51 protein-coding genes and 1 pseudogene (1 of these 52 running past the window's edge) are annotated in these 57,671 nt (G+C 67.0%); 36 read left to right on the forward strand and 16 right to left on the reverse strand.

Annotated elements, in window-relative coordinates:
- The 3 genes and pseudogenes from FS507_RS13320 to FS507_RS13330 form a co-directional block, all read left to right on the forward strand.
- Positions 1–368 (forward strand): annotated as a pseudogene (locus tag FS507_RS13320) (ABC transporter ATP-binding protein); the annotation flags it as partial.
- A 4-nt stretch (positions 369–372) separates the two neighbouring features.
- On the forward strand, positions 373–1,119 hold the full coding sequence (locus FS507_RS13325; RefSeq protein ID WP_145943282.1) for an ABC transporter permease: 747 nt from the start codon (positions 373–375) through the stop codon (positions 1,117–1,119).
- A 10-nt stretch (positions 1,120–1,129) separates the two neighbouring features.
- Positions 1,130–1,606 carry a hypothetical protein gene (locus tag FS507_RS13330; protein WP_145943283.1) on the forward strand — a complete coding sequence of 159 codons (477 nt, stop codon included), beginning with the start codon at positions 1,130–1,132 and terminating at the stop codon, positions 1,604–1,606.
- Here the strand turns inward: FS507_RS13330 and FS507_RS13335 are convergent.
- Together FS507_RS13335 and FS507_RS13340 are read right to left on the reverse strand one after the other, a co-directional pair.
- Positions 1,593–2,303, reverse strand: coding sequence for a TIGR03089 family protein (locus tag FS507_RS13335; RefSeq protein WP_145943284.1), 711 nt, complete (start codon positions 2,301–2,303; stop codon positions 1,593–1,595). The genes FS507_RS13330 and FS507_RS13335 overlap by 14 nt on opposite strands.
- 19 nt (positions 2,304–2,322) lie before the next feature.
- Complete coding sequence (locus FS507_RS13340; protein WP_145943285.1) at positions 2,323–2,910, reverse strand: VanZ family protein; 588 nt, start codon at positions 2,908–2,910, stop codon at positions 2,323–2,325.
- A 115-nt stretch (positions 2,911–3,025) separates the two neighbouring features.
- Between FS507_RS13340 and FS507_RS13345 the strand changes: the two genes are divergently transcribed.
- Positions 3,026–4,789: a bifunctional ADP-dependent NAD(P)H-hydrate dehydratase/NAD(P)H-hydrate epimerase gene (locus tag FS507_RS13345; RefSeq protein ID WP_260853483.1), complete on the forward strand. Its 1,764-nt coding sequence runs from the start codon at positions 3,026–3,028 to the stop codon at positions 4,787–4,789.
- Here FS507_RS13345 and FS507_RS13350 read toward each other — a convergent pair.
- Positions 4,782–6,689 (reverse strand): LCP family protein, encoded by a 1,908-nt coding sequence (locus FS507_RS13350; protein ID WP_145943287.1) that lies wholly within the window; start codon positions 6,687–6,689, stop codon positions 4,782–4,784. The two genes, FS507_RS13345 and FS507_RS13350, sit on opposite strands and share 8 nt — an antisense overlap.
- Positions 6,690–6,885: 196 nt before the next feature.
- Here FS507_RS13350 and rfbD point away from each other — a divergent pair, with 196 nt between their 5' ends.
- The 4 genes from rfbD to FS507_RS19040 all read left to right on the forward strand — a co-directional run bounded on the left by rfbD (position 6,886) and on the right by FS507_RS19040 (position 10,550).
- Positions 6,886–7,767 (forward strand): dTDP-4-dehydrorhamnose reductase, encoded by an 882-nt coding sequence (rfbD, locus tag FS507_RS13355; protein ID WP_260853469.1) that lies wholly within the window; start codon positions 6,886–6,888, stop codon positions 7,765–7,767.
- 6 nt (positions 7,768–7,773) lie between these two features.
- Positions 7,774–8,652 carry a glycosyltransferase family 2 protein gene (locus FS507_RS13360; RefSeq protein WP_145943288.1) on the forward strand — a complete coding sequence of 293 codons (879 nt, stop codon included), beginning with the start codon at positions 7,774–7,776 and terminating at the stop codon, positions 8,650–8,652.
- A 36-nt stretch (positions 8,653–8,688) separates the two neighbouring features.
- The gene (locus tag FS507_RS13365; protein WP_145943289.1) at positions 8,689–9,819 is read left to right on the forward strand and encodes a nucleotidyltransferase family protein; all 1,131 of its coding nucleotides are present in this window, start codon (positions 8,689–8,691) and stop codon (positions 9,817–9,819) included.
- Positions 9,820–10,262: 443 nt separating this feature from the next.
- Positions 10,263–10,550, forward strand: coding sequence for a WhiB family transcriptional regulator (locus FS507_RS19040; RefSeq protein ID WP_139311863.1), 288 nt, complete (start codon positions 10,263–10,265; stop codon positions 10,548–10,550).
- 31 nt (positions 10,551–10,581) lie between these two features.
- On the opposite strand, the gene FS507_RS13375 is transcribed toward FS507_RS19040, so the two are convergent.
- Entirely contained in the window at positions 10,582–10,983 is a 402-nt protein-coding gene (locus FS507_RS13375; RefSeq protein ID WP_145943337.1) for a metallopeptidase family protein, read from the reverse strand.
- Positions 10,984–11,206: 223 nt separating this feature from the next.
- Here FS507_RS13375 and FS507_RS13380 point away from each other — a divergent pair, with 223 nt between their 5' ends.
- The 3 genes from FS507_RS13380 to manA all read left to right on the forward strand — a co-directional run bounded on the left by FS507_RS13380 (position 11,207) and on the right by manA (position 14,375).
- Positions 11,207–11,731 carry a DUF3499 domain-containing protein gene (locus FS507_RS13380; protein ID WP_260853486.1) on the forward strand — a complete coding sequence of 175 codons (525 nt, stop codon included), beginning with the start codon at positions 11,207–11,209 and terminating at the stop codon, positions 11,729–11,731.
- A gap of 27 nt (positions 11,732–11,758) precedes the next feature.
- Entirely contained in the window at positions 11,759–13,135 is a 1,377-nt protein-coding gene (locus FS507_RS13385; RefSeq protein ID WP_145943291.1) for a phosphomannomutase/phosphoglucomutase, read from the forward strand.
- 70 nt (positions 13,136–13,205) lie between these two features.
- Positions 13,206–14,375 carry a mannose-6-phosphate isomerase, class I gene (manA, locus tag FS507_RS13390; RefSeq protein ID WP_145943338.1) on the forward strand — a complete coding sequence of 390 codons (1,170 nt, stop codon included), beginning with the start codon at positions 13,206–13,208 and terminating at the stop codon, positions 14,373–14,375.
- A gap of 38 nt (positions 14,376–14,413) precedes the next feature.
- Here manA and FS507_RS13395 read toward each other — a convergent pair whose 3' ends face one another.
- A complete protein-coding gene (locus FS507_RS13395) occupies positions 14,414–15,331 on the reverse strand; it encodes a hypothetical protein (RefSeq protein WP_145943292.1) in 918 nt (305 codons plus the stop codon).
- A gap of 345 nt (positions 15,332–15,676) precedes the next feature.
- On the opposite strand from FS507_RS13395, the gene FS507_RS13400 reads away from it, so the two are divergent.
- The 9 genes from FS507_RS13400 (at position 15,677) to secA (ending at position 27,721) form a co-directional block, all read left to right on the forward strand.
- Complete coding sequence (locus FS507_RS13400) at positions 15,677–16,063, forward strand: DUF4259 domain-containing protein (protein WP_145943293.1); 387 nt, start codon at positions 15,677–15,679, stop codon at positions 16,061–16,063.
- Positions 16,064–16,177: 114 nt separating this feature from the next.
- Positions 16,178–17,686 carry an adenosylhomocysteinase gene (gene ahcY, locus FS507_RS13405; protein WP_145943294.1) on the forward strand — a complete coding sequence of 503 codons (1,509 nt, stop codon included), beginning with the start codon at positions 16,178–16,180 and terminating at the stop codon, positions 17,684–17,686.
- Entirely contained in the window at positions 17,686–18,366 is a 681-nt protein-coding gene (locus FS507_RS13410) for a dTMP kinase (protein WP_145943295.1), read from the forward strand. The genes ahcY and FS507_RS13410 overlap by 1 nt, the downstream gene beginning before the upstream one ends.
- A 78-nt stretch (positions 18,367–18,444) precedes the next feature.
- On the forward strand, positions 18,445–19,119 hold the full coding sequence (gene mtrA / locus FS507_RS13415; RefSeq protein WP_075812228.1) for an MtrAB system response regulator MtrA: 675 nt from the start codon (positions 18,445–18,447) through the stop codon (positions 19,117–19,119).
- A 15-nt stretch (positions 19,120–19,134) separates the two neighbouring features.
- Positions 19,135–21,489 carry an MtrAB system histidine kinase MtrB gene (gene mtrB, locus FS507_RS13420; RefSeq protein ID WP_145943296.1) on the forward strand — a complete coding sequence of 785 codons (2,355 nt, stop codon included), beginning with the start codon at positions 19,135–19,137 and terminating at the stop codon, positions 21,487–21,489.
- Positions 21,476–23,233: an MtrAB system accessory lipoprotein LpqB gene (lpqB, locus tag FS507_RS13425; RefSeq protein ID WP_145943297.1), complete on the forward strand. Its 1,758-nt coding sequence runs from the start codon at positions 21,476–21,478 to the stop codon at positions 23,231–23,233. Before mtrB ends, lpqB begins: the two co-directional genes overlap by 14 nt.
- 56 nt (positions 23,234–23,289) lie before the next feature.
- A complete protein-coding gene (locus FS507_RS13430) occupies positions 23,290–23,997 on the forward strand; it encodes a ComF family protein (RefSeq protein WP_260853472.1) in 708 nt (235 codons plus the stop codon).
- Between the two features lie 169 nt (positions 23,998–24,166).
- Positions 24,167–24,838 carry a ribosome hibernation-promoting factor, HPF/YfiA family gene (gene hpf / locus FS507_RS13435; protein WP_075812224.1) on the forward strand — a complete coding sequence of 224 codons (672 nt, stop codon included), beginning with the start codon at positions 24,167–24,169 and terminating at the stop codon, positions 24,836–24,838.
- A gap of 255 nt (positions 24,839–25,093) precedes the next feature.
- Positions 25,094–27,721: a preprotein translocase subunit SecA gene (secA, locus tag FS507_RS13440; RefSeq protein WP_145943299.1), complete on the forward strand. Its 2,628-nt coding sequence runs from the start codon at positions 25,094–25,096 to the stop codon at positions 27,719–27,721.
- Positions 27,722–27,728: 7 nt separating this feature from the next.
- Here the strand turns inward: secA and FS507_RS13445 are convergent, their stop codons facing one another.
- Positions 27,729–28,250 (reverse strand): Rv3235 family protein, encoded by a 522-nt coding sequence (locus FS507_RS13445; protein WP_145943300.1) that lies wholly within the window; start codon positions 28,248–28,250, stop codon positions 27,729–27,731.
- Between the two features lie 40 nt (positions 28,251–28,290).
- Between FS507_RS13445 and FS507_RS13450 the strand changes: the two genes are divergently transcribed.
- Positions 28,291–28,701: an HAD family hydrolase gene (locus FS507_RS13450; protein WP_038546718.1), complete on the forward strand. Its 411-nt coding sequence runs from the start codon at positions 28,291–28,293 to the stop codon at positions 28,699–28,701.
- Between the two features lies 1 nt (position 28,702).
- Positions 28,703–29,209, forward strand: a complete 507-nt coding sequence (locus FS507_RS13455) for a DUF6912 family protein (protein WP_145943301.1) — start codon at positions 28,703–28,705, stop codon at positions 29,207–29,209.
- A 76-nt stretch (positions 29,210–29,285) separates the two neighbouring features.
- Here the strand turns inward: FS507_RS13455 and katG are convergent, their stop codons facing one another.
- Together katG and FS507_RS13465 are read right to left on the reverse strand one after the other, a co-directional pair.
- Complete coding sequence (gene katG / locus FS507_RS13460) at positions 29,286–31,556, reverse strand: catalase/peroxidase HPI (RefSeq protein WP_440130364.1); 2,271 nt, start codon at positions 31,554–31,556, stop codon at positions 29,286–29,288.
- Positions 31,557–31,560: 4 nt separating this feature from the next.
- A complete protein-coding gene (locus tag FS507_RS13465) occupies positions 31,561–32,040 on the reverse strand; it encodes a Fur family transcriptional regulator (protein WP_145943303.1) in 480 nt (159 codons plus the stop codon).
- Between the two features lie 106 nt (positions 32,041–32,146).
- On the opposite strand from FS507_RS13465, the gene FS507_RS13470 reads away from it, so the two are divergent.
- Positions 32,147–32,515: an elongation factor Tu gene (locus FS507_RS13470; RefSeq protein ID WP_260853475.1), complete on the forward strand. Its 369-nt coding sequence runs from the start codon at positions 32,147–32,149 to the stop codon at positions 32,513–32,515.
- Between the two features lie 21 nt (positions 32,516–32,536).
- Here FS507_RS13470 and rsgA read toward each other — a convergent pair whose 3' ends face one another.
- Positions 32,537–33,559, reverse strand: a complete 1,023-nt coding sequence (gene rsgA, locus FS507_RS13475) for a ribosome small subunit-dependent GTPase A (RefSeq protein WP_145943304.1) — start codon at positions 33,557–33,559, stop codon at positions 32,537–32,539.
- An 8-nt stretch (positions 33,560–33,567) separates the two neighbouring features.
- Positions 33,568–34,851, reverse strand: a complete 1,284-nt coding sequence (aroA, locus tag FS507_RS13480; protein WP_145943305.1) for a 3-phosphoshikimate 1-carboxyvinyltransferase — start codon at positions 34,849–34,851, stop codon at positions 33,568–33,570.
- Positions 34,852–34,910: 59 nt separating this feature from the next.
- On the opposite strand from aroA, the gene FS507_RS13485 reads away from it, so the two are divergent.
- The 3 genes from FS507_RS13485 to rsrA all read left to right on the forward strand — a co-directional run bounded on the left by FS507_RS13485 (position 34,911) and on the right by rsrA (position 36,631).
- The gene (locus tag FS507_RS13485; protein ID WP_145943306.1) at positions 34,911–35,597 is read left to right on the forward strand and encodes an SOS response-associated peptidase; all 687 of its coding nucleotides are present in this window, start codon (positions 34,911–34,913) and stop codon (positions 35,595–35,597) included.
- A 74-nt stretch (positions 35,598–35,671) separates the two neighbouring features.
- Positions 35,672–36,286: a sigma-70 family RNA polymerase sigma factor gene (locus FS507_RS13490; protein ID WP_038551374.1), complete on the forward strand. Its 615-nt coding sequence runs from the start codon at positions 35,672–35,674 to the stop codon at positions 36,284–36,286.
- Positions 36,287–36,301: 15 nt separating this feature from the next.
- A complete protein-coding gene (gene rsrA, locus FS507_RS13495; protein WP_260853478.1) occupies positions 36,302–36,631 on the forward strand; it encodes a mycothiol system anti-sigma-R factor in 330 nt (109 codons plus the stop codon).
- 108 nt (positions 36,632–36,739) lie between these two features.
- Here the strand turns inward: rsrA and FS507_RS19815 are convergent, their stop codons facing one another.
- Both FS507_RS19815 and FS507_RS13500 read right to left on the reverse strand, forming a co-directional pair.
- Positions 36,740–36,814 (reverse strand): 50S ribosomal protein bL37, encoded by a 75-nt coding sequence (locus tag FS507_RS19815; protein ID WP_369803638.1) that lies wholly within the window; start codon positions 36,812–36,814, stop codon positions 36,740–36,742.
- Positions 36,815–36,943: 129 nt separating this feature from the next.
- On the reverse strand, positions 36,944–37,207 hold the full coding sequence (locus tag FS507_RS13500) for a WhiB family transcriptional regulator (protein WP_038546744.1): 264 nt from the start codon (positions 37,205–37,207) through the stop codon (positions 36,944–36,946).
- Between the two features lie 408 nt (positions 37,208–37,615).
- Between FS507_RS13500 and FS507_RS13505 the strand changes: the two genes are divergently transcribed.
- On the forward strand, positions 37,616–38,065 hold the full coding sequence (locus tag FS507_RS13505; RefSeq protein ID WP_145943308.1) for a hypothetical protein: 450 nt from the start codon (positions 37,616–37,618) through the stop codon (positions 38,063–38,065).
- Here the strand turns inward: FS507_RS13505 and FS507_RS13510 are convergent.
- Entirely contained in the window at positions 38,053–39,369 is a 1,317-nt protein-coding gene (locus FS507_RS13510; RefSeq protein ID WP_145943309.1) for an Rv3212 family protein, read from the reverse strand. The two genes, FS507_RS13505 and FS507_RS13510, sit on opposite strands and share 13 nt — an antisense overlap.
- Positions 39,366–40,658, reverse strand: a complete 1,293-nt coding sequence (locus FS507_RS13515) for a DEAD/DEAH box helicase (RefSeq protein WP_440130365.1) — start codon at positions 40,656–40,658, stop codon at positions 39,366–39,368. Before FS507_RS13515 ends, FS507_RS13510 begins: the two co-directional genes overlap by 4 nt.
- 92 nt (positions 40,659–40,750) lie before the next feature.
- Here FS507_RS13515 and FS507_RS13520 point away from each other — a divergent pair, with 92 nt between their 5' ends.
- The 7 genes from FS507_RS13520 to FS507_RS13550 all read left to right on the forward strand — a co-directional run bounded on the left by FS507_RS13520 (position 40,751) and on the right by FS507_RS13550 (position 53,418).
- Positions 40,751–40,984, forward strand: coding sequence for a DUF3107 domain-containing protein (locus FS507_RS13520; RefSeq protein WP_145943310.1), 234 nt, complete (start codon positions 40,751–40,753; stop codon positions 40,982–40,984).
- Between the two features lie 117 nt (positions 40,985–41,101).
- Positions 41,102–42,136, forward strand: a complete 1,035-nt coding sequence (locus tag FS507_RS13525) for a DUF3152 domain-containing protein (RefSeq protein WP_145943311.1) — start codon at positions 41,102–41,104, stop codon at positions 42,134–42,136.
- A 72-nt stretch (positions 42,137–42,208) separates the two neighbouring features.
- Entirely contained in the window at positions 42,209–43,231 is a 1,023-nt protein-coding gene (locus tag FS507_RS13530; RefSeq protein ID WP_145943312.1) for a TIGR02569 family protein, read from the forward strand.
- Between the two features lie 3 nt (positions 43,232–43,234).
- Positions 43,235–46,615, forward strand: coding sequence for an ATP-dependent helicase (locus FS507_RS13535; RefSeq protein WP_145943313.1), 3,381 nt, complete (start codon positions 43,235–43,237; stop codon positions 46,613–46,615).
- Complete coding sequence (locus FS507_RS13540) at positions 46,616–50,188, forward strand: UvrD-helicase domain-containing protein (protein ID WP_145943314.1); 3,573 nt, start codon at positions 46,616–46,618, stop codon at positions 50,186–50,188.
- Complete coding sequence (locus FS507_RS13545) at positions 50,185–51,258, forward strand: potassium channel family protein (protein ID WP_145943315.1); 1,074 nt, start codon at positions 50,185–50,187, stop codon at positions 51,256–51,258. The genes FS507_RS13540 and FS507_RS13545 overlap by 4 nt, the downstream gene beginning before the upstream one ends.
- A gap of 39 nt (positions 51,259–51,297) precedes the next feature.
- Entirely contained in the window at positions 51,298–53,418 is a 2,121-nt protein-coding gene (locus tag FS507_RS13550) for an ATP-dependent DNA helicase UvrD2 (RefSeq protein ID WP_145943316.1), read from the forward strand.
- A gap of 18 nt (positions 53,419–53,436) precedes the next feature.
- Here the strand turns inward: FS507_RS13550 and FS507_RS13555 are convergent, their stop codons facing one another.
- On the reverse strand, positions 53,437–54,312 hold the full coding sequence (locus FS507_RS13555) for a TOMM precursor leader peptide-binding protein (RefSeq protein WP_145943317.1): 876 nt from the start codon (positions 54,310–54,312) through the stop codon (positions 53,437–53,439).
- Between the two features lie 99 nt (positions 54,313–54,411).
- Here FS507_RS13555 and FS507_RS13560 point away from each other — a divergent pair, with 99 nt between their 5' ends.
- A complete protein-coding gene (locus FS507_RS13560) occupies positions 54,412–54,996 on the forward strand; it encodes a M48 metallopeptidase family protein (RefSeq protein ID WP_145943318.1) in 585 nt (194 codons plus the stop codon).
- On the opposite strand, the gene FS507_RS13565 is transcribed toward FS507_RS13560, so the two are convergent.
- Positions 54,997–56,478: a zinc-dependent metalloprotease gene (locus FS507_RS13565; protein WP_145943319.1), complete on the reverse strand. Its 1,482-nt coding sequence runs from the start codon at positions 56,476–56,478 to the stop codon at positions 54,997–54,999. It abuts the gene before it with no gap.
- 236 nt (positions 56,479–56,714) lie between these two features.
- Between FS507_RS13565 and FS507_RS13570 the strand changes: the two genes are divergently transcribed.
- Positions 56,715–57,671, forward strand: the 5' portion of a protein-coding gene (locus tag FS507_RS13570) for a YlbL family protein (RefSeq protein WP_260853487.1). Its footprint extends 129 nt past the window's final position; 957 of the gene's 1,086 nt are visible here — the first part of the coding sequence; the start codon lies at positions 56,715–56,717; the stop codon falls past the right edge of the window.

Below are 57,671 nucleotides of genomic sequence, written 5' to 3' on the forward strand. Positions count from 1 at the left end.
TGGTGATTGGTAAGGGGCGGATGATTGGTGAGTATTCGATGGAGGAGTTCCTCGCCGGCGGGGTCAGCGTGCTCGTTGACACTGCGGATGCAACGAGTTCCCACACATTGGCGTCAGCGTTGGAGCAGGCAGGTCTGCCCACCGGCTCCGTCGAGGGGAGCGCGTTGCGCGTGGAGGTCCCGGAGGGGGGTTCGGAGGCCGAGGTCCGACGTGCAGTCGGTGAAATTGCCCTGAACTCCCGGGTCATCCTCACTGGCCTACGTACGCAGAGCGCAGATCTGGAATCCCGGTTCCTCGCGGCCACCTCCGCGGTGCAGGAGTACCGGACATCTTCTGACCTCGTCGACAGCAGTACCGAAAGGAACTAGAACCATGACTTCACTCATCAATGCCCTACGGTCGGAGACCACCAAACTACTGAGCATGCGGTCAACGTTGGTCTACGCGATTCTGCTGACAGGAGCTCTGTACGGTCCCGTCGTCCTGGCCACCTTGTTCTCTTCAGAGACACCGACCTTCGAGTGGGCGGACCTGATGAATGGCGCGATGATCTTCATCATGGTGGCCATCGTGTTTGCAGCCTCGACGACTGCCGGTGACATCCGGAACCACCTGCACGCCCAGGCGTTCCTGACACAGCGGAGTCGGGCCGGCTGGGTGACGGCGAAGATTCTGGTGACGCTTGTCTTCGCGTTCATTACCTACGTAGCCGGTGTGGCTTTGACGGTCGGTGCAGCGGCAGTTCTGGGAGCGAATCTCTCCCTTGACGGCGGTGGTGCGTTCACCCCGGTCTGGAGTTACCTGCTGGGCGGGGTCGCGTTCCCGCTCATGGCAGTGGGGCTTGCCTGCGTCCTGAGGAGCCCGGTCGTGTCCGTCGCTGTGCCGACCGTCTGGTTCCTGCTGATCGACGGGATGATCGGTGAGACAGCAACACACATCGAGGCCTTCCGTCCCCTTGCGGCCATCGCCCCCGGCGAACGACTGGCACAGTTGGCCACAGGTTACGACCGCGTCGGTCTCGGTATCGACGACATGACCTGTATAGCGATCCTCGTCGTGTGGGTCGTCGTACTGTCCGCTGTCGGACTGTGGCGCAATCAACGCGCCGACGTCCGGTAGCCTGTGGGCCATGGACATCGCAATCGGGGACTCCGGACGCACACTGACACTGCCGACCCACTGGCAGGAGCTCGACACGGTTCCGGAGGACGCACCGGGCACGGTGGCATTCGGGTACCGGACAGCGGCGAGTTTCGCCGCCGTCACCCTCGCTCCGCTGGACGGTCAGATGATGCCCGTCGACAGGGACGATGTCATCAGGGGGATCCAGCCCGCGCTGGAGGAGGCGCAGGCGGAGCTGGTGGACGTTGATGCGGGGGAGACCCCGTCCGGGGACCTGCTCGTCTACACGATCGTGAAGACACCTGAACCGGAGGAGAGCGACGGCGCCGGCGAGGGGGATCAGCTCAACCTCACCCTGCACTTCGCCGTGGAGAACGGTGACTACATGGCCCCGTACATGGTCCAGGGGTTTCTCACCGGAGAGCAGGAGGAGGCCCTCGACCAGGCCAGGGACCTGGTCACACGGATCATCACCGCCGAGTAGCGGTCACGGCCCCGAGCTCCGTGGCGGCGAGATGCTCGAGCCGTTCGGGGGCATCGTCGGTGGAGACGACGACCGACCCCGCCACGAACAGGGGGAGGAGCGTGGCGACCAGTCCGTCGGTGTCGGCCCAGGGGCCGGTCACCGACCGGGTCCCGGGCTCGAAGACGTCGGAGGCCCGGCATCGTAGGTCGGCCCCGGTCACCGGCTCACCGTCGACAGTGTGCAGCAGCACGGTGTCCTCCCCGGTCTCCGGCCCGGTGTAACGGTCACCCTGGACCCGTAGTTCCGGTGACAGGTCCGTGACCCCGAACTCGACGTCCCCACCGGCCTCGGCCACTCCGCGGCCGAAAGGATCGGTGGACAGTTGGAGGATCTCGGCGTCCCAGTCGGGGTGGGCGCCGGGGTCCGTGGTCATCAACGCAGCCGCCGATGCGGAGGCCGGTGACGACGGGGAGCAGACCGCCACGCCCGCCCGCCAGCAACCCACCACCAGGGCAGCTGGCATCCAGTCGGTCGGCGCATCGAGAACCACGACATCGCCGGGGAACAACCCCAGCTGACCGGCCATCAGGTTGCCGCCTTTCGCCGCCCAGTTCGCCAGCGTCGCAGCGGACAACTCCATCCGTCCTGCGTCGGTGTACGTCGTCAGGCGCGGCGATGCGGCGTCGGTCTGGAGGAACGGGGACAGGAGATCCATGGAGACCAGACTAACCCGGTCAGCCTCCGACGACCTTGTCCGGGTCGCCCAGGCCCGGGCCCAGGATCACCAGCACGAGGAAGACGAGCACCGCGAGCCCGACCACGGTGGTGAGGACGGTCTGCCAGCGTCGTGACCAGGTGGGGTTGCGGGAGAACCAGCATGCGACCCAGGCACCGACGGCCGCCCCGACCGTGTTGCAGATCAGGTCCGTCACATCCGTGCGGCCCAGCGAGAAGATGTACTGCGAGACCTCGATACCGAGGCTGAACACTGCGGCGATACCCACCGTCCACCACCACCGGCCCGACAGGATCATCAGCAGGATCCCGAAAGGGACGAAGAAGGCGAGGTTGCCGAGGATGTCGAAGACCCAGCCGAAGGTGGTGGACGAGTCCGTGACGATGCCGAAAGGAACCAGGCGCAATTCCCTGACGCGCTGGTTCTCCGGCTTCCACAGCAGCCCGATGGTGTAGAACGCCTTCAACGTCGTCAGCGCGACGATCACCGCGGCGTAACCGACCAGGGTGGTGGCGACCCACGTCCGCCACGGGGTGCGCACGGTCGGTGCGACAGGGGCGGGTGTGGGAACGGCGGGAGTGTCCATGCGAACACACCATAGCGGTCCGTAACGTGAGGGTATGAACCCTGTCTACTCCGTTCGTCAGATCCAGCAAGCAGAGCAACCGTTGTTAGCCAGTGAGAAGTACGCCGATCAGCTCATGCGCTCTGCGGCGGCTTCCGTGGCGACGGCCGCCCATGTGATGCTGGAGAGAAAACCCGTCATTCCCGTGCAGACGAAGGTTCTGTTGGCGGTAGGGGGAGGCGGTAATGGTGGAGATACGCTTTACGCCGGTGCTGAACTTGCCGAAGCCGGGTGGAGAGTCGAGGCGGTGCTACTCGGGTCCGCAAGCCGAGTCCACCAACGCGCACTGGACGCATTCACTGCTGTCGGCGGCACAGTCGTTGAGCTTACGGACCTCTGGAAGACGCCCCCACGATACAGACTGGTCGTTGACGGAATCCTGGGGCTGGGTGGGAAAGGCGGACTGAGGCCAGAGGCTGCGACGGTCATGGCATTCCTCAGGCAATGGTTAGTCCCTGTGCTCGCGGTGGACATCCCTTCCGGCATTGAGGCTGACAGTGGTGCAACCCCGGGAGCGGTGGATATTGACGATCCTCCGGATCCCCGCGCCGGGAAGTCGATTCCGACGAATGTCGGGCTCTTGGGTGCATCTCAGGTCGCGGCCCACGTCATCGCCGACGTGACGGTGACATTTGGCGGACTGCGTCGTGCACATGCGGTCAGTGCCTACTGCGGACAGGTGGTCGTGGCAGATCCCGGGATCAGTGGGACGAGGCCAGACGACGTACCTATGACAATCAGTTCGCAACTGAACGACCAACGAGCAGGGAACGACGGAGTGCAGATACAGACGGCTGTGGCATTTCGCCCTGAGCGCCAGGCCAATGCGACTGGGGGCCTCGATATGGGGGGTCCTTACAATTTTTCGGATACCGATCTGGCTCCGATTCGTCGCGCACGGTATGGCGGCCCGCGTGAACCCGGCCCCTACGATGACAAGTACGCGGGCGGCGTAGTGGGGATTTGCGCAGGTTCGGATCTTTACCCGGGCGCTGGTGTATTGACGACCACTGCGGCCGTACGCACAACCAGTTCCATGGTCCGATATGTCGGTTCCGGTGGGCAGGAGGTAGTCCGGGCATGCCCGGAGGTGATCGTCTCACGGAGTGTGGAGGAGACCGGAAGGGTTCAGGCATGGGTCGTCGGCCCCGGCCGGGGAACTGACGACGGTGCAGCCGCTGAGCTGGCTACGTTGCTTGGACGACGTGAGCCGTTGGTTATTGACGCGGATGCGATCACTCTTCTGGCGGAGCGGAAAGAGCTCAGGGAAGCGCTCGCGCGGCGCTCTGACAGGTCACTCGATGCTCCGACAGCCCTGCTCACTCCACACGTCGGAGAGTTCCGTCGGCTCGCTTCTGCCGTCATGGACGGCGATTCTGCGGAATCTGACCCGATCCCCGACGTGGGCGAGGACCGTATTGGGGCAGCGGTAGCCGTGGCCGAGAGGCTGAACTGCGGAGTCTTGTTGAAAGGGCGGCACACAGTCATCGTCGACCGCCCGATTACCTACAGTCACGGTAGAGAACCTGATACCTCCGTCCACACCATTGACGCAGGAACGTCGTGGGGAGCGACCCCAGGTGCGGGTGATGTGCTCGCGGGGATGCTGGGGGCGGCGATGGCAGAGTCCCAGGCATTGTTGGGCAACGCGGACCATGCAGCTCCTGGGATCGTGGCGGTCCATGCCACGGCGGCAGCCTTGTCGGCGAAAGTAGGCGACAGTTACGCACCCACGTCATCGTCGAGAATTGCAGAAGCAATTCCTCTCGCGTGGACTCGTACCGGATCTACGATTACCGACCGGGGTCGGGGGATGTCCCGGTCGCCTTACCCTAGTTGATGCACATCGGGCCGTCGCCGCCGGCATCGATCGCGCCGCGGTCGGTGGTGGCGGAGTCGGACTCCTCCGGGGTCCCTACTGCACCGACATCGTCGCCAGACTCTTCCGAAGAACTACCGGCGTTCTCGTTCTCCCCGAGAACGTCTCCACCGGTGGCGTCCGTGCCCGGGGTGCCGACATTCTCCGAGGAACCGCCGGACGAGTCCGAACCGGACTCGCCGACCGCAGGAAGAGGCTCATCGACGCCGGATGCCGACGTACCGGGGCCGTCGTACGTGCCTGACAGCGTGACCCGGATCTCGCCGGAATCGAGAGTGCTGTCTTCGACCACATTCAGCCCACCGAGCTGCTCGGCCAGTCCACGCGCAGCGGGGTCGTTGGTGTCCGCGACGTTGACCTGGCTCTCGGAGATACCCGTCTCGGTGGCGTTGCCCACCTCGCCCATGCTGTACCCGGCGCCGGACACGAGGTCACCGACGCGGGAGGCGAGACCGCCGATCTGGCTGGCATTGTAGACCGAGACGGTGGACTCAGAGGGCTCGTAGTCCTCGATGTCGCTGGAAGAGTCGCTGTCGTCGGTGCCCTTGCCGTCGTCGCCGTCGGAGGCGCTGTCGCCGAGAAGGTCCTCGAAGAAGCTGTGGACCTGTTTCTTGTCGATGGTCACGACAGATTCCCCGAAGTCACCGGTACCGTCGATACTGGTCACCGGGATGGTCTGGAAAGTCACATTGCCACCGGTCAGTCCCTGCATCTGCGTGGCAAGCCCCATCACGTCCCAGCCGTCGTCAAGGGTCACCGAGCGTTCCACAGCCTTGCTCAGGTCATTGAGCTTCCCGGGGTTGCTCAGAGTCGACGTGCTCAGCACCTTGTTGGTCAGGCTGGCCATGTAGACCTGCTGCCGGGTGATACGGTCCAGGTCGCCACGGGGGAGTTCGTGGCGCTGACGCACGAAGCTCAATGCGTCCTGTCCACTGAGTGTCTGCTCGCCGGCGGGGAACTTGGCGCCGGACATCGGCTCGTCGACCGCGTTGTTGAGACAGACATCGACACCGCCGACTGCGTCGGTGAGGAGGACGAATCCGAGCAGACCGACCTCCGCGTAGTGGTCGACCTCGATGCCGGTGACGTCAGCCACCGTATTGATCAGCGCCTCCCGGCCCGCAGACGTCGATTCACGGTCGATCTTCTTTTCGTCAGGTTCCTCACCGTCGCTCATCGCCGATGCATTGAGTTCATCCTGCTTCAGCGATTTCGTGCTGCCGTAGACACCGTTGAGTTTGGTGTTGCCGAGGTCGTCATTGTGGACGTAGGTGTCACGTGGCAGTGACACGGCAGTCGCCGATGAGCCGTCGTCAGGCACGCGGATGAGGATGATGGTGTCGGTGTTCGTGGCTTCTTCCTCGCCGGCGCGCAACATGTCGATCTCGTCCTGCGAGAGCTCATTGCCCTTGGCGTCAGTGCGGGAGTCGACACCGACCAGCAGAATATCCGTGGCGCCGTCCGACTGGCTGCCCAGATTCAGTCCGCCGGCCTGGTTGAGGTTGGAGTCGAGCCGGCCGACCGAGGAGTACGCGTAGGTTCCACCGGCGAGCATGATCGCGGACAACAGTGCGAGAACCACCTTGACCGGCGTGGAACCGATCTGACGGTGACCGGACGCGACCGCCGCCGCGGAACCGTGGACCGTCCGTGATGACCGGTTCGGCGCCCGACGTTGCCCGCCTGCTGCGGCAGCGCCGGACGGGCGGCTGTGGCGGGCACGTTGCGGTTGCTGCGACCTCTGTGGAGTCTGCCGTGGCCGCTCGGACCGCGGAGGAACGTCATCGCGACGGTGGTGCCGTCCGCCGCGACCAGGCGTCTCTCCACGTCCATTGCGCGGAGACCTGTCAGAATCGCTCATTCCAGACCTTTCGGCGGTGTTCGGGGTGACTTGCTGGATACCGGGACAGGGGGGACTCTACTAGTTGTCAGGGTGGATATTGTGATCGTGGGACCGGTCGACATGTATGTCCGCGTAGAGTCGGTGCCGATCGTACGGTGGGCCGGGGTGTCGGCACGCCGGTTTCCGTGTCCGGCAGTACAGGAGGTTGTCCACAGTGACGGTAATCGTGACCGGCGCACATGGCCAGGTGGGGCGGTGTCTCGTGGCGCTGGGCGGTAAGGGGGTCACGCGGGCGGAGCTCGACCTGTCGGGTGCGGGGACGGCGGGTTTCAGGGCGGCGGCCTCATCTCTCTTCGCCGACAGTCAGCGGCCGGACGTGATGATCAACACGGCGGCGTGGACAGACGTGGATGGTGCGGAGGACGTGACAAACCGACGAACAGTCGAGGCCGTCAACGCCACCGCCCCCGGCGAACTGGCACGGGCCGCCGCCGATGCGGGGGTGGCATTCATTCACGTCTCCACGGACTACGTCTTCTCCGGGACGGCCCCGGACGGCGGACGAGGTTGGCGTCCGGACGACCCCGTCCGTCCCGCCAACGAGTACGGGCGGACGAAGAGTGAGGGGGAGCAGGCTGTTCTCGCGGCCGGAGGTACCGTCGTGAGGACGTCCTGGGTCTGGTCTGGCCCTGAAGCCCCCGGGCGGGACTTCGTTTCGGTGATGGCCACACTGGCAGAGAACGGGGTGGATCCCCGCGTCGTCGACGACCAGGTGGGACGTCCCACCTATGCTCCGGATCTCGCCGGGGAACTGTGGGCGCTGGCGCATGTCGAGGTGCCGCCGGGCATCCTCAACGTCACCAATTCCGGGGAACCGGTGTCGTGGTGCGGGTTCGCCAGGGAGGTGTTCCGGTACAGCGGGCACGACCCGGCCCGGGTGGCACCCTGCACCACGCGGGACTGGCCGACACCCGCTGTACGTCCTCCGTGGTCGGTCCTGGACCTGGAGCCCTGGTCCACCATGACGGGACGGACGCCACCGGACTGGCGGGACAGTCTGAGACGGGGACTCGGGGCGGGTTTTCGGCTAGGGTGAACTCCCGTGAAACCGATCGCCGTCATCACCGTCACCTACTCGCCGGGTGAGTACCTCACCCGATTCCTGGACTCTGTTCCGGGGGCCACCGACCAGGGCGCCGTCGTGGTGATGGCGGACAACGGGTCCACCGACGGTGCGCCGGAAGCTGCGGCTGACCGGGACGGGGTCGAGTTGCTCCGTACCGGGGGAAACATCGGCTACGGCGCCGGGATGAACGCCGGGGTGGAGTCGTTGCGCGCGCGTCGGGAGGCAGGGGAGGTTGACGGCGAGTTCCTGGTGATCGCCAACCCGGACGTCGTCTTCGATCCGGGGGCGATCGACCGGATGGTGGAGACGGCACGCCGTCATCCCCGCGCCGGTGCCGTCGGCCCGCTCATCCGCGAGGTGGACGGGAGTGTCTACCCGTCGGCACGGTCGGTGCCGACGCTCGGGGCGGGCATCGGTCACGCCCTGCTGGCGCCGGTATGGAAGAACAATCCGTTCACCCGGCGGTATCTGGCGGATGCGGTGATGGACGAGGAGAGGGCGTCCGGCTGGTTGTCCGGGTCCTGCCAGCTCCTGCGGTGGGAGGCGTTCGACGCGGTCGGCGGCTTCGACGAGCGCTACTTCATGTACATGGAGGACGTCGACCTGGGCGACCGCTTGTCGCGTGCAGGGTGGGAGAACGTGTTCACCCCCTCCGCGGAGATCACGCATGCCCAGGGCCACTCCGCCGACAAGCATCCTGAGATCACGTTGCCGGCGCACCACGACAGTGCCTACCGCTTCCAGGCTGACCGGCTGTCGGCCTGGTGGCAGGCTCCCGTGCGTGCGGCGGTGTGGGCGGGGTTGAAGCTCAGGGGGATCGTGGCCGTCGCACTGGCGAAGCGGGCGCGCCGTTGACTGCCGGACTGCATTCCGTCAGATAACCTCCCAAGGGTGAACAGTGACGAACGAGACAATCCCTCACCCTCGACCCCTGACACGAATACAGACCTCGCCGCCGACACCGACGCCGTCATTCTCGTCGGCGGTAAGGGCACGCGTCTGCGACCCCTGACCAACTCCATCCCCAAGCCGATGCTCCCGGTGGCGGGCTACCCGTTCCTCCAGCATCTGCTGGCGCGGATCCGGGAAGCGGGGATGACCCACGTCGTGCTGGGCACCTCTTTCAAGGCGGAGGTCTTTGAGGAGCATTTCGGTGACGGGTCCGAGCTCGGCCTGGAGATCGAGTACGTTGTCGAGGACTCTCCCCTCGGCACCGGCGGCGGCATCCGTAACGTGCTGTCGCATCTGCGGTACGACAGGGCCATGATCTTCAACGGCGACATCCTCGGCGGGACGGACCTCAATGCCGTGCTGCGGACGCACGTCGACAATGCCGCGGACGTGAGCCTCCACCTTCTCCGGGTGGCTGACCCACGTGCATTCGGTTGTGTGCCGACCGCGGAGGACGGTCGGGTGGAAGCTTTCCTGGAGAAGGCGGAGGATCCGCCGACCGACCAGATCAACGCCGGATGTTATGTCTTCCAGCGCGAGATCATCGAGTCGATCCCGGAGAACCGGGTCGTCTCGGTGGAACGTGACGTCTTCCCGGACCTTCTCGTCAGGGGGCACCGGCTGTACGGTCACGTGGACCAGGCGTACTGGCGGGACCTGGGGACTCCGGACGACTTCGTCCGCGGCTCCTCGGATCTGGTGCGTGGTATCGCCCCGTCCCCGCTGCTGGCGGGACGCAACGGCGAGGCGCTCGTGGACGAGTCTGCGGCCATCGCCGGCGGTGCACTGCTGCTCGGTGGGACGGTGATCGGCCGTGGTGCTGAGATCGGTGCGGGCGCCCGAGTGGACACCTCGGTGGTTTTCGACGGCGTGGAGATCGAGGCGGGGGCGACTGTGGAACGCTGTGTGGTGGCCGCCGGTGCACGGATCGGGGCACGTGCCCATCTGCGTGATGCCGTGGTGGGGGAGGGCGCCGTGGTCGGGGCCAGGTGTGAGCTGCAGGGCGGTGCCCGGCTGTGGCCCGGGGTCACGCTCCCCGACGGAGGGCTGCGCTTCAGCAGCGACGTCTGACCCCCGTACGGGGCGGTGCCCCTGCCGAGTGAAAATATTTCGATATCTTGTGGCTGCAGGGGTCGAACACCGGCTCTGACGTCTACATGTAGTGGTCTTGTCTGTATGATTTCGCCCATGTCGTGCCTGTCAGAACACTGTGAATGCGTCCCAGGGCCCGTATTGCGTGACCCGTGTGACTGGTGTGACGCATGGGGCTTTATGTCCTGGTCGAAAGGTTGACGCTATGGAATTACCCGTGTGTAATCTTTCGTGTAGATAGAGGCCGGTGGGAACCCGGCACGGCGGATTTCAGTGAGGAGACAACGGTGGACAACCCGGCGGACGCCTTTCGTGGTCCCTTCTCGGAGGGGTCCGCAGCCGTGGACGGTGACGATGCCCGTTCCGGTCACACGAGTGACTCCGGCACGTCCGGAGAGCTGCCCGACCTCCTCCGGGGTGGCATCGACGACTACACTCCCAGTGCTTTCTCCGACCTGACGGAGGATTTCGACCTCCTCTTCGATGCGGTCGAGCAGGACTGGCAGGAACAGGCACTGTGCGCCCAGACGGACCCGGAGGCCTTCTTCCCCGAGAAGGGCGGTTCGACCCGCGAGGCCAAGCGGATCTGCCGGGCCTGCGGAGTCCGGGACGAGTGCCTTGAGTACGCGCTCGAGCACGACGAGCGTTTCGGGATCTGGGGAGGACTGTCCGAGCGCGAGCGCCGGCGTCTCAAGAAGCGCCTCGGCTGACCTTCCTTACCTCCTCAGCTGTCAGTAGCTGTCAGTCCCAGCGGAAACCGGGGTCTATGACCTCCGGTGCCACGTTGAGATATGTCGCCACCAGGCGGGCGATGACGAACCTCAGCCACTCCTCCGTGTCCATCCGGTCGGTGGAACGCTGCTCGATCGGACGCCGGAAGATGATCAAGCGGGGTCGGGTGGGGGACCCCGTCTCATCGACGCCGGCGGGGACGAGCCGACCCAACGGCACGGGTCCGTCCGCGGCGACCTCATCCGACCACCGGGCGGTGGTGGAATCCAGCCTCATCCGCGGGACGAGGTCGATCGCGACGTCGAGTCCGTCCAACCGGTCGCCGAACCGGTCGAGCACCGGGGCGTACGCGTCCAGGACGGCTGCGTCGAAGGTCTCCGCGCGGGTGGCGTAGCGCGGCAGTTTCGGCATCAGCACGCCACGAAGCCCACGGCCACGGGTGTCCCGGGTCAGTGCCTTGGCCGGGTGGCCGGGCGCTGCCTCACGCCTGACCGGCGTCGCGTCCGGAATGTCAGGACCAGCGGAGGGAGAGGGGGGACGGGTCATGGATCCGATCCTAGACCGCCCTGCGGGGCGTGCCCGTGTCCGACAGGCGGCCGAGTCGTCCGGCACTCCGACTGTGTCGCGGACTAGGATGGTGGCCGTGACTGACTACCGACAGTGTTCCAGGCCCGGCTGCGGCAACCGTGCGATCGCCACCCTGCGTTACAACTATGCCGCCCGCACGGCGACCGTCAACCCCCTGGAGCCCGGAGACGACCCGCACAGCTGGGACCTGTGTGACCGTCACCTCTCCAGGTTGACCGTCCCCGAAGGATGGGGACTGCAACGTACGGAAGATCCGTCCCCGGAGGTTTCTGTTCCGGTGGCCGCATTCGCCGCTCCCGGTATCGGCACCGAGGACATCGGGGACATCGGGGAGGAGGACTTCACCGACGAGGAGATGCAGGCCCTCGCCGCGGCACTGGAGGACGGAGTCGGTGGGGTCAGTGACGTCAGTGACACAGACCCGCTCACGTCGGCGCAGAGACGACCGGTGTCCCGGGTCGTCCGTCGCACCGACATCCCGCAACCGTCCGGCCATCACCCCTCACGGCGGAACCTTCCGGGACGAGCCCCACAGCGCCATCTGCGCGCAGTGCACTACGACGGCGAATGATCCATACAGAACACCAGGAGAGTTGACATGACACAGCGCGACCGGGAGGCCATCGCCTCCGTCATCAAGGCCTATGACGTCCGCGGCGTCGTGGGTGACGGCATCGACGCCGAGCTCGTCCGGGACACCGGGGCCGCTTTCGGACTGCTCATGAGAGGAGAAGGGGCGACCCGTGTCGTCATCGGACACGATATGCGCGACAGCTCCCCGGGCCTGTCCGACGCCTTCGCTGAAGGCGTGCGCAGCCAGGGCCTCGACACCGTCTCCCTGGGCCTGACCTCCACTGACGAGCTCTACTTCGCCTCAGGAACCATGGACTGCCCGGGCGCGATGTTCACCGCATCCCATAATCCCGCCCGCTACAACGGCATCAAGCTGTGCCGCGCCGGTGCCCGCCCGGTCGGACAGGAGACCGGTCTGGCGGAGATCTCCGACATGCTGGTCGACGGCGTGCCGTCCTACGACGGTACCGCCGGGACCGGCACGAGCCGTGACGTGCTCACCGACTACGCCGCGTTCCTCCATGACCTGGTGCCGTTGGGCATCCGGCCCCTCACCGTCGCCGTCGACGCAGGCAACGGCATGGGCGGGCTCACGGTTCCGGCGGTGCTCGGTGAGGGCTCCGGCCTCCCGTTGACGATCCGTGACCTCTACTTCGAGCTGGACGGGACCTTCCCGAACCACGAAGCCAACCCCCTGGCCCCGGAGAATCTCGTCGACCTGCAGAAGTACACGGTCGCCCAGGGGGCCGATCTCGGTATCGCCTTCGACGGTGACGCCGACCGCTGTTTCATCGTCGACGAGCAGGGCGAGCCTGTCTCCCCGTCCGCGATCTGCGGCATCATCGCCGAGCGCTACCTGGACCAGCACCCCGGCGCCACGATCATCCACAACCTGATCACCTCCAAGGCGGTACCCGAGATCGTGCGGGAGCACGGCGGCACCCCGGTGCGTACCCGGGTCGGACACTCGTTCATCAAGGCCCAGATGGCCGAGGAGGACGCGGTGTTCGGCGGGGAGCACTCCGCCCACTACTACTTCTCCGACTTCTTCAACGCCGATTCGGGCATGCTCGCCGCACTCCACGTCCTGGCCACCCTCGGCGGCCAGGATCGTCCGCTCTCAGAGCTCAAGCAGGCCTACGACCGCTACGAGGCGTCCGGCGAGGTCAACTCGGAGGTCGCCGACCAGCAGGGGCGCACCGCTGCCGTCGTCGAGGCGTTCGCGGACGAGACCGTGAGCACCGACGAGCTCGACGGGGTGACCGTGGAACTGTCGGACGGTGCGTGGTTCAACGTCCGTGCGTCCAACACCGAGCCGCTGCTCCGCCTGAACGTCGAGGCGGGGGACGGGTCGAGGGTCGGGGAGATCCTCGACAAGGCACTGGCGGTGATCCGTGCCTGAGGCGACGTCGAACGAGGTCCGCTCCGTTGCCGGTGATGCCGGCGGTATCGACCGGGCCGGTGTCTCGCTCATGGAGGGGAGCCTGAGGCCGTACCCCTGGGGTTCCAGGACGGCCCTGGCGGAACTCACCGGCCGGCCGTCTCCGACCTCGCGTCCGGAGGCGGAACTGTGGTTCGGGGCCCACCCGGAGGCGCCCAGCACATTGCCCCAGGACGGGACCGACCTGCTGGAACGGATCTCGGTGGATCCGCGTGGTGAGCTGGGGGACGCGGCACCGGACGGTCGACTTCCGTTCCTGCTGAAGCTGCTCGCCGCAGATCAGGCGCTCAGCCTGCAGGCACATCCCACCAAAGAGCAGGCGGTGGAGGGGTTCGCGCGGGAGAACGCCGCCGGGCTTCCGACGGGTTCGCCCACACGCAACTACAAAGACGACAACCACAAACCGGAACTGCTTGTCGCCCTCACCCGCTTCGAGGCGCTTGCAGGTTTCCGGCCGGTGGAGGACACCCGGAGCCTGCTCCAGGCGCTGGACGTGCCGGAGCTGGGCCGTTACACCGAACTCCTGAACGGTGCTGTGGGCGACTCCGAGGGACTTCGTGCGCTGGTGACGACGTGGATCTCACTGCCGTCCCACCGCCGGCACGAACTGATCGACGCGGTCCTGGACGCCTGCAGGACGTTGACCGGGCAACCGGAGTCCGGGACGGAGGACTGGATGCGGGGCCCGGCCAAGGCGGCCCTGGACCTGTCGGAGCAGCATCCGGGTGACGCGGGCATCCTGGTTTCCCTGCTGCTCAACCACGTCGTGCTTGAACCGGGGCAGGCCCTGTTCCTTTCCGCAGGCAACCTCCACGCCTACCTCCACGGGACCGGTGTGGAGGTCATGGCGAACTCGGACAACGTGCTGCGCGGTGGTCTCACCACCAAGCATGTGGACGTCCCGGAGCTGATGAAGGTCGTGGATTTCACGCCCACCCCTGATCCTGTGCAGCTGCCCAGGGAGGACGGGGTTTTCCCCACCCCGGTGCCCGAGTTCCGGTTGCGGTCCGTCGATGACGGCCAGGCGGTCGGGGTCGACGGGCCGGCCATCGTCCTCGGTGTGCAGGGTGAGGTTGCGGTCGCGGGCACCGGCGAGGACGGTCTCCGCCTGTCCCCGGGACAGGCCGCCTGGGTACCGGCCTCAGCGAGGGGGGTTACCGCCAGCGGGCGCGGACACTTCTTCATCGCCACGGTGGGCTGACAGAAAGCGCTGCTTTCCACTTCCCGGTGGGCCGCTGATCAGGGGGTGGGGCCGGTGGTGTCCGTCACCGTTTCGTCCGGGCCATTCGGACTGTCCGGCGTGCGTTCCCCGGTGGGACGCCCAGGATTGTCCGACGCTGAGGGATCCGCAGACTCGGACGGCCCAGTCGGCCCAGTCGGCCCAGTGGGCTCCGTCGGTACGGCAGGGTCGGTGGACTCGGCCGGTTCCGTGGGTTCAGTCGACTCCGGGGCCCCGGTGTCTTCGGGCGTGTCGCCGCCGTCTGACCCTTCATTTCCGGGGAGTGACGGCACCCCGGGGATGGAGGGCAGGAGATCGGTGAGCGACGGACGCTCCGGCGAGCTGCCACCGTTGTCGCCCTCGCCGGGCGTGTTCCCGACGGAGTTCCCCCCGTCTGCGTCGCTGTCGGCCCCGTTCGTCGGGGTACCGGCCGCATCATCCTGGGCTGCGTCCTCGTCGTCCTCGGCCGGGTACTGGCCGGGGGTGACGAACTGGTCCCCACTCCATGCGTTCGGCGGTGCGTACTGATCCGCGGTCAAGGGGGTGACGTGGTCATTCCGTGAGTCGGAGGACCGAACAGCGGACCCGTTGTCAGAACCCGAGCCGTCAGAGTCCGGTGACGTCGACCCCGTTGGCCGGTGATCCTCTCCGGGGCTCCCGGTCGAGGCCTCCTCCGAGGACGGCAGTGAGCCGCCGGCGGCGGCCTCCTCAACCGGGACCGGCCCGTCGTCGTGGCTGGGTGAGACGTTCTGCCATGTGACGACGCCGACGATGGTGGCGGCGGCGAAGCCGGCGACCACAAAGGAGCCGAGGACCCGGTTGGTCCGGGACGCGCGGGCAGCCTCGGCGCGGAGCAGTGACTCGTGGTGCTCGGTGGAGCTGGCGTCGACGGCCGGGGGATTGTCCGTCGGCCGTTCGGGTTCCAGTTCGTAGTCCACGGTGACCCTCCTTTCGTCTGAGGTCGTCGACCGGGTAAATGTCACGGTTAGATCACGATCTGTCGCAAGCCTATCATTCATATCCAACGGGGTGGAAGACCCGAACGTTACTGAATTTTATGGGAACCCACGGTTGCCGTGGGGTTTTGGTGGACATGTCAATGATGTCCACGGCTGGGGAGGCGGGCCCGGGGCGGTGTTGCGGGGCGGTAGATTCGGCGAAGTATTGAAATCAAACCGTGATCTTCGGCGGGGTGGCGGTCTGCCGCCGGGGGAGTAGGCGAGACGTGTCGGTGGGGTGCCGACTATTCTCAGGTGGACGACACGAGCATGAGAGGGAACGACATGAGTACCTGGGATGAAACCGTCTTCGCGGACGACACCAACACCGATTTCCTGGCCGACTGCGATGATCTGGAAGGTGAGGCGCTCGTGGAGGCGTTGCAGGACGCCTGCACGCTGGCACAGGATTCCGACGCCGGGGACGAGGGAAGGGCCGTGGACCCCGACTACATCAACGGTCTGTGTGCGGCGACGGTGGCCGCCATCTGGTCCGGGGCCCCGTTCACCTCCGCCACCGTGGCCGATGAGCACCCGTTCATCCGCGAGGGGATCGGGCAGTGCCCCGATGCCCTGCAGGAGGCTGCGCTGGCGCTGCTGGACACCGAGCTCGAGGCCGCGGGCGACGAGGCGCCCGACGGGTTGGAGACCGCCGTGGAAGCCCTGAGCTGACCCGGGGTGAGCGGGTCGACCCCTCCGTGAGCGGCTCCGTGGTGTCGGGGGATAGGGTTGACACGACGTCAGCAGAGTCATCATCGTCCCCTGAAGCTTGAGGAGTATCACCCCATGGCAGATTTCGTCGCACCGTCCGTCGACATCCACGACGGCACCGGTGCCAACGGCACCCCCCTGCAGTACAAGGTCCGGGACCTGTCCCTTGCAGAAGCTGGACGTCACCAGATCCGCCTCGCCGAGTACGAGATGCCGGGCCTGATGGAGCTGCGCCGTGAGTACGCCGACGAACAGCCGCTGGCAGGCGCTCGGATCGCCGGGTCCATCCACATGACGGTGCAGACCGCCGTCCTGATCGAAACCCTCACGGCGCTCGGCGCGGAAGTGCGCTGGGCGTCCTGCAACATCTTCTCCACCCAGGACGAGGCTGCGGCTGCGGTCGTCGTCGGTGCCGGAACCCCGGAGGATCCCCAGGGGGTGCCGGTGTTCGCCTGGAAGGGAGAGACCCTCGACGAATACTGGTGGTGCCTGGAGCAGATCTTCGACTGGGGCGACTCCCGTCCGAACATGATCCTGGACGACGGCGGCGACGCCACCATGGCGGTCATCACCGGCAGCGAGTTCGAGGGCAACGGCATCGTCCCGGAGCCCTCGGCCGAGGACTCCGACGAATACCAGGCATTCCTCGGGATGCTCGGGCGCGTCTTCAGCCGGGATGACAGCCGGTGGACCGAGGCAGCCAAGGCCGTCAAGGGCGTGACCGAGGAGACCACCACCGGCGTCCACCGCCTCTACCACTTCGCGGAGCAGGGCACCCTGCCGTTCCCGGCGATGAACGTCAACGACGCGGTGACCAAGTCGAAGTTCGACAACCGTTACGGCACCCGCCACAGCCTGCTGGACGGCATCAACCGTGCCACGGACATGCTCGTCGGCGGCAAGGCCGTCCTCGTCTGCGGATACGGGGACGTCGGCAAGGGCGTCGCCGAGGCATTCAAGGGACAGGGTGCACGGGTGAAGGTCACCGAGGCCGACCCGATCAACGCCCTGCAGGCGCTGATGGACGGCTACCCCGTCGTGACCGTCGACAGCGCCATCGGTGAGGCGGACATCGTCATCACCTCGACGGGCAACCTGGGAATCATCACCTTCGACCAGATGCGCAAGATGAAGAACCACGCACTGCTCGGCAACATCGGCCACTTCGACAACGAGATCGACATGGCTGCCCTGCTGCACCGCGAGGATGTCGCCCGCACCACCATCAAGCCCCAGGTCGACGAGTTCACCTTCCCCCGCACCGACGGCGACGACAGCGACGTTGTCAGCATCGTCGTGCTTTCCGAGGGACGGCTGCTGAACCTCGGCAACGCCACCGGTCACCCCAGCTTCGTGATGTCGAACTCCTTCGCCGACCAGACCATCGCCCAGATCGAGCTGTTCACCAACGGTGACCAGTACGGTAACGAGGTCTACCGCCTGCCGAAGATCCTCGACGAGAAGGTCGCCAGGATCCACGTGGAGGCCCTGGGCGGGGAACTCACCACGTTGACCAAGGAGCAGGCGGAGTACATCGGCGTCGACGTCGAGGGACCCTTCAAGCCCGAGCACTACCGCTACTGATGATCATCGCGTTCGAGGGGATCGACGGTGCAGGCAAGAACACCTGCGTGAGTGCCCTGGAGGCCGAGCTGCTGTCCCGGGAGATCCCGGTGGCCCGGCTGGCCTTCCCGCGGTACGAGCAGTCGGTGCACGCGCAGCTCGCCTCCGCCGCACTGCACGGGGAGATGGGTGATCTCGTCGACTCCGTCCACGGTATGGCCACGCTGTTCGCGCTCGACCGCGCGGAAGTCGCCGCGGATCTCGCAGACTTCGACGCCGACGGATATGTGGTGTTGCTCGACCGGTATGTCGCGTCCAACGCGGCCTACTCGGCGGCGCGTCTGGACGTCACCGACCGGGAGGTGCCCACCAGTGAGATCGTCCGGTGGGTCGAGGACCTCGAGTTCACGAGCCTGGGGACGCCCGTGCCGGACGTCCAGATCCTCGTCGACGTCCCGGATGACGTGGCGTCCGGGCGTGTGGCGGAGCGGGCGGAGCACGACGCGTCCCGTGCCGCCGACGCATATGAGCGTGACGGTGGTCTCCAGGCGCGGACCCTGGGGGCATACCGCTCCCTGGCTGCGGCACAATGGCGGTCACCGTGGTGGACGTTGGACAACTCCGGTGAACGCGCGGACGTGGAGACGGCGGTCAGCGATCTCGTCGATGCCGTGATCGCTGACTCCGGGGACAATAGATAGCGATAGATAGCGATAGATAGCGATCTTCACGGGGAGGTCCTACCGCCTACCGGAAACGTTTGTGACAGACTGAACCCCATGGCAGAGAAAGTTCTCGTCGTCGACGACGACCCCGCAATCTCGGAGATGCTGACCATCGTCCTGCAGGGCGAAGGTTTCGACACGGTCGTCGTGGGGGACGGGCCGCAGGCCGTGGAGGCCGCGGAACGCGAGAATCCCGACCTCATCCTCCTCGACCTCATGCTTCCAGGCATGAGCGGTATCGACGTGTGCCGTGCGGTGCGGGAATTCTCCACTGTCCCCATCGTGATGCTCACCGCCAAGACGGACACGGTGGACGTGGTACTCGGCCTGGAGACGGGCGCGGACGACTACGTGCCGAAACCCTTCAAACCCAAGGAACTCGTGGCGCGGGTGCGGGCGCGACTGCGACGCACACCGGAGGACGTGCCGGAGTCGGTGAAGGTCTCCGACCTCACGATCGACTTCGGCGGACACCAGGTCACCCGCAAGGGACAGCCGATCTCCCTGACCCCCATCGAGTTCGAGCTGCTCACCACCCTGGCGTCCCGGCCACGTCAGGTGTTCTCCCGCGAAGAACTGCTCGAGCGGGTGTGGGGTTACCGTAAATCCAGTGACACGCGCCTGGTCAACGTGCACATCCAGCGTCTGCGGTCGAAGGTGGAGAAGGACCCGGACAACCCGACCATCATCCAGACCGTCCGCGGGGTCGGTTACAAGACCGGGGAGTAGGACGGACAGCGACCCATGGCATCGAGGTCAGGGGACGAACCACAGGACGAGACGGGCACCGGCGCCGGGAGGCGCCACGGTGACCGTCTCGGTCGCCCTGCGCTCCCGGTGGTCAGGGACGGTGACCGTCGGCGCAACCGCAGCCAGAACGGCCGGGCGGGGGACACGGACAGTGACCCTCGCAGAGCACCCCGGGGAGAGCTCGGGGACATCGGTTTCCTCGATGGTCTCAGGATCTTTCTCCGGCGGCCGGTCCGGTTCGCCCGGAAGTTCTCCGAGAAGCTCGCCCAGCGGTGGCGGACGTCGATCCAGCTGCGGGTCATCGGCAGTGTCTTCGCGTCCTCGCTGCTGGTGATCCTGGCCCTCGGTTTCGTGTTGACCAGCTTCGTCGGCCAGCAGCTGCTCGACGCCAAGTACAACGCAGCCACCGACGAGATCGACCGGGCCCGCGGCATCGTCGAGGAGCAGATCCGCAACACCGATTCCGCCACGTCGCCGCAGATGCGCATCAACAACGCCCGGGCGGCGCTGAGCGACCGCACCGCAGAGTCGGAACAGGGGTCGACGGGCACGGTGTACGAGCCGGTGATCATCGCGTCCGACCTGACCGGCGGCGACATCTCCAGTCCGGAGACCAATCCGGTCCCGGATTCGCTGCGCGATTTCGTCCGGCAGGGCCAGGTCTCGGTGCAGTACACCACCGTGGACGCCGCCGGCGGTGCCTACAAGGCCCTGATCATCGGGTCGCCGGTCGAATCGGACATCCAGGGCCTCGAGCTCTACCTGGTCATGCCCCTGGACAACGAAGAGTCCACGATGGCTCTCATGCGTGGTCTGCTGCTGGCGGGGGCCGTGGTGCTGATGGTGCTGCTCGTCGTCATCGCCTGGGTGTTCTCCCAGCAGCTCACTGTGCCGGTGCGCACCGCGTCACGGATCGCCGAGCGTTTCGCGGCCGGACACATGCGCGAGCGGATGGCGGTGGACGGTCAGGACGAGGTTGCCCGGCTGGCGATCAGTTTCAACGAGATGGCGGAGAACCTCTCCTACCAGATCCGCCAGCTGGAGGAGTTCGGTTCGCTGCAGCAGCAGTTCACCTCCGATGTCTCCCACGAGCTGCGGACGCCACTGACCACGGTACGGATGGCCGCAGACCTGATCCACGCCAACTCAGAGGACCTTGATCCGGTGACCCGCCGTGCCTCCGAGTTGATGAACGCCGAGCTCGACCGTTTCGAGATGCTGCTCGGTGACCTGCTGGAGATCTCCCGGCACGACGCCGGTGTCGCGAACCTGTCCCGGGAACTGATCGACGTCCGCGGTGTGGTGAAGTCCACCATGGGACAGTTGCGGGCCCTGGCGGAGGAGGTCGGCTGTGAGATCCAGCTCGACCTGCCGGATGAGCCGGTTATGGAGGAGGTGGACTCCCGACGGGTCGAACGTATTCTGCGTAATCTCCTGGCCAACGCCATCGACCACAGTGAGAGTCGTCCTGTGCGGGTCACGATGCGGCGTGGTGCGGAATCACTGGCGGTGACCGTGGTCGACCATGGCATGGGCCTGAAGCCGGGGGAGGCGGACCTGGTGTTCAACCGGTTCTGGCGTTCGGACCCCTCTCGCGAGCGCAAGACCGGTGGCACCGGGTTGGGACTGGCCATCGCCAAGGAGGACGCCCAGTTGCACGGCGGACGACTCGAGGCGACCGGTGAACCGGGGGTCGGGGCGTGTTTCCGTCTGACCCTGCCCCGCAAGCCGGGGCAGGAGGTGCGCACCTCACCGTTGCCACTGGAGGTGGACCGTCCTGAAGAGTCGGAGGTCCTTGAGCTGACTGAGCTGACTGAGCTGACCGAGCCGTCCGAGCACGAGGGCGGGTCGGGCGAGACGCCGTCCGGTTCCGTCGATGTCGTGGACGAGCAGCCCGAGGCACCCCCGGTGGATGTACCTGCGCAGGCGGCCTCGGACGGCCTGTCGGTCGCGTCGTCCGCGGCCGAGTCCGCCGCGGACACCGTCTACACCTCGGAGGGCGTCGACGGCGGTGAGACCGGCGATTCCGCAGACGGGGTCGTCGCCGACGGACCGGACGACGTGGACGACGGTGCGGAGGACAACATGGGTGACGACGGGAACGGTGCCGTACCGGATGAACCTGTTGACCGTCTCGACTCGGTCGATGTCACGGCTGGTTCCGTGGAAACCTTCGGGGTCGACCTCAGTGCCTTTGAGGGGTTGACTGAGGAGGAACTGCGCACCGCTCTCCAGGAGGCGGAGGACATGGATTCGGCGTTCGACGTGGACGGCGACCCGGAAGGTGACTCGGAAGGTGACTCGGAGAGCGACCCACATGGTGAGGAGGGCGACGATGACAAGAGTTGACGGTGTACGTCAGGTCGGGGCTCTGCTCACGGCGGCGGTGATGGCGGGAGGACTTGTCGCCTGTACCACGCTTCCCGGGGAGTCGACCCCCGAAGCGGTCTCGTCCTATGTGTCCACCCCGGACGCCGGCAACCTGCCGACCCCGTCTGAGGGGCAGCCGCCGGACCTTCTGCTGCGGGATTTCTACCTGGCGTCGACCCACCAGGCGAACAACCGTCAGGCGGCCAAGGAGTTCCTGACGAATTCTGCGGCGGATGAGTGGCAGGACAGTGTCTCGACGCTGATCCTGGACCGGCTGGACCTCAACGCCACCGGCGGGGCCTCGGGAGACGAGGTGACCTATGTCGTGCGCGGCACCGTGGTCGGGCGTCTCGGTACCGGTGGTGTCTACCAGCCGGAGAGCAGTCCCTATGAGGAGGAGGTCACGCTGGAGAGGGGCGAGAGCGGATGGCGCATCACCGACCTTCCCGACGGGGTGATCCTGGACCGCAGCGATTTCGTGAGCGCCTACCAGGCCCATGACCTCTACTTCCTGGACCCGACCAAACGGTTCCTCGTCCCGGACCGGCGATGGATCTACAACCGCCAGGACAACATCGGTTTCTCACTGGTCTCCCTGCTGGCCGGCGGGCCACGTAATCAGCTTCAGGACGCCGTGGAAACCGAGTTCCCCTCCGGTAACGGCATTCAGGCCGCCGTCGAGGAGGACGGGACGTTCACCGTGGACATCACCGGTATCGCCGACCTGTCGGTGGATGACCGCGAGGTCCTGGCCGGACAGCTCGTGTGGACGCTGGCCATGTCCGATGTGCGGGGTCCGTACCGGATCCTGGCGGACGGCACGTCCATCACCGACAACGGGCGGGAGGACTGGACGCTGGCGGACGTCTCCGACCTTGATCCGCAGAAGACCTCCGATGAACCGTTGAGGGCGCTGCGCGACGGCGCGCTGGTCGAGGTCGAGGGCGACTCCGGGGTGACGTTGTCCGGGTGGACGTCGTCAGGCCAACTCGAATCCGCCGCGTCGGCCGGGGCAGCCGGGGGTGCGGACGACAGGATCGCCGCCGTGTCGGGCCGGGGTGACGGCGAACGTTCCCTGCTGGTCGGGGATGTCGGTGGAGAACCCGTCACCGCACTGACCGCACGTTCCCTGTCCCGACCGTCGTGGAGCGGAGACGCACAGAACCTGTATGTCGTCGCTGACGGCAGGAGGGTCCACCGGCTCGAACCCACCGGCTCAGGCATTCAGATGGACGAGTCCACGGTGGACACCTCGTCTCTGGGCACCCTCGACATCGACGATCCCAGGATCAGCGTGTTCACGGTGTCGCGGGACGGGACGAGGGCCGCGATGCTGATCAACGGCAGACTGTTCATCAGCGTTCTGCAGCGTGGCGGTGACGGCGGAGGCTCGATGACGCTGGGTACGCCGATGGAGGTCGGTCAGCGGGTCGGCGACACCGCCCTGTCGGTCGACTGGCGTGACGACGGGACCCTTCTTGTGGGTACCCGGGCCAACGATGCGCCTGTCTGGGCCGTGACCGTCGACGGATCGGAGGCGTCGCAGTTGTCCAGCCGCAACATCACCGCCCCGGTGGTGGCGGTGGGGTCCGCGGGATCTGTACAGTACATCCTCGATTCCCGGGCGATGCTGCAACTGGACGACGAGGACCCTGAGGCACGGTTCTGGCGGGAGGTCCCGGCACTCCAGGGGGCCCGGGCGGTGCCTATCCTGTCGAAGTAGGTGTAGACAGGCGGCAGGACACTCACGGGGGAAGAGGAGAGGCAATGAGCGGGTTAATGAGCGGGTTTCGGGTGGGGGAGCTCGCCGGCCTGGTCTGGCGTGACGACTGCGTGGCCTGCGGTACGGCGGACGCGCCACCGGCGGTGGCGGGACTGTCGCTGTGCCGGGGCTGCGCGCATGAGCTGCGCCGGGTGCCGTCGAGAGTTGCGGACACCTGGGCACCGCCGGTCTTCGCCGCAGGTATGTACGGAGGTCCGCACCGGGGCGTCGTGCTGGCGGCGAAGGAACAGCGACGTCCCGACGCCGTCCGCGTGGCGGGCGCTGTCTTGGCGGGTACCGTGCGTCATCTCGTGGCCCGGGGAGTACTGGCGGACCCGAGGCTGGCTCCTCTTGTCCTGCTTCCGGCTCCGACGACCAGACGTGCGGCGAAGAACCGCGGGGGGTGCATCGTCGAGCGGTCCGCGGAGGCGGCCCGCCGGGAACTCGGTGCTGGTGTGCATGTCGTCGCGGCAGCGACCCTCGCGCCGGGGGCACGGGATTCGGTGGGTCTCGGACGGGGTGAGCGGACGGCGAACATCGCCGCGAATCTGCGGATCGACCAGACGGAACTGCAGCGGGCCGTCCGGGTTCTCAGGGAGCCCGGGGCCACGGCCTGTCTGGTCGACGATGTCAGCACCACGGGGGCAACATTGTCGAGATTCGCCTCGGCACTCGCGGCCCGTGGGGTGGTGACCAGCGCCGGCGTGGTGATCGCGCAGGCGTGAATACCGGTGCCGACGAGCAGGGGGTAGATCACCGGGGGCATGACCGGACATGCTCGCCCCCACACCACGGGAACGTCGGTACTATCGGGAGGGAAGATGTCGCCAGCAAGTAGTCGGTGGACAATCCCGTTCACCGGTGACAGGCGGCGCGGAGACCGGGAGGATGAGTATGACCGTCCAGAACCAGCAGGACATCACGGCAGAGGGTGCTGCTCCGGAGGCGCAGGTGGAGATCACCGGCCGTAACGTGGAGATCCCCGAGCACTTCGCAGAGCGGGTGAACGCGAAGCTCGCCAAGGTCGAACGGCTCGATCCGACCCTCACGTACTTCCATGTGGAACTCCAGCATGAGCGCAATCCGCGGCGTGCAGACGAGTCCGACCGCATCCAGATCACCGCCACCGGCAAGGGCCATATCGCGCGTGCCGAAGCGAAGGAGGACTCCTTCTACGCCGCCCTGGAGGCGGCCATCGCCAAGATGGAGCGGTCCCTGCGCAAGGTGAAGGCCCGCCGTAAGATCTCCCGTTCCGGGCACCGTGCCCCGGTCTCCGTCGGCGAAGCCACCGCTGACCTTGTCCAGGAGGCTGAGCAGGAAGCCGCGGCAGAGCCCGGTCCTTTCGACGTGGACCCCTACGCCGAGCAGTTCCAGCCCGGGCGTGTCGTCCGTGAGAAGGAGCACCCGGCGACACCGATCAGCGTGGATGATGCGCTGAGCGAGATGGAGCTGGTGGGCCACGACTTCTACCTCTTCGTCAACGAGGCGACCGGTCGCCCGTCGGTGGTGTACCGCCGTCGTGCCTACGACTACGGTCTGATCGCCCTCACTGACGACGCAGAGTAGAGGTTGGTCGGGCACGTACCGCCCGCACCGTCCGGTGGCCGACGCCCCGGGGACACCGTTCCCCGGGGCGTCGGTCGTGCCGTGTGAACGGCATTGCCGGAATCTCCTGCTGTGCAAGCCACGGTGGCGGAGGTAGACTGAAAGACTGATCTCGCATGGGTGCAGTCGTACCGGTGCAAGACTCCGAGCAAGAACGTGAGCAAGAACGCCAGCAAGAACCCACAGGTGCAACACAAGGTAAGGGACGAGTAGCACGTGCTAGGACTTTCGAAGATTCTCCGCCTCGGTGAAGGCCGCGCCGTCAAGCGACTGTCCGCGATCGCGGACCAGGTCATCGCCAAGGAGGACGAGTACTCCGCCCTCTCGGATGAGGAACTGCAGGGCAAGACCGCCGAATTCCGCGCTCGTCTCGAGAAGGGTGAGAGTCTCGACGACATCCTTCTCGAGGCTTTCGCCACGGCCCGCGAGGCATCGTGGCGCGTCTTGGGTCAGAAGCACTACAAGGTGCAGGTCATGGGTGGTGCCGCCCTGCACTGGGGGTATGTCGCCGAGATGAAGACCGGTGAGGGCAAGACCCTGACCTGTGTGCTCCCCGCCTACCTCAACGGGTTGTCTGGCAAGGGTGTCCACGTCGTCACGGTCAACGACTACCTCGCCCGGCGTGACTCGGAGTGGATGGGCCGTGTCCACCGCTTCCTCGGTCTCGACGTGGACGTCATCTTGTCCGGCAAGCGTCCGGCCGACCGCCGCAAGGCCTATGCCGCCGACGTCACCTACGGGACGAACAACGAGTTCGGTTTCGACTACCTGCGTGACAACATGGCACACTCCCTGGACGACCTGGTCCAGCGTGGGCACAACTACGCCATCGTCGACGAGGTCGATTCGATCCTCATCGACGAGGCACGTACGCCCTTGATCATCTCAGGCCCGGTGTCCGGGTCATCCCAGTGGTTCACCGCTTTCGCGCGCATCGTGCCGAAGATGACACTGGACATCCACTACGAGGTCGACCCGAAGAAGAAGACCGTGGGTGTCAAGGAGGAGGGCGTCGAGTTCGTCGAGGACCAGCTCGGCATCGACAACCTCTATTCGCCGGAGCACTCCCAGCTGGTCAGCTACCTCAACAACGCCATCAAGGCCAAGGAGCTGTTCACCAGGGACAAGGACTACATCGTCCGCAAGGGTGAGGTCGTCATCGTCGATGAATTCACCGGGCGCATCCTCGACGGACGCCGTTACAACGAGGGCATGCACCAGGCGATCGAGGCGAAGGAGGGCGTGGAGATCAAGAACGAGAACCAGACCCTCGCCACGGTGACCCTGCAGAACTACTTCCGCCTGTACGACAAGTTGGCCGGTATGACCGGTACGGCGGAGACCGAGGCCGCGGAGCTGAAGTCGATCTACAAGCTTGACGTCGCGGCGATCCCCACCAACAAGCCCAACCAGCGCCACGACAACATCGACCTGGTGTACAAGACCCAGGAGGCGAAGTTCGAGGCTGTCGCCGAGGACATCGCCGAGCGTGTCGAGAAGGGCCAGCCGGTGCTGGTCGGCACGACCTCTGTGGAGCGTTCCGAGTACCTGTCGAAGCTCCTGCAGGCCCGCCATATCCGCCACAACGTGCTCAACGCCAAGCAGCACGAGAAGGAGGCCGAGTTCGTCGCGCAGGCCGGTCGTCTCAAGGCCGTCACGGTGGCGACGAACATGGCGGGCCGTGGTACCGACATCGTGCTCGGTGGCAACCCGGACATCATCTGCGACCTCACGTTGCGTGAGCGTGGCCTCGACCCCGTCGAGGATCCCGAGGCGTACCAGGAGGCCTGGGACGAGGAGATCGTCAAGGCCCGCCAGAAGTCGAAGGAAGAGGCAGAGAAGGTCTGCGAGGTCGGTGGTCTGTATGTGCTGGCCACGGAGCGTCACGAGTCCCGGCGTATCGACAATCAGTTGCGTGGCCGCTCGGCGCGCCAGGGCGACCCGGGGGAGACCAGGTTCTACCTGTCGATGCGTGACGATCTGATGACCCGCTTCGTCGGACAGACGATGGAGAACCTCATGACCCGGCTCAACGTGCCGGACGACATGCCCATCGACTCGAAGATGGTCACCAACGCGATCAAGGGCGCGCAGTCGCAGGTGGAGAACTCCAACTTCGAGATGCGCAAGAACGTGCTGAAGTACGACGAGGTACTCAACGAGCAGCGCAAGGTCATCTACCGCGAGCGTCGTCAGATCCTCGAGGGCGAGGACATCGCCTCCAACGTCCGCACCATGATGGACGACACCATCGCCGCCTACGTCGACGGCGCCACCGCCGAGGGATACGTGGAGGACTGGGACCTCGACGAACTCTGGTCCGCGTTGGACTCGCTCTACGGCCCCTCGGTGACCTCCACCGAGCTGATCGACGGCACCGAGTACGGTTCCGCCGGTGAGCTGACCGCTTCTCAGCTGCTGCGTGCCCTGCAGGAGGACGCCCACAAGCTCTACGACGAGCTGGAGGAGTCCGTCACCTCCGTCGGTGGCGAGGAGCAGATGCGCGGCATGGAGCGCGGTGTGGTGCTCAACGTCGTCGACCAGAAGTGGCGCGAGCATCTCTACGAGATGGACTACCTCAAGGAGGGCATCGGCCTGCGCGCCATGGCGCAGCGTGACCCGTTGGTCGAGTACCAGCGTGAGGGTGGCGACATGTTCGGCCGGATGAACGACGGCATCAAGGAGGAGACGATCCGTCAGCTCTTCCTCGTGCGTAAGCAGCTCAAGGCGAAGGAGCCGGAGCAGGCAGAGGGACCGTTGAACGTCGACGACCCGGCCGACACCCGGACGTCCCAGGAGCAGGAGCAGCAGAAGTCGGTGCCGAAGACCATCATCGGCGGCTAGGTCCGGCTCAGATCAGGGTCACCGTCTCGATACGCCACTGTCCGTCGTAGCGTGAGAGGTGGCCGGCGACGGCGCGAACCCGGTTACCGTGGGCGACGCTGGCAGTGAACGTCAGCCGTTCGCGGTGGGTGGGCGGCAGGTGGACGCTCAGCACCCGGGACGCGGTCTGTGGTGGGGTGGCACCGGGTCCGGGGCGGGCATCGCGGATCCTGCCACGCAGGTCGTCGGCGACCCGTGGTGAGAACGGACCTTTCCGGAGGACGGACACCGGACGACGCCCGTCGAGGACCTCCAGCCAGACCCCCACGAGCATGCCGACGCGGGAACGCACCGCAGGAGCGGGCGGAATGTCGTCGGACGGAGGCGGGGTCGTGCTGTTGTCCTGGCCCCGTCCCGTCCCGGAGTTCTCCGCCGCCTCGACCACGGGCACCGGGCGGCGGAGATAGACCAGCCCAGGCACCGCCTCGTACCGCGTCTTCACTGGTGTCGCAGGTGTCTTTTCGTCGGTGTTCCCCGGTACAGCCCCCATGCTCGACGATGATAGCGCCCAGCGTGGCACAATGTGAGATATGCGAGCATTGATTGTGGACTACTGTGGCGTCCTCGACGGAGCGGAGGAGGACCGTCGTCGCTGGCGCAAGGTCCTTACCGCGGCCAGGGACGCCGGCTATGGAACGGCGATCCTCTCGAATGATCCGGGTGGTCCGGGTGCTGACCCGATCCGTACATGGCAGGAGGCCGGGTACGTCGACACCGTCGTGCTCTCGGGTGAGGTCGGTGTGGACAAACCCGACCCCGAGATCTTCATGATCACCGCCGACCGGCTCGAGGTGGACGTGAGTGACTGCATCCTCGTGGATGACTCGATCCTCAACATCAAGGGCGCGGTGGAATCCGGGTTGATCGGTGTGTACTACCAGCAGTTCGACCGTGCAATCGTGGAGATCTCCGGGCTGCTCGGGCTGGAAGGGACCTACTAGGATGCGCGTCTTCGTCCCCGCTACCTTCGACATGCTCGGGACCCTCGCCCGTGACGGGCAGATGCCCGTGCGCTCCGGGATCGGTTTCGCCCTCACTCCTGCACTGCGGGAGTTCTACACGGCGGGTGACGACGAGGAGATGTCGTACGCGGCATTCCTCGAAGCGGCCCGGGCGTCCCTCCGCCTGCTGGGCATCGGTGACGAGGAACGTTTCCCGCACCGGCGGGTCGTGGTCTCTGTTGACCTGGACGACGGCGCCGTCACCCCGGATCCGGACAAGGGGGAGTCCGTCGTCCGGTTGGACTCGCCGGTGATCTCGGTGGACGACCTGGCCGCGATCCACGTCGATGACGAGGGGAATGAACCCGCCACGGCGGCGGCGATCGACGCCGTCGACGCTGCCGACCTCGGCGACGAGGACGCGGAGATCACCCTCGGCGACTGTGAGGACAACCTGATGAGCTGGTACGACTCCCGCGAACTCGGGGTGCTCGTGGACCTGATGTAGGTGCACGCGAAAGAAGGCCCGCACCACCGGCGAACCGGAGGAGCGGGCCGTCTGCACGTCCGGAGACGCGGTGGCGTCAGCCGTGCAGGTCGAAACGGTCGGCTTCGGTGACCTTGGTCCAGGCGACGACGAAGTCGGCGATGAACTTCTCTGCCGCGTCATCGCTGGCGTAGACCTCTGCCTGGGCACGCAGCTCGGAGTTTGACGCGAAGACCAGGTCGGCCCGCGTGCCGGTCCACTTCTCTTCGCCGGTCTCACCGTCGGTGCAGCGGAACACGGTGGCGTTGTCGTCGGTGGCGACCCAGTCGTTGCCGAGTTCCAGGAGGTTGACGAAGAAGTCGGTGCTGAGCACACCGGGACGGTCCGTGAGGACACCGTGGCCGGTGGAACCGTAGGTGGCTCCCAGGACGCGCAGGCCGCCGACGAGCACGGTCATCTGCGGGGCAGTGAGCCTCAGCAGGTCAGCCTTGTCGATGAGCAGGTGTTCGGCGGGGATGTCGAGGTCGGCGTCCTGGTAGTTGCGGAACCCGTCGGCCTGCGGCTCCAGGTAGGAGAAGGACTCGACGTCGGTCTGGTCCTGGGCGGTGTCCACCCGGCCCGGCGTGAAGGGGACGGACACGTCGGTGCCGGCGTCGGCGGCGGCCTTCTCGATGGCGGCGTTACCCGCCAGGATGATCAGGTCGGCCAGGGACAGGTGCCGCGGGGCGTTGTTCTCGTTGAAGTCGTTGCGGATCGACTCCAGCGCCGTCAGTACCTCGGCGAGACGGGCGGGTTCGTTGGCCTCCCAGCTGCGCTGCGGTTCCAGGCGGATCCGGGCGCCGTTCGCTCCACCGCGGAAATCCGTCCCACGGAAGCTCGATGCTGACGCCCAGGCGGTCTTCACCAGCTGGCTGACGCTGAGCCCGGAGTCGAGGACGGTCTTCTTGAGCGCCTCGACGTCCTGGGGCGTGACGGGGTCGCCTTCGGCGTCGGGCAGCGGATCCTGCCAGATGAGGTCCTCGTCGGGGACCTCCGGGCCCAGGTACCGTGACTTCGGTCCCATGTCACGGTGGGTCAGCTTGAACCATGCGCGGGCGAAGGCGTCGTTGAGGGCGTTCTGGTCGTCCTTGAAGCGGCGGGAGATCTTCTCGTAACTCGGGTCGACGCGCAGGGAGATGTCTGTGGTCAGCATGCGCGGTTCACGGCGTCCTGCGGAATGCGCCATGGGGACCATGTCCGCTCCGCCACCGTCCTTCGGACGCCAGTGGAAGTGCCCGCCTTCGCCCGTGGTGAGCTCCCACTCGTAGGCGAAGAGGATGTGGAAGAACTCGTTGTCCCACCGGGTGGGGTGGTAGGTCCACGTGACCTCGAGGCCGGAGGTGATCTGGTCGTCGCCCTTGCCCTCGCCGTGGTGGTTCTGCCACCCCAGTCCCTGGCGGTCCAGAGAGGCCTCCTCGGGGTCAGGGCCGACGTTGTCCGCGTTGTCGGGTGCCGCACCGTGGGTCTTGCCGAAGGTGTGGCCACCGGCGATGAGCGCGACGGTCTCCTCGTCGTTCATGCCCATCCGGCCGAAGGTCTCGCGGATGTCGTGGGCGGCGGCGGCCGGGTCGGGGTTACCTTCCGGCCCCTCCGGGTTGACGTAGATCAGGCCCATGGTCGTGGCGCCGAACGGCTTCTGCAGGTCGCGGGAGGTGTCGTTGGTGCCGCTGTAGCGGGCGTCGGTTCCGAGCCAGTCGGTCTCGGAGCCCCAGTAGACGTCCTCGGGCTCCCAGACGTCCTCACGGCCACCGCTGTAGCCGAAGGTCTCGAATCCCATGGACTCGAGGGCGACGTTACCCGCCAGGATCATCAGGTCACCCCACGAGAGGTTCTGTCCGTACTTCTTCTTCACGGGCCACAGGACCCGACGTGCCTTGTCCAGCCCCACATTGTCCGGCCAGCTGTTCAGCGGGGCGAAGCGCTGCTGACCGGCGCCGCCACCACCACGGCCGTCGTGCGAGCGGTAGGTGCCGGCCGAGTGCCAGGCCATGCGGATGATCAGGGGGCCGTAGTGACCGAAGTCTGCCGGCCACCATGACTGCGAGGTGGTGAGGACCTCCTCAATGTCCTTCTTGACCTGGGGAAGGTCCAGCTGGCTGAATGCTTCGGCGTAGTTGAAGTCGGCCGGGGTGGGGCGGACCTCCTGGGGGTTGTGCGCCAGCAGGCGGACGTTCAGGCGCTTCGGCCACCACCGCTGGTTCGCATTCCCTTCAGTAGGGAGGGGGAGTCGGGAACCCTGGGCTTCGCCGCGCTCGGCCTGGGACTCCTGCGGCGCGTGGCCACCTTGCGGGGTGTGGCCGCCGCCGTGGGCGACGGGGCAGCCGGACATCGGGTCAGTCATGGATCTTCTCCTGAGTGTGGGTCTGGGTGTGGGTGTTCTCGGTGGCCGCGCAGTCGGTGCAGATGGCGCGGAACATGACCTCGGCCGAGAGCACGGTGTGCATACCGTGACCGTCAGCAGGGGTAAGGCAGGGGGCGTGGCCGACGACGCATTCGACGTCCTCGAGCCGTCCGCACACCACACACTGGATGTGGTGGTGGTTGTCCTCCCGGTTCGTCTCGAAGCGGGCTGCGCCGGCGCCGGGGAGGTCGATGCGGCGGAGGAGGCCGCGTGCGCTCAGATCGTTCACGACATTGTGGACGGACTGCATGGAGACCGTGGGGAGCTCCGCACTGATACCGGAGTGCACTTGTGCGGCGGTGCTGTGCGGATGGTCGTGCAGGTACCGCAGGGAGGCGACGCGGCCCGGTGTGGCGCGGAGGCCGAGTTGTCTCACCTGCTCTGCCCAGGATGCTGTCGGATCTGTGCGCATGTCTACACCGTACCGTCAGTTTTTAACCTTCACAACTTTGAATAAATAAAAATAGATTGGTATTGGTTGTGCTGCTGGTCCGGGGCGCATCGCTTAAGCTCGAGCCATGGGATTGTTCAGCAAGAAGCGTGCGCCTGTGGATGAGACAGTCGACGTGACGACTCCGTTCGTGTTCAGGGTCGGTGACGTATTCACGATTGCCGGCAGGGGGAGGATGTTCACCGGGACGGTGGGGTCCGGTGCCGTCGCCGTGGATGCCCCGGCGACTCTGCTGGTCGGTGACCGCGCCCTGCCTGCGCAGGTCAAGCGACTGGAATCCCGTAAGCGCAGGAATCCTGTCGTGCTCATCGCCGGTGATGTCGGCGCGATCGAGCTTGCGGGTGTCGACACCAACGACCTGCCGCTGCGCGTCTACGGCGGTCAGATGATCGTGGACGACAGGGCATTGCGGGGAGCGGTCATCCGGTCCCGGTAGTCGCTCGACGGTCTGAGGTAGTCACATCTCCCAGTCGTTGTTGCTGCGCAGTGCACTGAGCAGGGAGCGCACGGCAGCGACGCGGCGGGCGCTCGCACCGGTCAACGTGTCGAGCGCGCATTCGGGGTCGGCCGGTGGCCCGGCGTGGGTACATCCCCGTGGGCAGTCCTCGATGACATCCCCCAGGTCCTCGAACACGCCGATCACCGTGTCCGGATCCACGTGGGCCAGCCCGAAGCTGCGGATACCGGGGGTGTCCACGATCCACCCGGCGTCGGAGCCCCCGGGGAGACGCAGTGCGACCGACTGGGTCGAGGTGTGACGTCCCTTCCCGACGCCGGACACCACACCGGTCTCGCGGTCCGCGCCGGGCACGAGTCTGTTCACCAGGGTGGATTTCCCGACACCGGAGTGGCCGATCAGTGCGGTCAGGTGCCCGGTGACCACATCGGTCACCGGTGCGAGCACGTCTTCGACGCCGCCGAGGATGACCTCGACATCCAGTGCCTCGAACTCCGCGGCGAAGGCGGCGGGGTCGGCAAGGTCGGACTTGGTCAGACACAGGACGGGCCGTAGGCCTCCGACGAAGGCTGCGATGAGTGCGCGCTCCACGAAACCCGACCGCGGGGGAGGGTCTGCCACTGCGGTGACGATCAGCAGCTGGTCGGCGTTGGCCACGACGATACGTTCGTAGGGGTCGGTGTCGTCCGCCGTGCGGCGCAGGACCGTGGACCGTTCCTCCAGGCGGACGATGCGGGCCAACGTCCCGTCACGGCCCGACACGTCGCCGACGACGGCGACCCTGTCACCGACGACGACGGGGGTCCGTCCCAGTTCCCGGGCGCGCATGCAGATCGCCGGAGGGGCGTCCGGGGTGCTTCCGTCGATGACCACGCCCCAGCGTCCGCGGTCCTTCGTGACGACCATGCCGGTCCGGGCTTCCTTGTGGTCCGGTCGGTCCTTCGTCCTCGGACGGGTCCCTCTGCCCGGACGCACCCGGATATCGGACTCGTCGTACTGCCGCCTGCCGCTGGATCGTGCCATCAGTATGCTCAGCCCTCGACCATCTGCGTCCACCGCAGGTCGAAGTCCGGCATTGTCTTGGACGTGGTGGCTATGTCCTCCACCAGGACATCCGGTGTCACCAGGCCCAGGACAGCTCCCGCGGTGGCCATCCGGTGGTCGGCGTAGGTGTGCCAGACCCCGCCCCTCAGTGGTTGCGGGTCGATGACCAGTCCGTCCTCGGTCTGGGTGACGACGCAGCCGAGCGAGGACAGTTCGCGCTGCAGGGCGGCGAGCCGGTCGGTCTCGTGGCCACGGAGATGGGCGATACCGGAGAGGTGGCTGCGACCGTCGCTGAGGGCGCACAGGGCGGCGACGGTGGGGGTGAGCTCACCGACGTCGTGCAGGTCCCAGCTGATCCCGTGCAGGTGTCCCCCGGGATTCCCGCTCACCTCGAGGACACCGTCATGGGTGTGGTGTTCGACGGTCGCCCCCATGTCCTGCAGGATCACCCGGAACTGGTCGCCGGGCTGGGAGGTCGTGACAGGCCAGTCGGGGATCCGGACGGTGCCGCCTGTGACAGCGGCTGCGGCGAGGAACGGTGTCGCATTCGACAGGTCCGGTTCGACGGCCCAGTGGCGGCCCTTGACCGGCCCCGGGCGCACCGTCCACCGGTTGAAGGCGACGTCGACGTGCACGCCGGCGGCCCGCAGCATCTCCACGGACATCTCGACATGCGGCAGGCTGGGGATCGCCGTCCCGGTGTGGACGACGGTCACACCCTCATCGAAACGCGCGCCCGCGAGCAGGAGCCCGGAGACGAACTGCGAGGACGCGGAGGCGTCGATGTGGACCTCGCCACCGCGCAGCCCTCCGGTGCCCGTGACCCGGAACGGGAGGGGACGTTCCGGGTCGCCGGACCCGGTGACGTGGGCACCCAGGGCGTCAAGGGAGTCCAGCGTGCCACCCATGGGGCGCTTCTGTGCGGCGTCGTCGGCGGTGAAGAGGACCTCCCCGTCCGCCAGTGCCGCCACCGGCGGCAGGAAACGCAGGACGGTGCCCGCGAGACCGCACTCGAGTTCGGCACCGTGCAGGTCACCCGGGATGACGGTGAAGGTGTCACCGTCGACGGTGATGGAGGCCCCCATGGCGCGCAGGGCGTCCGCCATCAGGTCGGTATCGCGGCTGCGCAGGGCACCGTCGATGACGCTCGGACCGTCCGCCAGGGCGGCGAGCACCAGGGCACGGTTGGTGATCGACTTCGACCCGGGGACAGACACGGTCGCGGACACGGGGGAGGAGGCCACGGGAGCAGGCCACAGTTCGGCGGTCATGGGCGCCATTATCCCACGCGACGGCCCGGCGGTGGTCGAACGGAGGTAGTTTCGGTGCCATGTGCGGACGCTACGTGATGTTCAGTACCACCGAGACGATCCTCGCGGCGACGTCCCGGATCGTCGGTGAGCAGGTCGGGATGGTGGGTGACGGTGGTGCGTTCGCGCCGAGCTGGAATATCGCGCCCACCCACACTGTCGGGGTCCTGAGACGTTTCGCTGGTTCAGTGACCCTGGGGCCGGCCTCCTGGGGTTATCCGGCACCGTGGCATAGCGGCACGGTTCTGTTCAACGCCCGCGGGGAGACCGTGTTCGAGAAGAACAGTTTCCGTGGGTCAGCCCCGTGTCTGTTCGTCATGGACGGTTGGTACGAGTGGAAGGACCGGCAGCCCTACTACGTCAGTTCCCGGGCAGACGCGGCACACGGTCCCATGGTGGTCGCCGGGCTGTGTCGTCCCGGACACGGTGCGGACCGGGAGCGTCTGGAGGCCACCATGGTGACGACGGCGTCGGTGGCGCCGGTCGACTGGCTGCACGACAGGATGCCGCGGGTGCTCGGTGCCGGGTCTGCCGGCATGCAGCAGGCGGTGGCGTGGCTCGACGGTTCAGACGACGACCGTCGGGCCCTGGCCGCGTCGTCACCGGCGGACGATATCCTCGGGACGCTGCTGGTCCGCGAGGCTGACCGCCGGGTCGGAAATGTAGCTGTGAACTGCGTAGAACTGCTCGGCGACGCGGGAAGGTAGCGGGGGACTAGGATGGGTGGGAACAAGACTGACGCCGATGGCGTTGAGTCCGACAGGGTGAACGGAAGGAGCCCATGAACAACCCAGTGAAGCGCACCGGTGACAGCGACGAGCAGCTGCTCGCACGCTTCGAGGAGGATGCGCTGCCGCTGCTGGACCAGCTCTACGGTGCGGCGTTGCGGATGACACGCAATCCCGCGGACGCCCAGGATCTCGTCCAGGACGCCTACATGAAGGCGTTTCAGGCGTTCGGCTCCTACAAACCCGGCACCAACCTGAAGGCGTGGATGTACCGCATCCTCACCAACACCTACATCAACCAGTACCGCAAGGCGCAGCGGCGTCCACGGGAGACATCGGATGAGGAGGTCACCGACTGGCAGTTGGCGGATTCGGCGTCGCATGACTCGACCGGCCTGCAGTCAGCGGAGATCGAGGCACTCCGTCGGATACCCGACAAGCGCATCCAGGATGCGCTGATGGACCTGTCGGACGACTACCGCATGGTCGTCTACTACGCGGACGTCGAGCAGCTGCCGTACAAGGAGATCGCCGAGATCATGGACACGCCGATCGGCACGGTGATGAGTCGCCTGCACCGGGGGCGACGGCAGCTGCGTGCCAAACTCAAGGACGTCGCCGTCGAACACGGCATCGGAGCGGCGAAGCGGCCGGCAGGCAAGATCTGAGGAGTGTGACAAGGAATGTCTGACAACCCTGGGAACATGAGCGACAACCCGTGCAGTGCGCCGGGGAAGAGCGAGTGCGACGAACTCGTCGAGGTGCTCTACGAGTACATCGACGTCAAGACCGGCGACTGTGAAGGCGAGCAGTACCGTCGCGCCCGGGCCCGGCTCGAACAGCACGTGGACGAGTGTCCGTCCTGTCTGGAAGCTCTCGGTATCGAGCAGCAGGTCCGTGAACTGCTGCGTTCCCGCTGTGGTGGACAGGCCCCGCAGGAGCTGCGAGGGCGGATCATCACCTCGCTGCAGTCGACGGTGACGACCTCGGTGAGGTTCCGCTACTCCGAGTGACGGCACGCGGGCGTCAAAACCTGTCTGTGCAACCAGGACAACAGCACAATAGGGACCGGCCCGGGACATACTGTCCCGGGCCGGTCCCTATTGTGCTGTACGAACGTTCTAGGCGTTCGGACGGCTACGGTGGTTCGCCTTCTTCTTACGACGATCCTTGCGCTTGCGGCCACGCTTGCTCATGACGGCTCCTCATCGACGGTATGGATAGTACAGATAACCGCTTCAGGATACCGGGGAGCACATCAGGTGGGAAATCCACCCCGGGCCACCCCGGGCCACCCCGGGCCACCCCGGGCGCAGGCCGGGTCGCTACGCGGTGGCGACGCGGGTGCGGGCGCGGCCGCGGTTGTTGCGACGCTTCAGTGCGCGACGCTCGTCCTCGCTCATGCCTCCCCAGACGCCGGCGTCCTGGCCGGACTCGATGGCCCAGGCGAGGCATGCGTTGGTGACCGGGCACTTGTTGCAGACCAGCTTCGCCTTGGCGATCTGGGCGAGTGCAGGGCCGGAGTTGCCCACCGGGAAGAAAAGCTCGGGGTCTTCGGAACGGCAGATGGCTTCGTGGCGCCAGTCCATGGTGATCTTCTCCTTCAACAGTGTTGTTGCAGTGTGCTAGACCGTTCTCCCCGGGCGGGTGGGCGGGCGGTCATGCCCGTCGCCGTGGGGGACGGTTCGAGTTCGTCGGTGGGATTCGGTGACACACACCGGGTCACGGTAAGGTGAGTCGCAGTGATGGTGTCGGGCAGAGAAGTAGGGCCGGGTTCGGTTCGTAACCTGTCCGTAACCTCGTGTCCCTCTCTCCGTTACATGTGCAATAGTGGCACGTCACGGTGGAGTCCGCTAGGGGGTCGGGCATTTTTGTGTTTAAGCTCACAGGGGGCCGATTTGGCTAATTAGGTAAGGGTGGGTTAACGGACAACTTGGTCCATTACGGGGCTGTGCCGGTTGTCGCAGAGTCGTTGATGCCCAGTACAATCTGCCCGTATGAGCCCCAGGAGCGCAGACGACGGTAAAACACTTGTACTTCCCCCGAGCGTGCGTTGGGCTGGTTGGATCGGGATGGCAGAGGGGATCGCGGGGCTCGCTTTCGCGGTGTATCTCGTGATCGGTGCGGTTCGGGGGGATGAAGACACCACCGCACAGTTCGCGGGGGCGGGAGCAGAGTCCATCGGTTACGGGTGGGGGACCGCTGCATGGTTCGGGTTCTTCGGGGGCGTGATCGCCATAGCCGGATGGTGCCTGTCGACCGGCCGCCGCTGGGGGCGCGGTCCCGTCGCCATGCTGCAGCTCTTCCTCGTGTTGATCTCGGTCTACATGTTCTCTTCCGGGCGTCCGGAACTCGGTGTGCCGACGGCGGCCCTCGGCATCATCGGTCTGACACTGATGTTCAATCCCAGTGCCGTGGAATGGGCGGCCCGTCGTTACGGCCGTTGACGCAACGCAACCATCTCGTCACCGCGTTGTTCCACGATCACGTCGCCCTGCACCCGGAGGCTGACCGGGCCGTCGTAGGCGCCGCGGTCGACGGGGACCGTGCGTTCCACGGAACCGGTGTCCCAGTCGACGACGGCGACGCCTTCAGGCACCGGCACCAGGAGTGACCCGGCCATGGCGGCGCCGGTGCCGAGGGCGGGGACAGAGAAACGGGGTTCCAGGTCGGTTGGCCCGAAACCGATGAGCCGCTCGCCGTTGAACCAGGTCATGTGGTGCGGAAGATCACCGGTTGCGGCGGTGAACGGGTCGTCACCTCTGCCCTCGGCGAGGTGAGCCAGTGTGGGCGACGGGTCAGCGGGATGCTGCTCGAATGATCCGTCGGAGTGCAGGACCTGGAATCTGCTGCCTGCGTAGTCGTCGGAGTCCGCGGCGCGTCGACCGTTGCCGTGGACGTAGATCACGGCAGCTTCCTGGGCGATCCCGACCAGTTCGGCGTCCGGCGGGACGGTGAACTCGTGCGTCGTCTCGGGTTCACTCGATTCTTCGGGGTCGGCGACCTGCAGGCTGACGGTGCCCTTGCCGTCTTCCCGGTCACAGTCGGCCAGGACGGCGAGCAGGTCCTTGCGTGTCTGCGCCGACGTGAACCGGCATCCGTCCAGTGGTTGCACGCCCGCCTTCACGGGAGCTTCGACATGTCCGGTCTCGACGGTGCGGACGAGGTCGGAACGCCACAGCTCGACCCGGTCGTCGCTGATCACACCGATGTGGTCGAGAGAACGGAAGAACCGGGCGTCCGAACTGCCGAGTGCGGAGCGGGTGTCCTGGTAGCGACCGGTGGAGGCTGTGAGGGACGTGACGTCCGAGCACCCCTTCGGACCACGGTAGACAGCCACGACGCGCCCCCAGTTGCCGGAGACACCGCACAGTTCGCGGTCGCGGCTGTAACTCCATGCTTCACTGCCGTCGTCCGCGGAGACGCCGCTCACCCGGTTGCCGTCGCGGAGGACGGCGGTCCCGTCCACCAGGACAGGTTCACCGGAGTCGGAGGGGAGCGAATGCGCGCGCCAGAGCTCGTCGAGGCTCTCCGGTGGCGCATCAGGGGCTGAGGGGGGTGCGACAGCCTCACCTGGGCCTGCCTCGGTGTGGGACGTCCCCCGGGAATCGGAGAAGAACCAGGTACCCAGGACCAGGACCAGCACGGCAGCCGTGATCAGCGCGGTGACGACCAGGTCGGTACGCGACCGTTGTTCGCTGGGAACCCTGCCGCGAACCCTGCCGCCCCGGTGGAGACGGAATCGGCTCACGGCCGTGGTTTCCTCTTCGCCGGTGCCGTCGCCGATGCTGATCCCTGCACCTTACGGGGCGGCGCCACACGGTCCCGGACGTCCTCGGGAAGGTCGAATTCGGCGAGAAACTCCGGGGAGCCCGAGAACCACTGCGGTGGGTCATTCCTGCCGAGGTCGAGGGTTTCGTCGATGGCCCTCCACCGGGTCACCTCGTCCCAGCCCACCAGGGTGACTGCCACGCCGGAGCGTCCTGCACGTCCCGTGCGACCGATGCGGTGCACGTAGGTCTTGTCGTCCTCGGGCACCTGGTAGTTGATGACGTGGGTGACGTCGTCGACGTCGATGCCGCGGGCGGCGACGTCGGTGGCCACCATCACGCTCACCCGTCCTTCCCGGAATGCGTTCAACGAATTCTCACGGTCCTTCTGGCGCATGTCGCCGTGGACGGCGCCGACGTCGAAACCGAGTTCGGCCAGGTCCCCGGCGATGATCGCCGCCTGACGTTTGGTCTTCGCGAACACGATCGTGCGCCCGCGGCCGGGTGTCTGGAGGATGCGGGCGAGCACACTCATCCGGTCGAGCTTGTGGGACTGGAACACGGTCTGCCGGGTGGTGACATGGGTGGCGCGGGCGTCGTCGAGGTCCGCGCGGATCAGTACCGGACGGTTCATGAACTCCCGGGTGAGCGCCACGATCGGTCCCGGCATCGTGGCGGAGAAGAGCATCGTCTGCCGTCCCTCGGCGGTCTGCGCGAGGATCTTCTTCACGTCGTCGAGGAAGCCCTGGTCGAGCATCTCGTCAGCTTCGTCCAGGACGAGAACCTCGACGTGGGAGAGATCGAGGTGCCCCTGCCGCGACAGGTCGAGCAACCGGCCGGGCGTGCCGACGACGAGGTCGGTCCCGCCGTCCAGCGCGGCGATCTGCTTCTCGAAGGGGACACCGCCGTAGATGGTCGTCACGGTGAAGGGACGTCCGGCTGCGGCGATGTTCCGTGAGGCCGCGGCGAGGTCGCCCGCCACCTGGATGCCCAGCTCCCTGGTGGGGACCACCACCAGGCCGCGGACGGTACCGTCGAGTTCGGTGACCCCGGCATCGTCGAAGAGCCTGTCGAGCAGGGGAATGCCGAACCCCAGGGTCTTGCCCATCCCGGTGCGCGCCTGCCCGATGAGGTCCTTACCGACCAGGGCGAGCGGCAGAGTGCGCTCCTGGATCGCGAATGCCTCCGCGATCCCGTCTTCCTCGAGCGCATCGACGATCTCGGCGGCCACACCGAGATCCCGGAATGTTGGTCGCACCACGGGCGTCATCCCCTCCATCGTCTTCTCGTCGTTCGTCGCTATGATGGTCCACGTTACAGTCATCGCAATGCGAGAGAGAAAGAAAGGCCTGAAGGCACCCTATGGACATCAAGGTCGGATTCGTCGACAACCCCCGCGATCTCGTCATCACCAGTGCAGATGAGCAGGACGCAGTCGTGGCCGAGGTGGAGAAGTTCCTCGCCTCCGAGGAGGCCGGCTCGGCAAGCACCCTGTCCCTCAAGGACAACAAGGGGTCGGTCTTCGTCATCGTGCGTGACCAGGTGGCCTACGTGGAGGTCGGTTCCTCGGCGCAGCGTCCCGTCGGGTTCATCTGAGCCATCTGACTCATCTGACACAGCCGAGTACACCGCATGCCTTCCGACGGATCCCCCCACGACCCCACCCCTCGACAGCGGGGAGGGGACCGGCAGATTCATCGGGAGCGTTTCAGTATGCCCAGATCGACCGCAGCAGGAGATCCTGACCGCCCTGACCGCGCTGAGCAGAACCGCAGCGCGGAGGAGTTCCGGCAGCGCCAGTTGCGCCGTCGCCGGTGGCTCAGTGCAGGTGGGGCACTGGTGTTCCTGCTCACGGTCGCCGTTGTCGCGGAACTCGTCGTTGCCGGGGGTAACGGCAACGATGACGACGGTGCAGGAGTTTCAGCGGCCCCGGAGGTGTCGGACGCGGCGGCGTCCGGGGACGCCGCCGAGGGCACGCAGGACGGTCCCGTGCCCGGGGACGCACCGGAGACGGGCGGTGTCGGCGAACTGCCGTCCGGCGGGACCGTGACGGCGCGGGGTGACGGCGACTACCGCGGCGTCGGATCAGCGGGGATGACCGCGGGCGACCCGGACAGGGACGACGCAGACACCTACAGCTTCGTCGTGGAGGTCGAGAACGGTCTCGAGACCTCATCATTCGGTGGTGGCGACGCCTTTGCCGCAGCGGTGGACGCGACCCTGTCGGATCCGCGGTCCTGGATCTCGGACGGCACGTTCGCCTTCCGGCATGTCAGTGTCACGGACCGTCGCGCACCGGATCTGCGGATCCGACTGACCAGCCCCGAGACGACGCGGGAGGTGTGCGGCGCCCAGATTGAGCTGGAGACCAGTTGTTTCGTCCGGGGGCCGGACGTCGAGGGCGAACGTCGGGGAGCCGCAGAGGCCGGGCGGGTCGTCGTCAACGCCGCCCGGTGGGTCCGCGGGGCGACGACATTCGAGGGAGACCTCGGTTCCTACCGGCAGTACCTCCTGAACCATGAGATCGGCCACGGGCTGGGGTTCGCCCGGCATCAGGTGTGCCCGGAGGACGGTGTTCTCGCACCCGTGATGATGCAGCAGACCCTGAGCCTCAACAACGGCGAGCTCGAGGACCTCGAGGCCGGTGCGGAGTACGGGGAGGCAGGACGGGACGTGACCTGCCGCCCGAACTCCTGGCCGTACCCGCACGGGCGCAGCGAAGGGGACCCGGTGGACGTGCGGGACTGAGAGTCCCCGGATGACCTGCGTGTTCGAATGGACACAGGGAACTGTCCGGATCGGGGGTTAGAGTGTGTAGCCATGATCGAGAACTCCACGTCGAATGCACCTCTTCCTGCCGCCGCTCCGCCGGCGGCGATCAGGGCAGGTTTCCAGGTGTCCCAGGCCACGCCGGTGGAACTCGGTGGTGCCTGGGGCGACGGGTGGCGTTGTGACCGTGCTGTGCTGGTGCCGTCCGAGGACCGTGCCCGGGCGACCTGGACCGCCCAGATGATGGACCGGGTCCGCCCCGCCGGTGTTTCCGTCGCCCGGCCGTTGCGGTCGACAGACGGCCGGTACGCCGTCGGAGGGTGGACCGCCCGCGGATTCCTCTCCGGTCACCGTGCGCCCCGGTTCGACGAGACAGCGGCCAGCGCCCTGCGGTTCAACCAGGCACTTGACCAGGCGATGCAGGGTGAAGCGCGCCCGGCGTTCCTGGACACGGCGTCACGGCTGTCCGGCTCCGGCACCCCCGGGCGGGACCTGAGTGAGACAGAACTCTTCGCTGTGGCGGAGTCGGCGGCATGGGCTGATGACCCGACCGATCTGCTCATGCCGGTCATGGACCTGACCGTCGTCCCGAGGGATGACGTCGCCGCGGCCATGGAGAAAGCCACCGGCCTGATGCTCCTCCGTGAGGAAGTCACCGCCCCGGACCAGCTGGTCCACGGTGATGCGCTGGGGTGCACCGTCTACGACGGCTACGCGGATCCGGCGATCGTGGACTTCGTGCCCGCCTGGCGTCCCACGGGGTGGTCGGTCGCGCTCCTCGTCGTTGATGCGATCGCCTGGGCGAACGCCGAGGACGGGCTGCTCGACCGGTGGTCCCATCTGCAGAACTTCGACCAGCTCCTGCTGCGTGCGGTGATGTTCCGCCTGTTCGCCCATGCCGCCGTGCCGGGGACCCTGGCACAGTCCTGGCCCGGGTTGTCACGGGTCAGTGACGTGGTCGCCGCCAGGGTCGGCGGGGTGCGCCGGGCGACGCCGCCGGACGACGTCCCGGCGGACTCCGCAGACGGAACCGGCGGTGATGCTCCGCTGGAGCAGGAACCCCGGGGGAACTGAGTCGTGGACGACGGTACAGCCACGGGACGTACCCGCCAGGCCGCCAGGGAGGACGCGGAGCTCCGGCGTCGCATCGGTTCAGCGGGAACCGTCGACGTGCGCCTGGATACTGACAGTGCCACTGACGGTGCCACTGACGCCGGCACGGCTCAGGCGGACAGCGGCGGAGAGTCACGTGCCGCCCGCCGGTGGGACGGCCTGGCGTCAGCACTGGTGTCCGGCGACGAGAGGCTGGACACCCGCCTGCCGTACTCGGTGCTGGGTGGGCCCGGAACGGGAAAGACCTCGCTGCTCGTCGACACCGTCGTGGATTTCCTCGACAGTGGGGGAACCGCTGACGAGGTCATGGTCGTGACGCCGTCGAAGGAGGCCGCCGGAGCGCTGCGTGACCAGATCACCGAGGCGGTACGGTTCCGGGAGGGCTATGCCACGACCGGGACGATGGTGCGCTCCGTGCACTCGTGGGCGTTCGCCTTCCTGCGTGCCGTGGCGCAGGAGGATCAGGCAGGCCGGACAGCCCGGACAGCACAGCCCCGCCTGATGACCGGTGCGGAGCATGACCTGCAGATCCGGACCCTGCTCCGCGGTCACGCCGAGGACGGTACGGGCCAATGGCCTGAGGACATCCGTCCTGCACTGCCACTGGTGGGTTTCGCACGCCAGCTCCGTGATCTCCTGCTGCGCGCGGCCGAACGCGGGATCGACGCGACGGCTCTGTCCGAACTCGGCACCCGGTACGACGAGCCGATGTGGTCGGCCGCCGGGGACTTCCTCCGTGAGTACGGGCAGATCCAGGCACTGTCGGCCACCAACAACCTCAACGCCTCCGAACTGCTGCACACCACACTTGCCGTCCTGGACGACCATCCGGAGACGCTGGAGCGGCACCGGGACAAGGTACGGCTCGTGCTGGTCGACGACGCCCACAACCTTGACCCGGCGTCGGGCCAGTTCATCTCCCGGTTCATGGTCCCCGGCGTCCGCAGTCTCGTCGCCGGAGACCCGGACCAGTGCGTCTTCCATTTCCGTGGCGCGGACGAATCCTTCCTCACCGGTATCGCCGCCGATGAGGACCGCCGCGTCGTCCTCTCCCGCTCACACCGTCTTCCCGGGGAACTCGTGGCGGCCGTGAACCTCCTGGAGAACCGACTGCCCGCCCAGCCGACACGGGTGACGCTGCGCGAAGGAAAGACAGATGAGGGGCCTGCCGGACTGGCGGTGCGGCGTTCCCCGTCCCGCACGGCGGACACCCTCGTCGTCACCGACGAGATCAGGCGGGCCCATGTCGTCGAGGGGGTACCGTGGGACGACATCGCCGTCGTCGTGCGTTCGACCGCGGACATCCCGGCCCTGCGGCGCGCCTTGCTCTCCCACGGGGTGCCCGTCAAAGTCGACCCCACCAGCGTTGTCCTGGCGGACCAGCCGTTGGTCAGGGTGATTCTGCTCGCGCTCGACGCGCTCGTGCGTCCCCTGAGTGGCGTTGAGATGCAGCAGCTCATCGAGAGCCCCATCGGAGGGGCCGATCCGGTGATGCTGCGTCGGGTGGAACGGGCGGTCGCCCCGCTGCTGACCGGCACCGGGATGCGGGCGATGGACGCCGTCACCGCGATCGTCACAGGGCAGGCGGCGCCCGAGGAAAGAGAGCTCTGGACAAGTCGCTTCGGCCCTCGTGAACACCAGGTCATCGAGCGCGTCGCCCAGGTCATCGAGGCGGGCCGGACGGCGTTGGACCAGAGGACGGCGACGTCGCCGGTCGAGTCGGTGCTGTGGGCGGTCTGGCAGGCCGCGGACCTCGCCAGTTCCCTCCAGGTTCAGGCGTTGCGCGGCGGTACGCTCGGATCGCAGGCCGACCGGGACCTCGACGCAGTCATGAGTTTGTTCGACCTGGCCGGCGATGTCGTGGAACGCACTCCCACGGTCACCCTGGAGACCTTCCTGGAGGATGTCCGGTCCCAGGAACTGCCCACCGGAGGACGTGACCGTCGCGGTGTCCGTCCCGACGCCGTCGAGATCCTTCCCGCGCACGCGGCGGCCGGGCGGCAGTGGGCGGTGGTGGTCGTTGCAGGGGTCCAGGAGGACAGCTGGCCGGCCGGACCGACCGTGGGGGGACTGTTCGGACAACAGGAACTCGTCGACCTCATCGACCGCGGCATCTCACCGGACATCCCGGTCTCCCGTGCGGCCGCGGCATTGTCCGAGGAGCGTCGCCTGTTCCTCCTGGCGGTCTCGCGGGCGCGCTTGCGCACCCTCGTGACCGCCGTCGACGCCGCAGGCGACGACACCAGCGTCCCCTCACGTTTCCTTGAGGAGATCGAGGAGGCCGTCACAGCAGGAGTGGAGCCGGAGGACGGTCAGGAGCATACGGCGGAAGCCACAGAGTGGTCGGCTGGTCCTGCAGCATCGTCCTCGGCACTGCCGAGGGTGCTCGCGCTGGAACCGTTGATCGCCGAACTCCGTGACGTCGTCTGTGACGGGAACCGGGCCGGGCATGAACGTGACGCGGCCGCGTACAACCTTGCCCGCCTGGCGGAGGCCGGGGTCTACGGTGCCGACCCCGACCAGTGGTGGGGGACCGCACCACCGTCGACCACCGCCCCTGCCGTCGCGCCACCCCGCGGGGACGCGGCACCTGCCGTCCGGGTCAGCCCCACCACCCTCGAGACCCTCGACGACGGCTGCGACACGGTCGCTTTCTTCCGTGGACTCACAGGAGGGGCGGCAACCGAACAGATGAAGGTCGGTGTGCTCATCCATGCCGTCGCCGAGGGACTCGCCAACGGGCTCGGTCACGACGACGCCCGCGCCGTCGTCGCCGACGCCGTCCCCCATCTCGTGGACGGCCCGGCGTGGACCGCCGTCCCGCTCACGGAGAGCTGTCTCACCGCTGTGGACCGCCTCTACACGTGGATCCTGGAACGGGAGGGGCTCGGCAGGACGGTGGAGGTGGAGCGCACGTTCGAGCGGACGATCGGGACGACCGAGGGTGGACTGCCGATCGTCCTCGCCGGACGGACGGACCGTGTCGAGACCGACGCGGCAGGCCGGTCCACCGTCGTCGACTTCAAGACCGGGCGCACCGCCACGACGAGGAAGGAGGCGGCGGAGAGCCGGCAGCTGGCCGCCTACCAGCTGCTCATCGACGGTGAACCCGGCATGACGCCCGACGGGGCGATGCTGGTGTACCCGCGTCGCGACACCGCCACCGTCACGGTGCTGCAACAGGCGGCCATGAGCACCGCGGAGCTGGAGGAATTCCGGGCGTTGGCCGTCGACGCCGCCACCAGAGTGGCCGGTCCGGTGTTCCGCGCGACCGCGGAGAACTGCGAGTCCTCCGACTACGCATGTCTGTGCCCGGCCTGCCGGGCAGGGGAGCAGGTGATCTAGATGGGCACGATCAGCCCGAATGAACTGTCGACGATGCTGGGCCAGCAGTTCGGCCCGACACCGCAGCAGGCCGCCGTCATCGGGGCGCAGCCGGGCCCGACTCTCGTCGTCGCCGGGGCGGGGGCAGGAAAGACCGAGACGATGGCGGCACGCGTCGTCTGGCTCGTCGCCAACGGCATCGTCGCCCCGGAACAGGTGCTGGGGCTGACGTTCACGAGGAAGGCGGCGCGGGAACTGGGGCAACGGATCCGCCGGCGGCTGCAGACACTCGCCGACTCAGGGTTCCTCGACACCCTTCCCGTGGACGATCCCCGCCACGAGGCACTGCACAACATCATCCCCACGGTGTCCACCTACGACGCCTACGCCGGATCGGTCGTGCGCGAATACGGCCTCCTGCTGCCGATGGAGCCCGCCGGACGCATCATCTCGGACACGGAACGGTGGATGATCGCCCGCGACGTCGTCAGCGACTGGCCGACCGGCTTCACCACCTCGCGGTCGTTGCCGTCGATCATCGACGACATGCTCGATCTCGCCGATGAGATGGACAACCACCTGGTCGGTGTCGACCGGGTCGCCGAGGAGTGCCGTGTCACCGCCGCCGAGATCGACGGACTACCGGGCCGGGACGGCAAGACACTCAAGGGCGTCGACACCACCCTGGACTCGATCAACGGTGCCCTGACGTACCGCCGGGAACTGCTGGAGCTGGTCGCCGCGTACCGGGACACCCTCAGCGAACGCAACCTCATGACCTTCGGGCAGCAGATGTCCAAGGCAGCCCAACTTGTCCAGTCCCACAACCGCGTCGGTGAGGCACAGCGGCGTCGTTTCCGGGTCGTGATGCTCGACGAGTACCAGGACACCGGGCATGCCCAACGGGTGCTGCTGCAGAACCTCTTCGGCAACGGCGCCGACCCTGCACTCACCGTCACCGCCGTGGGCGACCCGATGCAGTCCATCTACGGTTTCCGTGGGGCCACCGCGGCCAACCTCGCCCATTTCCGCACCGATTTCCCGACCGTCGCCGGCCCCGCGCCGATACTCGAACTCACCACCTCGTGGCGCAACCCCGCGCAGGTCCTGGACCTGGCGAACACGGTGACGAGGTGGTCGATGAACACGGACACCCCCATGGTGTCGCCACTGTCGGCACGCTCCGGCGCCGGGACCGGTGAGGTGAAGCTCGGCTGGTTCGACACCCGCGAAGAGGAACTCGACTGGCTCGCCGACGATCTGGCGGCCCGCTACCGGGAGCACCGGGAACGGAAGGCGAACGGCGGCGCGCCCTTCTCCGCCGCAGTCCTGTTGCGGAAGAACGCCGACGCTCAACCGATCCATGACCTGCTGCGCGCCAGGGGCGTTCCCGTCGACATGACCGCCGGGCCGGGGCTGCTCGACGTCCCCGAAGTGGCTGACGTCTTCGCCACCCTCCGGGTTCTCGTCGACCCCGGCGACGACATCGCCCTGCTCCGACTGGTCACCGGGGTACGTTGGAACATCGGCGCGGCCGACCTGCTCGCGCTTGCCCGCCGCGTCGACCAGCTGTCACGCCGGGACGCCCGCCCGGCGGACGGCGACATGGCCGGTGGTCCCGGCGACTCATCCGACGCGGGAGGTCTCACCGCCCTGGTCACCGGGCAGCCCGGTGACTCCCCGGCGCTGGCGACCGTGCGTCGCCGGCTCGCCGAGATCGACCGCGACAGCAACAGGGTGTCGGTCGGCCTGGCCGAGGCCCTGGCCGACCTGCGTGGAATGGAGGACTTCGGGATGTCCGCCGAGGGGGCCCGCCGACTCGGTGAGCTCGGACGGGAACTGCGGTTCCTGCGCCGGCATTCCCTCGCCAAACCGCTTACAGACCTCGTCGCCGACATCGAGAACATGACCGGGGTCCGCACCGAGGTCCTCACCCGTTACCACCGCAGTTCCGACCGGTCGATCGGCACCAGCCACCTCGACAGATTCGCCGAGGTCGTCCGGTCATTCTCCGAACTCAGCGCATCAAGTCCCGCCGCGCTGGTCGACTACCTGCGATCGGCGTCTGCCAGGGAGAAGGGCCTCGATCCCGGGGAGGTGGAGGTACGGACCGACTGCGTCCAGCTGCTCACCGTGCACAAGGCCAAGGGTCTGGAATGGGAGATCGTCGCCGTCCCTCACGCCACCCGGAAGACCTACGCTGACGCCGTCAAACGTCCCGGCGTGACGTCGTGGACGACCAATGCGAGGATCCTGCCGTCGGGGTTGCGTGGGGACGCCGCCACCGGTCCGGACGACGTCACCGGGGCACCGGTGCTGGATCTCCGCGATGTCGAGGACCGTAAGGGCGTGGTGGAGGCGCAGGACAGGTACAAGGTCGAGCTCGGTGTGCACGGTGCACAGGAGGATGACCGCCTGTTCTACGTCGCCGTCACCCGCAGTGAACAGACCCTGCTGGTCAGTGGCGCGGCGTTCAACAACGCCGACAAGAAACCCGTCGACCCCTCGGTCGCGCTCACTCTTCTGCGTGACCGTGCCAGGGCCGGTCATCCGGAGTCGATCGTCACCTGGTCCGACCTCGGCATGGAGTACTCCAAGACAGAGCTCCGGCGCCTGGAGAAGGGCCCGCACCACCGGGAAGACCAGGTGATGGTTCCGGACAACCCCGCCGCACGCAATGATCTCGTCGCCGGGTTCCACCGCGAAGCACCTGCTGCGCCGACGGCGGTGTGGCCACGCCCCGTCCTCACAGATCCGGAGCGGGACGGGGCGGCGGCGGTGGCCGACGGCATCCGGAGGGTGCGTGCGGCACGTGAGGATGTCGCTACCGCGCAGTCGGACCGCCGTACCCCCGACGCAGGAACGCTCGCGGACCAGTGGGCACAGGAGACCAGCGTGCTGATCGACGAGTACCGTGCCAGCGCGGTCCCGGAAGTCGTCGTCCCGCTGGGTGCCCGCCTCACCGCGACAGAAGCGGTGTCGTTGTCCCGGGACCGTGCCGAATTCGCCCGGCGTCGACGGCGTCCGGTACCGATGGAGCCGCGTCCCTACACGAAGAGGGGGACGGCCTTCCACAACTGGGTCGAGAAGCACTACGGCGTCGCGAGTCTCCTTGACGAGGACGACCTGCCCGGTGCCGCGGACGCGACCCTGACCGATCCTGCACTGGACCACCTCAAGCAGCGCTTCCTCGACAGCGACTGGGCGCAGCGCACCCCCGAGACCGTGGAAGGCGCCTACTCTGTCACCCTCGCCGGTCACGTCTTCGAAGGGCGGATCGACGCTGTCTTCCGGGACGGCGACGGATGGTTCGTCGTCGACTGGAAGACCGGACGCCGTCCCAGCGGGGCCGAGCTCGCCTCCGCCGAACTGCAACTCGCCGTCTACCGTCTGGCGTGGGCGAAGGTCCAGTCTGTCCGGCTGGGACGGCCGGTGTCTCCGGAGTCCGTCCGGGCCGCCTTCCACTACGTGCTCTCCAACGAGACCTATGAACCGGGTACACTGCCGACATCAGAGCAACTGGCCGCACTGATCGGTCAGGACCACGGCGACGGTGCAGCGGGCAGTCGGGACAGGGAGGGGCAGCAGTGGTGAACGACAGGCTCAGGGACCGGTTCCGGTCCGACTCGGACATCGACGCCCTCCCACCCCGGTCGCTGATCAAGATCATCAACATCCCGGCCAGTGCGCCGGTCAGCCCGTGGTGGCTGATCAGCCGACGGATGTTCTACGCCCTGGCCCTGATCTTCGTCTCCTCGGCCGTGGTCTACATCGACCGGGACGGTTACACCGGCGTCGTCACCTTCCTCGACGCCGTCTACTATTCAGCCGTGTCCCTGTCCACGACCGGCTACGGTGACATCACACCGGTCACCCAGTCTGCACGGCTGGTCAACATCCTCGTCATCACACCGATGCGGGTCATCTTCCTGATCCTCCTGGTCGGCACGACACTGTCGGTGCTCACCGAGGAATCCCGCAAGACCCTGCAGATCCGCCGTTGGAGAAGGCACATGCGCAACCACACCGTCGTCATCGGGTACGGGACCAAAGGCCGGGCGGCGACGACCGCACTGCTCGCAGACGGCGTACCGTCCTCCCAGATCGTCGTCGTCGACTCCGACCCCGAGGCGCTCACCCACGCCTCCTCGCGGGGTCTGGTCACCGTCCAGGGGCAGGCCACGCGCTCGGACGTCCTGAAACTGGCGGGTGTGACCCGCGCCAGGGCCGTGGTCGTGGCACCCAACCAGGACGACACGGCCGTTCTGATCACACTGTCGGTGCGGGAGATCGCCGCCTCGGCGACGATCGTGGCCTCGGTCCGGGAGTCGGAGAACTCCCACCTGTTGCGCCAGTCCGGGGCGGACTCCGTCGTCGTCTCGTCCGAGACCGCCGGACGTATGCTGGGACTGGCCACCGTCAGCCCGTCGGTGACCGGAATGATGGAGGACCTGCTCAGCCCGGACGAAGGATTCTCCGTCGCCGAGCGGGTCGTGGGGGAGGACGAGGTGGGCGGCAACCCACGCAACCTCGAGGACATCGTCCTCGGCGTGGTGCGGTCGGGTGTGCTCTACCGCGTCGACTCCTCGGAGGCGGAGACAGTGGAACCAGGTGACAGGCTCCTCTACATCCGCCGCATCACCGCCGGCCCCGACACCAACTGACCTGAACCACTTCACCCGACGGAGGCGAGACCACCAACCGTGTCAGGACGACTCGACCAGCTCAACCTGGATGCACTGGACCCTGAACAGCTCCGGGCCGCCACCGCCCCCCGTGGCCCGGTGAGCATCATCGCCGGAGCGGGCACCGGCAAGACCCGGACGATCACCCACCGGATCGCCCACCTGGTGTCCGGGGGGTTCGTCAACCCCGACCATGTCCTGGCGGTGACGTTCACCAACCGGGCGGCGGCGGAACTGCGGGAACGGCTCACCATGATGGGTGTGGCCCGGGTGCAGGCGAAGACGTTCCATGCCGCGGCGATGCACCAGTTGCGCTACTTCTGGCCCAAGGTCATGGGGGGCACACCCTGGGAACTGCTGGACTCCAAGTTTCCACTGGTCGCCAGGATCACCCGCGCCGTCGGGCTGGAACCGGACCGTACGCTGCTGGCCGACCTCCTCGGCGAGATCGAGTGGTCCAAGGCGTCGCTGATCGCCCCGACGTCCTACCCGTCACACATCGGGCCGGACCGCCGGGACTGCCCGGTGGACCCCGAGAAGTTCGTGAAGATCTTCGAGGGGTACGAGCAGGCGAAGGCCACACCTGACCGGGTGCTGCTCGATTTCGACGACCTCCTGCAGTCCATGGCGGGCCTGCTCGAGTCAGAGGTCGGCGTCGCCGATGAATTCCGGGAGCGTTACCGCACGTTCGTCGTCGACGAGTACCAGGATGTGACGCCGTTGCAGCAGCGTCTCCTGGGCGCCTGGCTCGGTGACCGGGACGACCTCACGGTTGTCGGCGACGCCAACCAGACGATCTACTCCTTCAACGGTGCGACCCCGGACCACCTGCTGAGGTTCTCCACGAGGTTCCCCGACTCCACCACGGTCCGGCTTCACCGCGACTACCGTTCCACGCCGCAGGTTGTTGATCTGGCGAACCGTGTCATCGGCCAGGCCAGGGGCAGGGCCGCGGGCACCCGACTGGTCCTGGAAGGTCAGCGACCACCGGGCCCGGACCCGGAGTTCTCCGAGTACCCGGACGAGACGGTCGAGGCCGACGATGTGGCCCGTCGTATCGCCGAACTCATCAAGCAGGGTGTGCCTGCCGCGGAGATCGCGGTGCTCTACCGCATCAACGCCCAGTCGGCGGCGTTCGAGTACGCCCTCGACAAGGCGGGTATCGCCTACCAGGTCAAGGGGGGCGACGGTTTCTTCCAGCGTGCCGAGATCCGTCAGGCGGTGCAGGCACTCGGTCAGGCGGCACGACAGGTGCAGGCGCGTGCCCGGGTTCAGGACCAGGATGATGCGCAGGACCAGCTGGCAGGTAGCCTCGTCGACCAGGTCCGGGCCGTCCTGCTGCCCGTCGGCCTGACCCCGAGCGAGCCCGAGGGTGCCCAGGAACGTCAGCGGTGGCAGTCGTTGAGCGCCCTTGCGGATCTGGCCGGCGAACTGACGGCGACGACCCCGGGGCTCGACCTGCCGGGGTTGATGGGGCTTCTCAAGGAGCGGGCCCAGGCGAAGAACCCGCCCCGGATGCAGGGAGTGACACTGGCCAGCGTCCACGCGGCCAAGGGACTCGAATGGGACGCGGTGTTCCTGGTCGGACTCGTCGACGGGACGCTTCCCATCCGGCACGCGCTCAAGGGCTCGCATTCGGAGGACGCTGTCGAGGAGGAACGCCGGCTCCTCTACGTCGGGGTCACGCGTGCCAGGGAACATCTCCACCTGTCGTGGTCACAGGCCCGGCAGCCCGGCGGCAAGGCGACCCGGCGACGGACGCGGTTCCTCGACGGCATGGTCCCCTGGGAGGCGGAGCGTGTTGCGGCACAGAAAGCACCGAAGTCGAAACCACGGGACTCCTGCGACACCTGCGGGGTCCGTCTGACGACCCCGGAGCAGCGCATCCTCGGACTGTGTGACGCCCACGCCGGAGACATCGACCAGGTCCTGGTCACAGAGCTGCGCGGTTGGCGTAGCGCCACGGCGAAGTCACGCGACGTCCCCGCCTATGTCGTGATGAGTGACGCGACCTTGCGTGCGGTCTGCCACCGGGCTCCGACCACGGTGCAGGAGCTTGTCCAGGTGCCGGGGATCGGTCCGATGAAGGTCGAGCAGTTCGGGGAGGACATCCTGGGCATCATCCGTAACTTCCGCTGAGCCGGGTCGGGACAGGACTCACCGCGCAGGAGCCGCCCGGCACGACGGACATCCCGGGAGACGCACCGGAAGCATCCGCGACGTGGTCAGCCCCACCGGGTCGAGGAACCGTCGTGTATCCAGTCCCTCCGGCGTCCAGTCCGACAGTGGCCTCCCGGGCCCCAGCGCATTCCGGACGATGTCGGCGACGATCGCCGAGGCGACCTCTGTCATCCCGGACCCCGGTCGACCGACACTGCCGGGGGTCTGGGCGCGGATGAGTCGCCAGTCAGGGTCTTCGCCGAGGAGTTGGGTGTCCAGGCACGTCAGACACGGTGTGTCGCCCGGACGGACCAGCGGGCCGACCACCACTCTGCCGTCGACCACACCGCAGGGCAGGTGCGGGACTCCCTGGGCCATCAGCCGGTGGCTGACATCCTGGGGCGGAAACAGCTGTCCGGCGAGGACCACCAGGGACGAGGGGTCCAACCGTCCGAAGGCGGGTGCTCCCGGGGTGACTGCTGCGGCGGTGACGCCGCGTCGCATCAGGTCCTGCAGGACGGTCGAAGTCATGGCGGACGGGCCGGTGACATGGACCGTCTGGACCGTCGCCCCGGTGGCAGGCACAGCCCGGAGGAGACCTGCGGCCCGCAGGTCGTCAACCACACCCGCGGCGTGCTCGGCGGTGAATCCGCAGTGTCCCAGTCTCGTCTCCAGCTCACCTGCCGCGACGGGACGCATCGTCTCCCGGACGACAAGCATCACCTGGTTCGCTGAGACCCCCGGAGGCATCGCGAGAACCAGCGAGTGTCCCGGCAACGTCCCGAACTGGAGATGGTGTGGGGAGCGCAGGATCAGCGAGGTGGCGTCCCTCAGTATCACCATGTTGTCGCCCCCGACGACGGTCGATGTCATGTAAAATCCCCCTGACTGGCACACAAGCTCTCGACATGCACAGTGTAGCCTGCGCTCCGCCACTGTGCAGCGGGTCGACGAGACCGCGGAAGGTGACACATGGCAGGACGACGACGTACCCCCACCAGGGCTCAACTCGAGGTCGTCGACGATTTTGCCCCGGATGTCGAGATCCGGTTGTCCGCGCGTCGTGAGCGCACCATCGCAGGGAGGATGGAACGGGGGAGGGTGATCGTGCTCGCCCCGATGTCCATGGACGCGGCGAATCTGCGTCGGAGCACCTCCGACCTGGTTGAACGGGTGCGGCGGCGTAACAGTGCCGCCGCGGGGCAGGCGTCGGACGATGACCTGATGCTGCGTGCGGCGGAACTCAACGACAAGTACCTGGAAGGACGGGCCGAGTTCCGGAGTGTGCGCTGGGTGGGGAACATGACACGACGGTGGGCCAGCTGCTCGGTGGATTCCGGCCGGATACGGGTCTCTGACCGGTTGAAGGAGGTTCCCGGTTATGTCCTTGATTCAGTGGTCATCCATGAACTGGTGCATACCTGGATTCCGGACCACGGGCCTGACTTCCATGCGTGGGCGGCAAAAGCCCCGCAGGCGGAACGCGCTGCGGGGTACCTGGAAGCCTACGGACGGTGGGGCGTCGGACGGGGCGACGAGTCCGGAGACGTGGACTGACTACCTGTCCCCGTCGCCGCTGTCGTTCTCGTCGTCAGAGTCTTCCGGGTCTTCCGGCGCGTCGAACCCCTTGTTGATCTCACGCTCGAGACGCTCGATCTCGCCGATCGGGTCGAAGCCGTCGACGTCCTCCTGGGAAGCCAGAATGGAGTCGATGAACCCGGCCGGCGAGTCGAGGTCGCTGTCGACGGGGAGGAAGTCCGGGTGGTTCCAGACGTCGTCGCGACGTTCGGTACCCACGGCCACGGTCAGCCGTCGCCACAGCTCCGCGGCCTCGGAGGCCTTCGGGGCGGAGAGGCTGATTCCGACGGTCTTCACCAGGGACTCCATCCCGGGCTGGTCGTTGTCGCGGTAGACCGACCAGGCGGCACCGATGCTCGAGGCCACGGGGAGTCGCTCACCCAGTGCCTCACCGACGACGACGTCGACCCACCCCTCGATCAGCGACAGGCTTGTCTCGAGTCGGACGCGGGCATGGTCGGTGGAGGAGACGATGGTGGGGGAGAGGTCGGAGTTCTGCAGCTGCGACATCATCTCCTGGAGCTTCTCCGGGTCGCCCAGCATCTCCGGGTTGAAGTCCTGGCTGGCCTCCTCGAGTGCGGAATTGTCCAGGCTCAGTCCGGTGGCGAACTCCTCGACATCGAGGATCACCCGCTCCACCAGCCATGGAACATGCTGGAAGAGCCGTAGGTGGGCGGCTTCGCGTGCGGCGAGGTAGATCAGTGTCTCCCGGCGTTCGGCACCGAGCTTCTTCGACAGGTCGTCGAGCCGGTCGGTGGCGATGGCGGCGACCGAGCCTTCCGCGAGCGGGATGCCCCACTGCGTGGACATCGCGACACTGCCGGCGAGTTCGCCCAGGGCACGGCCCAGCTGCATCCCGAAGTTCATGCCGTTGACCTGGCTGAAGATGCCCATCATGGGGCCCATCTGGGACCGGATCTCCTCCGGCATCCCCTCCATGGTGGCATCGCCCAGTTTCTCGGCGAGTGGGTTGATGACCCGCTTCCACCGCGGGAGGGTCTCGTCCAGCCACTGGGCCCCGGTGAAGGCGACGGAGCCTGTGGCACCGGCCGGGAGGGTGGTGGCCTCGTCCAGCCAGAGCTCCACCAGCCGCACGGACTCGGCCACGGCCTGGCTGTCTTTCGTGGCGGGCCTGCTCTTCGCCGCGCTGCCGGAGAGCTGTTGACGTGCGATCCGTTCGGCGAGGGCGTAATTGACGGGCCCTTGCGCGTCCGGCGAGTTCATGTCCTTGCCGAAGCCGCTCAGCATCGAACCGAACTGGCCGAGGATGTCTCCCAGACCCGGTCCCTGCTGGCCGCCTTGACCCCCCTGGCCGCCCTGGGGACCGAAGAACATACCGAACGGGTTCGCTCCGAAGCCGAACGGGTCGTTACCGGAGTTTCCGTTCTCGTTCTCCCGCCGCCGACGCTCGTCGTCGGACTCATCGTCAGGGCCGTTGAAACCGAATCCGAAATTGCTCATGCCACGAGACTACCCGCGAGCTTCCGTGCTCCCCACCGTCGTCCGTGCGCTGACAGCGAACACCGTGGATGTCGGGGCAGGGCTGTAAGGTGACCGGGGTGAGTTCCAGTATTCCTCCCCACAGTGACACCGGTGGCAGCACCGACTCCACCGAAGGTACCGGCAGCAGCGGCAGCACCGGCGGCACACCGTCGACCGCCGGTGGTCGACGCCGGTTCCGGACCGTCGTCGTCGGGCTGCTTCCGGTCGTTGCACTGGTGGCGCTGCTCGCGATCCCGACGATTCCCGGGACCGACGTGAACCTGACCGTGCCTTTCGCGGCGGAAGGCGAGGGGCCGACCTACGACACGCTGGGCGAGGTCAACGGCACGCCCGTCGTGGACATCACCGGGACCGATGCGGAACTCGACGGTGACCTGGCGGACTCTGAGGGGCAGCTCAACATGACGACTGTCGCGGTGCGGACCAAACTCAGTCTCGCTGAGACGATGAAGCGGTGGTTGGGAAGCGATGACACCATCGTTCCTGTCGAGCAGGTCATACCGTCCGACTCGACTCCGGAGGAGGTCGCCCGTCGGAACGCCGCAGCTTTCGCGGCATCCGAGTCCAATGCGACCGTCGCTGCGATGGGCTATCTCGACCGGCCGTTGGAAACCACGGTCTACGAGATCGCCGATGATGCGCCGGCCGCGGGGACGCTCCGCGAGAATGACGTCATCACGGCGGTGGACGGCACGGACGTGACACTTCCCGCGGAGGTCGCTGACGCCGTCGCCGAGCACTCCCCGGGCGACGACGTCGAGCTGACGGTACGGCGTGGACAGGACGAGATCACAGAATCAGTGACCCTCGGCGAGGTGCCGGAGGAACTGCGGAGCAACTCCGCTGCGACGGCGGCTGAGGACGCCGGCGAGTCCGACAAGGCGTACCTGGGGGTCACGATGGTGGCTCAGCCGGCCGGGGACCTGAAGGTCCGCTATAACCTGAAGGACATCGGGGGGCCGAGCGCCGGGCTGATGTTCTCGCTCGCCGTCGTCGACAAACTCTCCCCGGGTGACATCAGCGGCGGAAAGTTCGTCGCCGGTACCGGTACGATCTCGGCGGACGGCTCCGTGGGCCCGATCGGCGGGATCACCCACAAGATCGCCGCCGCCCAGCATGCCGGCGCCGAGGTCTTCCTGGTTCCGTCCGGC

Origin of the sequence: Corynebacterium glyciniphilum AJ 3170 (assembly GCF_007673095.1) — a bacterium.
Lineage (GTDB): Bacteria > Actinomycetota > Actinomycetes > Mycobacteriales > Mycobacteriaceae > Corynebacterium.

Bases quoted from the DNA above. Each gene is read 5' to 3' on its own strand.
- FS507_RS13490 (WP_038551374.1), top strand. From the start codon at position 35,672: ATGAACAACCCAGTGAAGCGCACCGGTGACAGCGACGAGCAGCTGCTC.
- aroA (WP_145943305.1), bottom strand. From the start codon at position 34,851: ATGACCGCCGAACTGTGGCCTGCTCCCGTGGCCTCCTCCCCCGTGTCC.
- FS507_RS13540 (WP_145943314.1), top strand. From the start codon at position 46,616: ATGGGCACGATCAGCCCGAATGAACTGTCGACGATGCTGGGCCAGCAG.
- katG (WP_440130364.1), bottom strand. From the start codon at position 31,556: ATGTCCGGCTGCCCCGTCGCCCACGGCGGCGGCCACACCCCGCAAGGT.
- FS507_RS13555 (WP_145943317.1), bottom strand. From the start codon at position 54,312: ATGACATCGACCGTCGTCGGGGGCGACAACATGGTGATACTGAGGGAC.
- FS507_RS13505 (WP_145943308.1), top strand. From the start codon at position 37,616: ATGAGCCCCAGGAGCGCAGACGACGGTAAAACACTTGTACTTCCCCCG.
- FS507_RS13470 (WP_260853475.1), top strand. From the start codon at position 32,147: ATGGGATTGTTCAGCAAGAAGCGTGCGCCTGTGGATGAGACAGTCGAC.
- FS507_RS13445 (WP_145943300.1), bottom strand. From the start codon at position 28,250: ATGGGGGCTGTACCGGGGAACACCGACGAAAAGACACCTGCGACACCA.
- FS507_RS13465 (WP_145943303.1), bottom strand. From the start codon at position 32,040: ATGCGCACAGATCCGACAGCATCCTGGGCAGAGCAGGTGAGACAACTC.
- FS507_RS13350 (WP_145943287.1), bottom strand. From the start codon at position 6,689: ATGAGCGATTCTGACAGGTCTCCGCGCAATGGACGTGGAGAGACGCCT.
- ahcY (WP_145943294.1), top strand. From the start codon at position 16,178: ATGGCAGATTTCGTCGCACCGTCCGTCGACATCCACGACGGCACCGGT.
- FS507_RS13340 (WP_145943285.1), bottom strand. From the start codon at position 2,910: ATGGACACTCCCGCCGTTCCCACACCCGCCCCTGTCGCACCGACCGTG.
- mtrB (WP_145943296.1), top strand. From the start codon at position 19,135: ATGGCATCGAGGTCAGGGGACGAACCACAGGACGAGACGGGCACCGGC.
- rsrA (WP_260853478.1), top strand. From the start codon at position 36,302: ATGTCTGACAACCCTGGGAACATGAGCGACAACCCGTGCAGTGCGCCG.
- FS507_RS13485 (WP_145943306.1), top strand. From the start codon at position 34,911: ATGTGCGGACGCTACGTGATGTTCAGTACCACCGAGACGATCCTCGCG.
- hpf (WP_075812224.1), top strand. From the start codon at position 24,167: ATGACCGTCCAGAACCAGCAGGACATCACGGCAGAGGGTGCTGCTCCG.
- FS507_RS13335 (WP_145943284.1), bottom strand. From the start codon at position 2,303: ATGGATCTCCTGTCCCCGTTCCTCCAGACCGACGCCGCATCGCCGCGC.
- FS507_RS13345 (WP_260853483.1), top strand. From the start codon at position 3,026: ATGCGCTCTGCGGCGGCTTCCGTGGCGACGGCCGCCCATGTGATGCTG.
- FS507_RS13500 (WP_038546744.1), bottom strand. From the start codon at position 37,207: ATGGACTGGCGCCACGAAGCCATCTGCCGTTCCGAAGACCCCGAGCTT.
- FS507_RS13525 (WP_145943311.1), top strand. From the start codon at position 41,102: ATGCCCAGATCGACCGCAGCAGGAGATCCTGACCGCCCTGACCGCGCT.
- rsgA (WP_145943304.1), bottom strand. From the start codon at position 33,559: ATGGCACGATCCAGCGGCAGGCGGCAGTACGACGAGTCCGATATCCGG.
- FS507_RS13450 (WP_038546718.1), top strand. From the start codon at position 28,291: ATGCGAGCATTGATTGTGGACTACTGTGGCGTCCTCGACGGAGCGGAG.
- FS507_RS13400 (WP_145943293.1), top strand. From the start codon at position 15,677: ATGAGTACCTGGGATGAAACCGTCTTCGCGGACGACACCAACACCGAT.
- FS507_RS13515 (WP_440130365.1), bottom strand. From the start codon at position 40,658: ATGACGCCCGTGGTGCGACCAACATTCCGGGATCTCGGTGTGGCCGCC.
- FS507_RS13325 (WP_145943282.1), top strand. From the start codon at position 373: ATGACTTCACTCATCAATGCCCTACGGTCGGAGACCACCAAACTACTG.
- FS507_RS13430 (WP_260853472.1), top strand. From the start codon at position 23,290: ATGAGCGGGTTTCGGGTGGGGGAGCTCGCCGGCCTGGTCTGGCGTGAC.
- FS507_RS13455 (WP_145943301.1), top strand. From the start codon at position 28,703: ATGCGCGTCTTCGTCCCCGCTACCTTCGACATGCTCGGGACCCTCGCC.
- FS507_RS13375 (WP_145943337.1), bottom strand. From the start codon at position 10,983: ATGCCGAAACTGCCGCGCTACGCCACCCGCGCGGAGACCTTCGACGCA.
- lpqB (WP_145943297.1), top strand. From the start codon at position 21,476: ATGACAAGAGTTGACGGTGTACGTCAGGTCGGGGCTCTGCTCACGGCG.
- manA (WP_145943338.1), top strand. From the start codon at position 13,206: ATGGAGGGGAGCCTGAGGCCGTACCCCTGGGGTTCCAGGACGGCCCTG.
- FS507_RS13330 (WP_145943283.1), top strand. From the start codon at position 1,130: ATGGACATCGCAATCGGGGACTCCGGACGCACACTGACACTGCCGACC.
- FS507_RS13410 (WP_145943295.1), top strand. From the start codon at position 17,686: ATGATCATCGCGTTCGAGGGGATCGACGGTGCAGGCAAGAACACCTGC.
- FS507_RS13380 (WP_260853486.1), top strand. From the start codon at position 11,207: ATGGTGGCCGTGACTGACTACCGACAGTGTTCCAGGCCCGGCTGCGGC.
- FS507_RS13385 (WP_145943291.1), top strand. From the start codon at position 11,759: ATGACACAGCGCGACCGGGAGGCCATCGCCTCCGTCATCAAGGCCTAT.
- FS507_RS13520 (WP_145943310.1), top strand. From the start codon at position 40,751: ATGGACATCAAGGTCGGATTCGTCGACAACCCCCGCGATCTCGTCATC.
- mtrA (WP_075812228.1), top strand. From the start codon at position 18,445: ATGGCAGAGAAAGTTCTCGTCGTCGACGACGACCCCGCAATCTCGGAG.
- FS507_RS13530 (WP_145943312.1), top strand. From the start codon at position 42,209: ATGATCGAGAACTCCACGTCGAATGCACCTCTTCCTGCCGCCGCTCCG.
- FS507_RS13565 (WP_145943319.1), bottom strand. From the start codon at position 56,478: ATGAGCAATTTCGGATTCGGTTTCAACGGCCCTGACGATGAGTCCGAC.
- FS507_RS13560 (WP_145943318.1), top strand. From the start codon at position 54,412: ATGGCAGGACGACGACGTACCCCCACCAGGGCTCAACTCGAGGTCGTC.